The following is a 57017-nucleotide window of genomic DNA, read 5'->3' as shown; positions in this document are numbered from 1 at the left end:
ATATGCTCTGTCATAACCCCCCCAGATAATGTGAAGATTATACTTTGTTACTTCATTGAAATCACCTTGATCGTTTTTCAGTAGTAAACTGTTAAGCTGAACCGTAGTATTTAAAATTCTAGGAGAAGTAAAACTTTTACTTATCTTTTCAATATAATGTTCAGGGATGCTCTCTATACTTTCAAACAAACCATTACTTAATAAATATCGCTCTATGAAATTAGTAGTTGCCAGTTTTAATGTCCATTTGTTCATAAATTGAGGAACATTTAGCGATTTAGCATTTTTTTTAACAACAGGTGGCTGAAGTAAAGTGATTGAATACTTCTTATCTATGTACTGTTGTACCAATGCTTCCAGAAGAATAAATGCACCGAATGAATGACCAATTAGATGTGCACCATTAGTAACTTTCTCCAATAACTTTTTCACTACATTCAAATAGATATCTAGAAGATTTTTATCTCGTTTAAAAGGAGAACGCCCCAAACCTGGAAGATCCAAGATCCATACAGGTTGACCAGTTTTTTCATGAAGCTCTTGTGCTAAAGGAAATAAATCCTCTCCATCACTCAATAAACCATGTAATAAAATAAACGGTTTCCCCTCTCCTTGTAATTGGTAAAGGGTAGTGTTATCGCATAATGTTCGTTTAAATAAATGATTATGCTGGCCATTTTGATATATCATTCGATAGTCCAGATCTGCTACTACAGCAGGGAGAAATTTCATTACACTCGTCTTCTTAAACCAATCCTCTCCCATAATTTTTTTCGCTGAAATATTTGAAAATGTTCGTTTTGTAATAAAATTCAGTCCATCAGAAGGAATTTTTGTTATTTTACTTACTCCACTATTCATAATTGTTTTCATAAGCGGCATTGGAACCGAGATTTTTGGTGCCCTCATATTCATACTTTCCGACATAATACTTAATAATTCAGCAATGTTCTGATCGTGCTGTTTGTCTTCAACAAGTGTATATGTTTGGATAGTCGGTTGCTCCAACCTGAAAACCTGCACAATAAACTTCGCAAACTCATCGTTTGAAATAAGTGGTAACCTATATCCCTTACCTCCAGGAATCACTGGCATGAGCCCTCTTCGCATACTCATCACAAGCAAACCTAATCCTGCTATCTGCTCTGTACTCCCTGTTTTGCTACTACCGACTACAGTTGGCGGATTAATTACAGAAAGTGGATAACCTATTGCTGATGCCTGGTGACGGATATAAAGATCTGCTAAAAATTTTGTTCTCTCATATGGATTTTTTATTTTCAAATAATTGTTTCCTTCTTTAAACACATCAATTGCAATGTTGCTATTTTTATCATCAAAGGGGCTCATATAACCTACAACATGAATAAATTGTTGCAAGCCCTTCAATTGATGAATACTTTTAGCTAATTCACTAATATGTTTCGCGCCATTTAAAAATACGGAAGCTGCCTCATTACTTGTCGCTTGAATATCCATGGGGCCTCCTGCGTGAATAATCACATCCGTTTTCAATACCCTCTCCTTATCTTCAGCACTTAGACCTAAATCTATTTTCGTTAAATCACCTTCAATAAAGTGCATAACTGCCTTTTTTAAGCTGCCTCTTTCTTGAAAAAGGCGTATTGCTTTACTTTTCGACCTCACTAAAAGAAGAATTTTAACATCCTCTTTGGCTAATTCTTTCACTAATTGCTTTCCAATAAAGCCTGTTCCACCAGTTAAAAATACTGTTCTCATATAAAATCCCCCTTTTAGTACTACTTAGTACTAATTTGATGTAAAAAAAATGCTTCTTTTATCGAAGCAATTTTAAAAAATGATCTGCTGTTTTCGTGATTACAGTTGCATCCTTCAATGTTTCTGAAATAAATAACGCTCCTTCAAGATTTGTAATAAAAAGTGATGCAACCTCATCAATATGAATCGTATTTCTGAATTCTCCATTCTCTACCCCTTGTTTAAGTAATAGAGAAACTTTCTCTTGTAATCCTGTAAAAAAAAGACCTATTTTTTCTTTTATTTGCGTGGCCTGTGTAGGACTTTGAATATAAAGAGTAATAAATGGACAGCTCCCTTTATACTCTCTCGACTGAACTCCTTGTGATAATTGCTTTAAAAACAGTTGAATACGATCTTCAACTAAAAATTGGTTCTGAGAAAGTACGTCATCAATTGCAGATTGATACATTTCAATCCAATAATCAACGACTCCTTCTAATAATTGTTCCTTATTAGAAAAGTGATAATACACATTCGACTTTGAAACTTTGCTTACACGTACTAATTCATCCATACTTGTATAAGCAAACCCTTTTTCTAAAAATAATGTTGCAGCTACTTCAATCACACGTTTTTGATTCATTAATTTTACCTTTGTCATAATTAGAACTATATAGTACTAATTTAAATATTGCAAGTATTTATGTTAATTTTAAAAAAAATTTGATTGAAAAATTTCCACCAACATTGATTTTACTGCAAAAAAATCTTATTTTGAATAAAGTTGAACTGAACCCCGAAATTGTTCATTTACTATCGTCTAATAGGGGTCACCATGCATGTCCATCAACTTAAGAAAATAATGCCCGGCTTCTCAGAATAACTATCTGTAGAGAAAGAAAGTTTTAATTTAGGGGGATATGAAAATATTAGCTTGATAGCAATGGGGTAGTACCAACGAGTCGCTTAGAATTGTAAATCTGTCTTTTCATAATCCTACTCCATAAAGAAAAGACACCCTAAAGTGCCTTTTATCAATTTGAATTATTTATTGTATATAATCAATATTCGTTAGCATAAAACTCTTTTATTAGCTTTATTTCGTTTGTATCCGGATCAAACTTAAATATTTTAATTTGATTAGATTCGTCTTTATAGGCAAATGTATGATCGCCAATTTGGGTCATATTACTAGTGTTTAACATAGGATCGCTACTATGGTCAGTGATTTCTACAGGTTTCTCACGATCCCAAAACGCGATGACGATAATTAAGATGATAAGGCATATACGTATGTTACGTAATTCTCTTGCAACAGGATGTTCCATTTGATAGTCTCCTTTATCATGTAATAGATTTTGTGTCTAAAAGAGATAAATCCTTAGAATATAAATAAAAAAGACACTGTAAAAAGTGTCTTTTTTATTTGAGTTATGCGCATTGCTTAATAAGACGCTAGTTCCTCAATCGGAATATGAGTAACTATGTAGGGTAATTTTATTATAACATTTTAACCAGTAATGGGTCTATATGGAATTTTTGTGATGATTATGTTTGTTTATTCAAAATAATAGATGTATCATGCCAGAGAGATCGGAATTTGATCAATGAAAAACAGTGGAAAAGGCAAATGGCATACTTTATTCCGTGTTATAGGAATGGATAGAGATTGATTTCCCTTTACACAAACATAACGGTATAATATAGTTAAGTTAAGTGAACTTAACTATTAAACGAAACAAAATAACAGCATGGAGGAAGAGTGCTATGACGAGAACATATAAAGAAATAATTAATGAAATGAACCGAGCCTATAATGAATTCTACATTTTACTATTTCAGGAGTTGAAAGATGAGTACGGTCTTACAGGACAGCAAGAGAGCATGCTATTTCATATTCATTTAAATGAAAACACGACAGCAAATCACATCGCGACTACTTTTAATATATCGAAAAGCGCTGTGAGTCAAGTTTTATCGAAATTGGAAAAGCAGAAGATGATTTCAAAACAAGTAAATCCTAATAATAAAAGGGAGTATTTCCTTACACTTGGTCCAAACGGTAGTAAGTATATGGAGCAGTTGTCTGAGTTAGATGATGTATTAATTGAGAAGTATTTTTCAAAAATCGATATCGGTGCTTTAGAACAAATGACGGATACGCTAAAGAACATAAATAAAGTGATATTGGAAGAAAAACAGAAGGATCTTGAGTCTAATGAGTGAGAATGAAGATGAAGCAATTAGTAGAAAGGAGGCGAAGCGTGTGATGAGTTACATACCAAATATGATGACGATAGCAAACTTTGTGTGTGGACTTTTGGCTATTCAAGCTGTTTTCGTTCACGATATGTATGGTGCAGTCATGTTCATTATTACAGGTATGGTATTTGATTGGTTTGATGGCATGGTTGCTCGGAAAATGGATGCTGTTTCGGAAATTGGCGGAGAGTTAGACTCATTTGCAGATTTAGTTACTTTTGGCGTAGCGCCATCTATTCTTGCCTATAGTGTCGCTTTAAAAGATTTGCAATCTATTGGGATGATATGTGCGCTCGCTTACAGTATTTGCGGAATGCTTCGACTTGCGAGATTTAACACGCAGCAAAGCAAACTCCCAACATTCATCGGAATGCCCATTCCATTTGCGGCAATGTGTCTCCTCATTTTATGCCTCTTAAATAACCCAGTTTCCGTGGCATTTGGCACATGCGTACTTGCTTATTTAATGGTGAGCAAAATCAAATTCCCCCATTTTAAAAAAGAGATATCGGAAAGCTTGAAGTCCGAAAGATGGGATTAATAGGAAAGATAAGGAGCATAACATGATTCGTATGGCATTAAGATCATTCAACATGCAAATATATTGTTTGCTAGGCGTGATGTTACTGGGATGGTTGATGACACCTTTTCGAGCCCAGTTTGTAGGGATAAGCATCGGCCTTTTAGTTAGTATGTACTGCGCCTGGATTTTAGGAAGACGTATCGAAAAGTTCGGAAATAGCATCGTAAAAAAAGAAAAAGCACCGATGCTTGGCATGATGAATCGGTTTGCAGCCGCAATACTCGGCGCGATTATTATGTATGAAATTGAACACCGTGAGTACATGTGGACATTTGCAGCTGGAATTATGGGTGGGTATTTCTTGGTTATTATTAATTTGGGGTATTATAGTATGAGGGATGAGAAGGAATAGATTAGTACACTTTAATTAGAAATTAATATCCGCCTCAAGCATGGAAAGATATATTTGAGGCGGATTATTAACACTTACAATAAAATCAATACAATTCCCCGAAAACAAAACAGTGAAAGCAAGTACTCCATTTTGAGTCTGCTCTATAAAACTAGCTCTTCTTATTTTTTATTTTTTTAAACATAAATTTGTAAATTAACCATGTAATAATTATTACCACAGGAGTAATTAAAGCACCGTTAAACATTTTTTTTGATATGTATAACATATTTAAAATTAATAAAGAAATTATTGTAATAATCATATTATATTTTGAAAAGATTTCTACAAATTTAGAATGTGCAAATAACTTTTTGTATATAAAGTAAAAGATTACAAAAAGGATTGTTGTTACTAAACTAAAAACACTAATTTGAAGATAAAATATGACTATTAAATTTGTTATTGCTATTATCATTAACCAAAAAATTATAAAAAAATTAGATAAAACTTCTACACTTACTAATAGAGCTCCTAGCGTTGCAATAAAAGCAGCAATTTTATTTGAGGAATCCCCTTTGTTATGAGAAGAATTTTTTCTATTCATGAATAAAAATCAGCTCCAATTTTCTTTATCCCCTTTAAAATAGATAATCATTTGTATATGAAAAAATCCATATATAAATGATTATCTATTTTATATTATCAGAATTTTATTTTGTGTGGAATTGTATTATGTGATTGCTAGGCTCTTTTACCTAGGTACAAGGTGAAAATTTAAGAAAAATTTTATATTTACCCCACTTTTTATTTTAAAAGTTTCTCCTATCCTATAAATAACAAAGTCATAGATGAAAATGTAAAGTTAGGGGATTCCACATGCATACAGGAGTTTTAATGAGTTATTTGTATACTTATTTTTTTACAATTATGTTTTGTATTGTATTTCAAATTGGATTTTATTTTAAAGCGAAAAACAATATATCTATTCGGCATTTTTTATGGGTATATGTTTTTCTATTCTACCTTTCGTTAGTGTATAAGGTGACGCAGATCGCGACTATATGGGATATAAGTAGATATGAAACGTGGATTCGTGTAAATCAAATCAATTTGACTCTATTTGATACGGCAGGTAGTACTACGTATCTTTTAAATATTGTACTGTTTATGCCATTCGGTTTTTTATTGCCGACTATTTGGCCGCAGTTTAGAAAAATGAAAAACACCGTATGTGCAGGATTCTTTTTTTCATTGGCAATTGAGTTAAATCAATTACTAAATAATAGAATTACAGATATTGATGATTTATTTACAAACACCCTCGGGGCGATTATTGGGTATTTATTATATAGAGCTTTTAAAATGATATGTAAAAGAGAGGGGGAAAAGCTTGATACCAGCTCTTCTCTAGTTATAAAATATGAAGCTGTTTTTTGTTTAGTTTGTTCATTTGTAGGTGCGATGTTAATTTATTATCCAATTTTATTTGGAAGACCTGTAATTCTCCAATGAGATGTGTGATCTCGTTTATAAAATGATTCTCGTTCTCCACACCCAAACACAGTAAAATGTGAATGATGCATTCTCTTTTTCTAACTTAATAGATATAGTTTATGTATTACATGATAGGTAGGTGTAAAGGTGTTACATGTTCAATTATCTCAATACTTACTAAAAGAATCAAAACCAGCTCTTCATACAGATGAAAAACGAGTGTATATGTTAAAAGATGAAGGGTTATCACCGTATCCTATTTATTTAAATCACCCTAGTATGATAGGAGTGGGGACGAATTGGAATCAGCATACAGGATTCGAAGAAATCGTTAAAGGATTTATGAGTACACATAACAAATTTCCTATGTATATGTTATTTGAAACTTATTTATGTAGAGACTTTATTGAAGGATTTTTAGAAGAGAATAAACTTCATTTTGAGCTAGTTTTTACTAATAAGAAAAAGGATACGAACTTTTTTTAAGTGTGCATTACCAATGGTGATGATATAACTACACTTATGAAGTATTTCTTCCAATCAGCACAAGATTCTCTCTATACGTTATTAAGCTATTCAGCAGACTGTAAGATTATCAGTAATCGTACTGGTGAGATTGAAATAAAGACTGACAGTTTCTATCCAAGCTTTTCATTTATGTATGATGCGCAAGAATTATTTATTATTGGTGGAGAAGAAAAATGGTCACATATCAATTATATAAAAAGATTTTTCTATCTTGAGCAGATTACAGATGAGCTAATTATTGATTTAAGAAAATGAGAGACGAGAGAGAATAAATGAAAACCCCCTCAAGTATAGAACGACATACTTGAGGGGGTTTATGTATGAAGAAGGGCCTTGTATCATATATTTTATTCGTCGCTGCATGTAAGTCATTCGGTTTATAAAAACAATGTGTTGAATAAATCAGTAAAGAAGGCTTTTCTATTTTTCCCTAGAATGAACAGTAATGTATAATCTAATTCCTTCATGTAATAAGGAGGCAGTAAAATTTGAACAGGAAAATTTGGTATGTATTTACTTGTTTTGCTCTTTTAGTATCTAGTTATATTGTTGTCCAATATTTTATTATGGATGGATTTCAAACAGGGCTTGTAAAAGTGAAGCTTATGTTTGGATCTAAATTAAGTGCGTTCTGGTATATGATGCTATTTATACATATTACAACTAGTATAGTAGCATTAGTAATTGGTCCGTTTACATTATCCACTAAATTTAGAGAAAGGAATATCAACCGTCATCGAATAGCTGGGAGAATCTATATGGTTGGTATATTATTAGGCGGCGTTTCTGGACTATATCTATCCTTTTATGCTACGGGAGGATTGGTAGCGAAGCTAGGTTTCGGTTTGTTATCCGTACTTTGGCTAACATCAGCATATGAAGCATTACATAGAGTTAAGAATAAAAAAATTAAAGAGCATCGGAATTGGATGATTAGAAATTATGCTTTAACCTTTGCGGCAGTTACATTAAGAATTTGGCTACCTTTGTTTATCGTTCTATTTGGGATAGAACATTTTGAACTTAGTTACGCTATTATTGCTTGGTTAGCATGGGTACCTAATTTAATTGTTGCAGAATTATTCATAAGAAAAAGGCTTAATAAAGGAAAATACGAAGGAAATGAGGATTTACATTTTTGATGTAAATTTGCTGTAATATTGAGTGCAGAATTCTTCAGTAATTGAATTTTTCTCATAGCTGAATTACGTACAAAAATAGGCTGGCCAATTGAAGCCATCCTATTTTTATCTATATTACCAACTAGCAGTTTCCGTATTTTCTTTCAACCACTTCACCCAGTTCAAGTCCTCTACCTTAAGTAAACTTAAAGAAACACCCTTCATATCTAAAGAAGTTAGTAGCGTACCAACTTTTACGAATGTAATCTGTAACCCTTCCAGTTCACATAAACGGCGAATGTCATTTGCGAAAATGTATTGCTCCATTAATGGCGTCGCTCCGAGTCCGTTAATGAGAATGGCGAAGTTGTCACCTTTTCTCCAGCGGTAAATGCTTTTTAATTTGTTCATTAGTTCGATTGCTAATATTTCAGAAGAGGATAGTGCTTCTTTACGGTAACCTTTTTCGCCGTGGATACCGACCCCATAAAATACTTCATCTTCGTTTAATGTGAATGAAGCTTTTCCTTTCACTGGATCATTCGCAGGTGAAAGGGCGACTCCTAATGTGTGTAAGTTTTCGGTGATAGAATGGCCGAGTGTTGTTAGTTCTTCTAAAGAATGACCTTCAAGAGCAGCCGCACCAAGTATTTTTTGAACGAAAACAGTACCAGCAACGCCGCGTCTTCTTTTATTAAACGAGGCATCATCTTCAATTGAAACGTCGTCATTTACGATGATGTGGTCAATTTCTCTTCCTTCTTCTTTGGCAATTTGCTTCGCCGCTAAAAAGTTCGCTACATCATCTTTAAAGTTTTTAATGATGAATAGAATACTTTTCTCCTTCGGTATGAGGCGAGTTGCCGCCACAATTTGTTCCACTGTAGGCGGAGTGAAAATACTGCCGTTTACTGCAGCCGTAAGCATTCCTTTTCCTACATAACCAATATCAGCAGGTTCATGTCCGCTACCACCACCGCTTATAATAGCGACGTCTTGCGTCATTTTTTCGATATCTTTTACATAAATGATGTTATTTGTTTCGTCGTAATTTACTTTGTCGTTATGTTCAAAATAAAAGCCGTGCATCATATCTTGAACGATATGTTGTACATCATTCATAATCTTTTTCATTGCTTTTGCCACCCTTTAATTACTTTGCTGATTGCTCCAGTAATAGTAGTAATTGATTGTTTATCATATTTTTCATAAGAGAAGACATAATTGACGGATCTACTTCACATTTGCTTTCAATCCAATCTTTTATCGTTCCAACGAAGCCGTGACTATAAAAGGAGGCAATCGTATTTTTTGTCTCATCAGAAAGGCTGAATCCACAGCTCACAGATAGTTCATCAATAATCTTCATATATAAGTTTTTTGTATGCTCAAATAAATAGTGATTAAACGAGTTTTGTTCAATGACTTTAAAAGCATTTCGGTAAAATTTTTGATTTTCATAAAAGTAATCAAATAATAAATCAAAAATGTTTTCCCATGTTTCATAGTCGAGAAAGTCGATAATGTTCTCTTTCGTTTCTTCTCTATAAATCCAGCTTAATAGTTCAAATTTATCTTTAAAATGGTAATAAAAAGTTTGCCTACGCATTTGACAGTGTAACATAATATCGCTTACTGATATTTTATGAAACGACTCTGTTTCCATTAAATACTTCAATGAGTTCGCGATTATCTTTTTAGAAATTATAGAAGAGGTCATCTCAATCATCCCTAGAATGTTAGTAATATGAAAATCCTACCCATAAATGAGAGCGGTGTCTTTAGACAGATTGTCCATTTTGTCCGTTTACTATAAAACGCTTTCATTTTAACATGGATAGTAAGAAGAAGATTTCAAATATATCACAATATATTAAAGGAATTGAGGGAGAATCACAATGAAAAAGATTATAAACAAACCAGAAACATTAGTAATGGAAATGTGCAACGGAATGGTTATGGCTCATCCAGAGCTTGAGCTTTTGAAAAAATATAAAGTCATTAAGAAGAAAGAAATGAACGAAAACAAAGTAACGTTAATTAGTGGCGGCGGTAGTGGTCACGAGCCAGCGCATGCAGGACTAGTCGGAAAAGGAATGTTAGATGCGGCAGTGTGCGGAGATGTGTTTGCTTCGCCTTCACAAATTCAGGTATATCAAGCGATTAAAGAGACAGCTAGTAAAAAAGGTACGCTATTAATTATTAAAAATTACAGCGGCGATATTATGAATTTCAAAAACGGTGCTCATTTAGCGACGGAAGATGGAATTGAAGTCGACTACGTAAAAGTGGACGATGATATTGCGGTAGAAGATAGCCTGTACACAGTAGGACGCCGCGGCGTTGCGGGTGTTATTCTCGTTCATAAAATTGCCGGCGCAGCAGCGGAAGCAGGTATGGATTTAGGAGCGGTGAAAGCTGTAGCGGAAAAAGCAGCTGCTAACGTGCGTACAATTGGTTTAGCGTTAACGTCTTGTACAGTTCCAGCGAGCGGATCACCTACTTTCACACTTGCGGAAGATGAAATGGAATACGGCGTAGGTATTCACGGCGAACCAGGAATTAAACGTGAAAAAATGCTGTCAGCAGATGAATTAGCGAACCGTATGACAAACGATTTAATGAAAGATTTAGGAGTAAAAGACGGAGAAGAAATTGCGCTTTTAGTTAACGGTTTTGGCGGAACACCACTGCAAGAACTTTACTTATTTAACAACGCAGTGACGCGAGAATTAGCTGCTAGAAATATTAAAATTAATAGAGTATTCGTCGGCAATTATATGACGAGTATCGATATGGCTGGTATGTCTTTAACAGTAATGAAATTAGATGATGAGCTAAAAACATTACTATCGAAAGAGTGTAACACACCAGCGTTTAAAGTAGATGGACCAGTTGAAAGTGTAGAGTATGTGAATGTACTTGAAGAAGCAGAAGAGAAAGAAGTTTCATTTGAACTAGAAACGGCAGAAGAGCACGCTGTTATTAAAAATAATGTCATCACATTAAACAACATGATTTATCTCGTTGATAAAATGAGCGATATTATTATTAAAAATGAAGTACCGTTCTGTGAGTTAGATACACATGCAGGTGACGGCGACTTTGGAATGAGTGTGGCAAAAGGATTTAAGCAATTAAAACGTGAATGGCATTCGATTGTAGAACAAGAAAACGTAACGATCGGATCATTCCTTGACGGTTGCTCCATGATTATTATGGAACATTGCGGCGGAGCATCTGGTCCAATTTGGGGCGGTGCATTCCGCGCAGCTAGTAAAGCAGCAGGCGAAAAACGTGAGCTAACAGTGAAAGAATTTGCTGAAATGTTGCAAGCAGCACTGCAAGGCATACAATCGATCGGTGAAAGATCATTCGGAAGAGGAGCAGTAGTTGGTGATAAAACACTTGTTGACGCACTTGCTCCATGTGTAGACTCTTGGTTAGCTAGCGCTTCAAATGAAGAAGATATGAAAACCGCCTTTGAAAAAGGAGCAGAAGCAGCGGTTAAAGGCGCAGAGTATACGAAAGAAATTGTAGCTCGCATGGGCCGCGCCGGTACAGTTGGCGAAAGAAGCTTAGGCTATCCAGATGCAGGTGCGCATGCACTTGGAGTTATCTTTACGGAGATTGCGGGTAGTTTGAAATAGGAATGAGAAAGTCCCTTTGCCTTAAGGTGAAGGGGCTTTTATATAGTTGGTAGAAGACTATTTTCGGGCTCTCTGTAAAATATGAGTTTGTTACTATTTTTGATAAAATTTTATTTCAAAAATACAACTAATATTTCTCAACATTAATATATTGAAAATAATTAGAATATTTAAGAAAATAGTTTGTGAAGAAAGAAATTATAAAAAAAGGGGGAATTTATTTTGTTACGTCGCTTATCTATTTGTACTTTATTAACAGCTTTTATGTTTACTTTATTTACATTTAACGGCTCTGCTTTTGCGGCTACGAATACTACTGAAAATGAAACAGTAGTAGCAGCTTGTGCCAAGGGAGGTACGGTAGGTACATATGGTGCAAAGATGCGCAGTGGTTACACTGTGGGATCACCTGTCTTACATACATTTACTAGTGGTCAGAAAATTACTGGCACATGGGTAACAGGTGAGTATGTTCAAGGGCATTATAGTAATTCTAAACAGTGGTTAAAAGTTACTTATAAAGGGATGACAGGTTATGTATCCCACACAACATTATATAACGTTTGCTCATAAAACTATGTAATATAATAGCTTTTGAGATATTGAACTAATCCCTTCTAGGGATTAGTTCTTTTTTATCTTCTTAAAAAATATCCATATTTAACTAAGTTAGTGTATAGATAACCATTTTTCTAAGGATTTATTGGATTAATAGTTTTAATATTAGTTGTTAATTAGTATGGAGAAATTTATCATGCAAGGAGAGTGAGAAAGCAAGAATTATAAAAAATTATAGTATCTTCGATATAAAACTTTCTTTGGATTTATAACTATAAGTAAAATGGCAACTATTAAATAAAAAATTGCAGTATACATAATTAATTCAATTAATGGTCCATTTATTATGCCAATAAATAAATTAAAGAAAAAGTGGATGATAATTGGAACAATTAAATTTTGATTTAAATTATAAAATGTTGCCATGATAATTGTAGTAGATATAATTGCAATCATAAAAAATAAAATATATTTGATTAAATTACTGCCTGTAAAACCTGTAGTAAACCATATAGGCAGATGCCACATTCCCCACCAAAAACCAATAATGATTGAAGATTTTAATGGCGAGTATTTTTTCTGGAGCTCCATTAATGCAAAACCCCTCCACCCTAATTCTTCTCCTAGTGGTCCAGATACAATAGTTTTAACAACATAATAAATTAACACGCCCCATGTAGTTCTATTAAAAATAGAGTCTGCTTCACTATTAGTCGAAATGAGAAACAACATCGTCAAAAATATAATTATTTGAATCATACTGATAGTAAGAACGATAGAGTAATTAAGTTTATTTTTAAATCTATCTTTTACGAATTGAATAAAACTTTGTCCAGGATAAATTCTTTTAAATAGAAACATAAAAGCAAAAGTGGAAGACCAAGCTGATATGCAGAGCATTACATCAAAAATCCAAGTTGGAAAATGTAATAACTTTGTAATTCCTACAAGCAGAAAAAGTGGCCAAAAAATAATGTTGGTTAGTAATATAAAACTTACCACCGGCTTTTTCAGTCTTTTATCTTCAGTCATATACAATTCCACCTTAAGTTAAATTTTTAACATGCAATAATGTACCTATTCAGCGCGTTGAGATGATGCACCGAGTATTCTTTCTATTATATCTATATGTTCTTTCAAAATATTACTTAGTTAATTAATAAAGGGAATTTTTAACTAATTGTTCACATAAAATTCATTCTTGGAAGTAAAGTTCTAAAAGTAATTTATCCATAGTGATATTAAAATTACTACTAATAGGGGGAGCACCACATCGCTATCATGCTAACAAAAATAAACTACACAAAATTAATTTTTTTGCTTCATATGTTAAAGAATATGGAGTAAAAACCAGAAAATGAAATGATTCATACAGAACTAGAGGTATATATAATTTTATACATTTACATAGTTTTTTAATTTTAAACAGTAAACTAATTCTGGATGGTGTCCTTCTTCAATCTCTCCTGTTGGCCTAAAACCCACTTTTTCATAAATCCGCTTTGCGCGTTCATTATCGTGAATAACCGATAAGAATATTTCTTCACATTTGTACGTCTGAACCATACTATCTATTACTGCTTTTAAAACAGGAATCCCATACCCTAACCCTTGATATTGATGGCCAAGCATCATACTAATTAACTCATATTGCTTCGTTTCATTTCTAAACCCATACGAAGCAAAACCTATTAAAACATCATTATCATATATAGCTTTCGGAGTAAACCCAAACGTTTGGCAAGCTGCAAGAAAGAAAGCATTTGAACCAACCCATCTTTCATATATTTGAATGTGTTTTTCTTGAAGTTTATCTGATTTTAAATTAATAATTTCAAAGAAATTTTCTTCTGTTACATCTATTAATTTTAGATTCATCTTTTCCCCTCTTTCCATTTTTTACATTATCTATTCTAATTCTTTATCGTATTTCTTATTCCTTTATCTTCTTAATCAATAACTCATTAGTATTCTACATACTAATTGCATGAATTAAGAGGTTTCGTGCACTACTTCTTGGAAGTTGATCATGTAGCGCTCTATTTCGTAATTCACTATGTTTTCCAAAGAAAATAATGAAAGGAAAGGCGATGAATACATTTGCAAAATGACAAAATTGTAAGAATACAAGAATGTTTGTAAGAAAGTTCGATGTTTTCCTTTTTCTTTTTTTATTATAGTGAAAAAGAAGAAAGAAATATTCTCTTATGTAGGAAAGGAAGATAATAATGATTGATTTATTAAATAAATGGATGTTAGAAAGTACAGGGAATTTCAATATTGTTGTAGGACTTACAGCACTTCTACTTTTGGGTTCAGTAATTGCACTTATTATTATTTACAAAAAAATTGGTAAACCAAATGAAGGAACAAATGCTATTTATTTAAAAATTACTTCTCGTATGTTTACTACTCAAATTCTAATGAATGCTATATTTATTTCTTTAGTTGGTAAAGATATCGAGAATTTCCGTCAAATCTTTATATTATTTGAAGCTTTTGTATTCTTTATTGGAGCTATTTATTCGTTTAAATTATATAGACAGGAATACAAATAGTTCACTTATAAGAAACAATAAAAAATGTAAACTTTTCATTTTTAGTTTACTGTATATTCTATACATATGAGGTTAATATAACGTCTCATTATCGATAGCAAGAAAAAGGCGAATTCCAAATTTCAAAAGGAATTCGCCTTTTTCTTTTTCTATAACCCTATCCATATCTTTATACATTCCTATCATGGCAGTACCCTATTTATAGGTTATGAGAAAGGGTATTTTTTGCACCATTATCTATTCTTGGATATTATTAATAATATGTATATGAACTTATTTTTTTATTAAAAAGGTTTAGCGGTGTGTAAAATGATGAAAGGGGTTAAAAATATCGAAACGAAAGAACCGATAAACATGTTTCTATTTATTCCCTGTAGTACTCTTTTGTTTGATAATATTTATCAACATTTTATTCTTAGAAAGGATTTTACACTAGAGAAGCTTTTATTTGAACTTGTATTTTTATTTATTTTCATTTCATTTTTTTTATGTAATAAGTGTTTACAAAAAATGAATAAACAAATGTTTACAAAATATATTTTTCTTGGTGTTAGTATTATTTATCTTTTAGCATATGATCTTATGTTTATACGTGATTCAGGTGCTTCCTTACATATTCCTTATTTAGAGTGCTTCTTAGTAATTTCTGCGCCTTTATTTTTAAGTATTCATTATCTTCTAACGGTATCTATTTGTATGGTATGTAGATTTTTAATTGCTATTTATTATTTTGAAATTAATTATCCAATATCATTAATATTATTGTTTCTAATCATTTTTGTTGCGTCATTTTTTGTATTTCTTTCATTAAAATTTTTAGTACAAAAAATTAAAGCATCCTATGAAAAACAAATGAAAGAAACAGCTTTATCGATAATGAGGATAATGGAACTAAAGGATCAATATACGAAAGGGCATAGTGAACGTGTAGCCAATTATGCTACGATTCTTGCTAAAGAAACAAATGAATATAAAGATGAATCTTTAAAACAATTTCATTTTATTTATTACATGATATAGGGAAAATAGGTATTCCTGATGAAGTTTTAAAGAAAGCATCTTCTCTTACAGAAGAAGAATATAATCTTATTAAGACACACCCACAATTAGGATTAGAAGTTTTTAAAAATATATCTTTAATAAAAGGTAATGAAGACATAATTCTTTCTCATCATGAAAGATGGGATGGAAAGGGCTATCCTCAAAAACTAAAAGGAAATCAAATACCATTGGTTCAACTAATAATCAGTGGAGGATAAAGAACCCCCCACTGATTAAAGTTTCACTTTATTATGTATTGTTACATACTTCTCTAAATTCCTTTATTTTTCATTTGATAAAATAAAATCCTAATATTACCAAAAGTTAAATAAATATTTCTATATATTCAATATATTTACATAAATTACAAAAGTGATACATTTAAGTTGTAAGTTATAAAAACTATTAAAGGGGGATTTATTATGTTCAAGAAATTAGTAGTAGGGCTATTAGCAACTGGTATTGCATTAACAGGAGGAATTGGAGCGGCTTCAGCTGATACGCAAAAAGCTGTGAGTTCTCCGAAGCAAGCAACATGCTCAATTCCTTATGAGTATTCTAACGGTAAATTCAAAAGAACTCTGTATTACTCAAATGGAGTATATGCTAATAGTTTTACTGAAAATGTTTGTGGCGGGACGATTACATGGTATTTAAAACATGTTCAAAATGGAGTTGCTTTTTACGAAGGTAATTTAAAATAGTAGATTCTTTGAACCTCATTTATTGAGGTTCTTTTAGTTCTTAAACTGATTCTTCACAAAAAAAGACACCTAAAGGTGCCTTCCTGCGACTTTTGTAAGTATCTTTTACGAAATTATGATTGTTTTTTATTTTGTATTTCAATCAGTTCATCTGGTAGCGTTTTTGTATAATATTCTTTTTCTGTTAGTTCAAATATAAATAATGCTTTTTTCCAGTTATAAACAACCTCTTCTACATTATGTTGTTTAATCTTTAATAAATATTGACCTTTTAAATAGAATAGTTCACCTAATAGGTATAAAGTATTTAAATTAATTGCTAATTTTATACCCTTATCAAGGTATTTTATTGCCTCTTCATGTTGATATATGGAGTCTAAACATTTTGCTAAATTTAACATGATTTTTAATTTAATTTCTTTATCTCTAGGAAAATCTAACTTATTAAAATTAGTTAAACATCTTTTTAATATATTAATACCTTTTTCATAATTTTTATTTTCTGCATAAAATATAGCCATTGTTTGCATAATATCTATTTCTCTTTCTGATAAAAAATCAGAATTAGTTAAAGTCAGTTTTAATGCATTATTTAAAAGATCTAAAGCAGTTTTTATTGATCTATCCACCATAAATATAGCAATTGCTTCGTGCCATATTAGAAACTGTTTCTCTTCTTTTGTTTGAAAATTATTTAAGTTTTTCTCTTTTTTTACTATTTCATAAAGTTCTTTATATTGTTTTTGCTTTAAGCAGTCTTTTATTACGTATTTTACGTTTTCTACATATTTTAATCTTTTGTTTTGAGTTAGTGCAAATATATTATTTGGATCAATACCAAGTCTTTCTGATAATTGATATAACAATATACTAGATGGATAAATCATACCTTTTTCAATCTTGCTAATTTGACTTTGTGAACATATTCCATGACATAATTCGGATTGTGATATATTTTTTTTCATTCTAAGTTCTTTAATGATAATACCCAAATCGTTAAATTCCATTTTTCCACCTACTATCTAGCACTTTATTTGTAAAAGGACATCCTTTTACCTTAATGTAATGTAAAAATAATATAGTTGCAATTATTGTTTGGTGTAAAGGGCTTACCGTTTTTATAAGGTGGTGAGGATTTTAGTATGTACAAAGAAGATACCCAAAGGTGCCTCCTGCAACTTGAACCATCTTAATTTTAATAATATGTATTGGAAGCTCATACGAATATTATTTTACCATGTTAAATACCTAAATTCATTGAGAGAAAGATATAACTCATTATTCATTCTGTCAAAAAGGATTTATCTAACGTAACGTATGAATGTTCCATAAAATGTATCAAAAAAAATGAATAAATCGTGATTGGCATGAAAAAAGGGTTTTTACTATTACGTAAGAACCCTTAAACAAAGAAAAAAGTCGTATGTGCCTCTATATTAGAATCGAAATAACATTTTTAATATTCAATTATATATAGTTTTCTATATAACTTAACGTGATGAAGTTAAATAAAAATGTTATTTTAATACAAAACGAAATTGAAAGTTAGCAAGCAATACTTAAATAAGTAAAAGCGGCAAATCCATAAACTAATAAGCTACTAGTAGCAAGGAATTTTATAATTTCATGTGTAGAAATAATAGTTAAACATATTGCTATAGATGCACCTATAAAGAATTGATACTTCGTATGTATATTTGTAAGATTAATTATTACAAGTACAGTTAAGAAAAGTGAAATGAAGTTCAAATATCTTTTCATTGTCATATTTCCTTTCAATATTTGATCTGTATTTATTATACCGGATGGTACCAGTAATAACATACTTTGTAATAGATCGTAATAGAAATCTCATTTTGCCATAAATAAAAAGGCGGTTGTTTCCGCAACCACTTTTCAGCAAAATAAAGCACTTTTTCAGAAATAAAATATGGATAATTCCTGAAAATGTTATAGGATATAATCCCATTTTTATAATTCAAGTGACGAGCTTAATTTATAAGAAAGGAATGACTACATTATATGAAAACTTGTCTAACAAGGTTACAAATAAAAGAGCAGCTAGCAAGTGCTAACTGCTCAATACAAGGAGATACAGAGAAAACTAAATGAGTTTTGGCATACAGCCTATCAACATTATGGACATAATATTGAGTTTTATTCGAAGGAATTCATATTTTATAAATTAGATTACGATAGTTGATATTCTCCATATTGACCAGAAAAGAACCAAGAATTCTATTGAAATTCCAAGTGTTCTTTTCCTAGTTTTTTGAAATTCTTTTATTAAATAGCCAATAGCACTAATTGCTATAAGAATGAAAAGAATAAGTTCTAGTGTAACTGGCATTTGATCCGCTCCTAATATGTTTATTTGTTATATTAAGATTATAGGATATTTTTGTGGTTAGTAGTGAAAAATTTAGTAAAACTATCTCTATATGAAAAAAGATTCTGCTGTCTCCAGCAGAACCTTTTCTAAAATGGCAAAGAGTAACTCTTACCTTACTCTTTGTTTATATACTACAGGAGTGTTAATGAAAATCCAAGGTTTCTTATATTGAGAAATAAAGAAGAATTATTTTAAATAATTTGATCATTGTTATAAATAAAGGAGCAGTTAGCAAAAACTAACTGCTCATCTCCAAGTGGAAACCAAGAACAAACAGCTATTATAGACGATTTAAAAAATCATACTATTGGTTTAGGATTAGTAAGGAAATACATTGCTCTACAGAAATTAGAAAAGGCTATAGCTTGTATAATGAAATAAGTGATGATATGGCACGGAAGCAAACGCGAGAGTCTCTTATTATCGTACTGGATAAAACGATAAATACGTTTATAAAAATAAGGAATATAAGAAAGGACCCGCTGGAGTTCGGGTCCTTTTAGAAGTGATGATGTTTTCTCGGCTTGGGAAACTGAGAAAATACAAAAATATAATACATTGAGATTTAGAGAATTTCAATACTAAATTAGAGATTACCATGAGGGAGTTATAACGAGTTACTACCTATAGATATTCATAAATAAAACAACATAATATTAATACGAAAAAATATAAAAATATGAGTTTTTGCATATTTCCAAAATTAGTGTACCCTTCAAAAAATTTTAATTGTATAATATGTTTTGTCATATTATTTTAGATTTTTCGACAAAAAATAACATACATAGAAACGATATTGGGAGAAGGAATTATGTACACAAAACTACTAAAATCAATTACATCATTATCACTTATAGGTGGTGCTTTACTGTATACAAATGGCAGTGATGTGAGAGCAGCTGAGGTGGGTATTTTTTCTGATGTGCCTACGTCGCATTGGTCGTATCCGGCGATTAAAGATTTATCGAGTAAAAATATTATTTCCGGTTATGGAAATGGAAAGTTTGGTTTCGGTGATGTTGCGACGAGAGAGCAAGTTGCTGCTTTAATTTATCGTGCGCTGTTACCGAATAAGCAAGGTGGTACGTTCAGTAATGACGGTGCTCGTTATGTATTAAAAGATGGATCTACTTTAAACAATCCGTATCGAGATATTCGCTCAGGATCCACATTGTTTCCAGAAGAGGTTTTAACGTTAACGAAATTAGGGATTTTTAACGGGGATGGAAACGGAGGTTTTAGACCGAAAGATTCTGTTAGCCGTGCAGAAATGGCGCAAATTATTAAAAACGCTTTTCAAGTTTCAGCTAAGCAAAAGCATACATTTAATGATGTTCCGAATGGTTTTTGGGCAGAAGGTGCGATTAGTGCGGTGCAGTCAAACGGGATTGCATCTGGTACAGGCCACGGGAAATTTGAACCTGCTAAAACGGTAACGCGTGAACAGTATGCACAGTTTTTATATAATGCTTTGCAATATAAAAAGCCTGCGGTTGCGGTGCAAGATACAGGAGATGCGGCATTATTAGCAGCATTTAAAGAGGAAGTACAGAAGCGTATTAATGCGTATGAAACGAATATTACACTGCCGTATAAAACGACAAATAGTAATACAAAAGAAGTGATGAATACACTTTTTAACGCCTATAAAGAAGTGGCAAGTAAAAATGAGTATACGAATTATAATAGATCGAATGTTTCATATGGTCTTAATGGGTCACCTGGAAATTATACGTTTACACTGAAAATTACATATCGCGAAACGAAAGAACAAACAGAATATGTAATGAAGCAAGCGAAGGCAATTGTTTCTTCTATTACACAAGTTGGGATGGATGATCACGAAAAAGTGAAAGCGATTCATGATTATGTCGTAAAACATGTTTCTTATGATACGTCTTATAAAGCTTACACAGCATATGAAGCACTCGTAAATCGTTCTGCTGTTTGCCAAGGTTACGCACTATTAACTTATCAATTATTAAAAGAAGCGGGAATTGAGAATCATTTTGTAGTAGGAACTGGAGACGGTCAGCCTCATGCTTGGAACTTAGTGAAAATCGAAAACAAATGGTATCATCTTGATACAACATTTGATGATCCGGTTCCAGATGAACAAGGCCGCGTAACATATTCCTATTTCAACTTATCAGATGAGCAAATCGCAAGAAATCATGAGTGGAACCGAGGGGAATATCCGCAAGCTACAACAAATTATTATAGTACATTAACAAATAAAATTGCTGCAGGTGGTACGAAAACTCCTGCCTATCAGCAAATATTAAAAGATACAAAGTTAAACTATTTAGGAAATGAATACATCGCAAATAACTATAATGAATTCAAAAATAAAATGCAGCAGCGTTATAACGAAAAGTTACCAAAGATTGAAATTCTTTATAAACAATCAATGGATGATGCATTGCAAGATGTGAAAAAAGTAATTGGAGAAATTGGTTATCCGCAAGGGGCAAACCGTGTTTCTTATAAAGCGGAGCCGTACAATGCGAAAGAAGGATATTCTTTAGTAACGATTACATAAATGGAATTTAATACATACACAGTAATGCTTATGTTCTTAGCCATTGTCTCAAGCAAGGACTTTTAGGTGTTATTACTACTATTGTTCTTTTGTTAATCGCTGCATGGACTACAAAAAGATTTCATACAGACAACCAACACAAGTAAATTATTGTATTTCTCAATAAACAAAAATAACTTAACATGGTAAAATAATAGTTGGATGGGAGTCCAATACATATTATTAGAATTAAGATGGTTCAAGTCGGAGGAAGGCACCTTATGGTGTCTTTTCTTTATTTTGCTAATGAATAGATTGTCCTCTTCTATATAACTCTTTAAAATATAAAATGTGCCATCTTTGCCCTTCCCTTAAGAAGGGAGGGACAGGAATGAAAAAACGTAAAAAAAAGGCGACCAAAAAGGCAAAATCCCAGTCTTTTGTAAGTAATCTAGCATCGTGGACGACAGTACTGAGAAATATTCATTACTTCTTCACGCAAAGCCAGTTTGTAAAACATATAATTCAATTCATCAAAGAACAAATTGGAATGTAAAAAAGTGCTGCTATGATTAGCAACACTCAACTCAAAACTAAAGTAGATGGAACACTGAGCTGAAAGTACTGACCATACTTTCTTCGCACAAGACCAAAGTGATTTAGAAGCGGCAAAGGTGTCAGTGTTCTATCTTCTACTAAGATTATATTTTATTTTGTCCATAATAGACCTATATATACGTTAATAAAAAAGAAATACCCCAGCGACCAACCGGGGTATTTCATGACCGATAGGAATGAAAAAACTTGGCGACCAAACCTAGCTTTTGTGTTATTCCCATAAAATTTAAAAACTAAGCAACATCTTGTTGCACTTTTATTGTATCATTATCTTTCTCTTATTGTAATACATTAGATTATTTTTTAGATAAGAGTCCAATACATATTATTAAAATTAAGATGGTTCAAGTCGGAGGAAGGCACTTTAGGGTGTCTTTTCTTTTTTCTAAAAGAGAGTTTTGCTTTCAAGAAGATACATTTTCAATGGATTACTACCATGAGTATATAGATAAAGTCCATCAAAACATGTATGTTCATGAATATGTAAAATTACATAAAATTTCCGAGAAAAAGAGAGTATACTTTCTTATTGTGTAATAAAGATAAAGCTCGCCTACGGAAATAGGCGAGCTTTTTTAACATATAAAGAAAAGACAACTTTTCAAGTACCTTTCTTTGAGTTGAAACATTTTACTAGGTTAAGTTTTGTGATGATTATTTCTGTTCATTTAAATGAACTAGAGTAGTACATCACTTTATTTTTAAGCATCCTTCTCAACAAATATGAATATTTTCATTATCCTTTTCACTACAAAGGGTAGTAATTTAGAAGCTAAAAATGCAAGCACGAAAGCAATTGCCCATGTTTTTATCCATGATTTGAGAAATAAAGCTGTATACCCAACATTCATTGAAACCATGACGAAAGAGATAATACTAGATATACCTAAAATCATAAAGAGATTAAAAATTATCGGTTCAAATTTTTTATTGATTTTCAAAATTAACACCTATTTTCTATATATGCTTTGCTGTCCGATTTCACCAACATCTAATCTTACAGTTTGAAATCTATGTTGTCCAGCTTGTTGTACTTTTCTGCAATAGCAATTATTGAGATGTTAACTAGTTTGTCTGGGATGGGAACTCATGATATTGCTATCAAGCTAAGGTTGTATAAATGAACACTTTATCTTTTTTATAGCATCGAAGTTCATTTTGGGGGCGAATGTAATATTACATCATTAAAGTATTAGTTACACTTGAATCGCTGCATATCGCATGTCTTTTCCAATAGTTTTTTAGCAGAAGCAAGCAGCTCCAACGATGATTAATAAAATAAACAATACAACTAATAAAGCAAATCCTCCCGCGAAGCCATAACTATCACCAAAGCCGAGAACAATTCCTCCTTTAAATAGGAGGGGGAAAACAAAGGATCAATTATGTGTTTTAACGGATTCCATTTACTTTATGTATTTATGAATGGAGCAGGTTCTTTTCAAAATAGATTTATTCTTTGAAGGAGTTCAAGGGCAAAATAGGAGAATCTATATTGTTCTTTAAGAAGGAATAAATAAAAAACAAAATATCCAAAAATAAAGATAGAAATCCGCTTTTATACCTTTCATTAAAATAATACTAGCATTATATATTGTAAGGAATACTTATCCTTAATTGTAAATGAAAGGGGGGATTGGTATGAGTTATGGCTATGATCATCCTCCTGAAAAACATCATAAACACCACAATGAAACTTTGTCAACGGGTGTATTACGTAGACATTCCGCTACGTTGTTTCTTACTGTGGAAGCTATGAATGTTGATCCAGATGATACTCATACAGTAACTGTTGAAATGTTTGATTGGTCATCGGGTTCTCCGGTATTGTTACCATTAGTAGACCCTTCAACACAAACATTGGCACCTAATCGACGTGTTACTTTTCGTTCAGCAGCTCTTCCTTCAGGTGTTTTTGCTTATGAAGTAAGAATCATTCGTTCGAAAGATAGAGATGTTGTTACGAATGTTTTTGGTCTTAGTGCAATAGTATTTAACCCACAAGAAGGAAATAATGTTTTACAACATGATTTAGCAAAATTAGATCTTAAATAGCTTTTATAAAAGTTTATTTATTGGACAAGATTAAAAAAGAGTAGGATTTTACATCCTACTCTTTTTTAACATCAATTATATTAAAATTTTAAAAGAAATCCTTCATCATTTTCACATCTTTAATATTCACTGTTACACCTTCAACCTTATCCTTCTTCTCATCTTTAGCAATCGTAATTTTCTCATTATTATCAACCCAAACAAGAAATTCTTCTTTTGTGTCATCTTTATATGTAACGGTAATAGTAGAATGTGCCGATTCTCGCTTTTTTTGATCTAAAGTGATTGTTTTAGGCGTGCCTTTTTGAACTGCGGAAACGATAGATTGTATCATTTCTTCGTTGTCTGTTTGAGATTTTGAAACGTTGTTATTTATTGTGCTAAGTATTTCAATGTCTGTAATATTTGCGGATTTTAATTGAAAGGTAGTTTGTGTATGTTCTTGCTTAGCTTGTGAAGCTTTATCTGTAGATAAGGTGCTTGTACAGCCTATTAAAGTGAAAGATAGAGCGGTTAGAGCGCATATAGATATAATTTTTTTCATAGTATCCCTCCTCACGCTTAATTGTAACAATTTTCTGTTAATTTAGGTAGTTATTGTAAGGAGAAGATGTTTTTAAAATGGTAAATGATGTTGTTCATTCTCTATTAAAAGCAAAATTCACATAACTTTTTTCATATTTTATGTTTAACATTTCGAAAATAGGTGTACTACATATAATATAACAAATAATTCATTTTAAAGGAGGAAGTTAAAGATGGAAACGAAGTATAGTAAACCTTTTGTATATGAATTTATTACGGAGAAAGAGGTCATGAATGCGGCGAATGATCTAGTGAAGAAAGGAATAGACCAAAAAGATATTTACGTATTAACACATGAGAAAGAAAGGACAGACAGAATTGCAGACAATGCAGACGTGAATACAATTGGAATAAAAGAGGAGGGACTTGGGACAAGCATTATTAACGTCTTTCAAAAAACGGGAGATCAGTTAAGAAATAAGATGCAGGAGTTAGGGCTTAATGAAGAAGAAGCAAACTTCTACGAAGAAAAGCTAGATGAAGGGAAGATCTTGTTATTCGTTAAAGATTTAGAGAGAGTCGGTGAATGGTTACAAGAAAGAAGATGCATGTATTCTATTTAAATTTGTATCCTGTAAATCTATAAATCTATTACGAAAAGGAGATGGGAAATATGAGTGAGAGCGGACTAAAAGAACAAATTACTGGTAAAGTGGAAAAGACAAAGGGACAAGTAAAAGAAGGAATTGGTGAAGTTACAGAAGATAGAAAGTTGAAAAATGAAGGGAAGTGGGACAAGACGAAGGGAACGATAAAAGAAAAAGTCGGAAAAGTTAAACAAAAGATAAGTGATGGGTTGGATAATAAAGAATAATACATGTTTATCAAGCTTTGGTTACATACCAAAGCTTGATAAATCCAATATAAAACGAATATAGGAGGGTTAATTGTGGGACTTATTATTACGTGTATTGTAGGTGGACTTATTGGTGCGTTAGCTGGAATGATTACGGGAAAAGACTTTCCTTTAGGTATAGTTGGTAATGTGATTGCTGGTTTAATTGGATCTTGGGTTGGTAGTGCATTATTTGGTCATTGGGGTCCTGAATGGGGAGGCATCTTTATTCTTCCAGCGTTATTAGGTGCAATCGTCTTTATTTTAATCGTTACATTCTTCTCTAGAATGCTACGGAAAGCGTAAGTATGATAATGAATAGTAATTTTAAGTTTATTATATATAGTTATAAAGTAAATAGAATGATAAATATACATAAAAAAGCATCCAATTCAAATGATTTGGATGCTTTTTTATGTAATCTGCATAGGAATGAGCGGGGGATGAAGGCCCCCGCTCATTGAAATTACACTTTCTATTATGTATTAAACCATCGTTACTTTTTTACAATTATTTATTCTTACGACCTGCCTTGGTTCTATATGAGGTAAGTCCTCGCTATTACCTATATCCACTACAATCGTATTCGTTAGTATATTAATAATGGAACCAACTAATTTTGTAGCATGATCGTGTCGATAAGAAAATTGAACGAAATCTCCCTTTTTAAAGTTGTGCTCTTCCATAGATAGATCCCCCTAAAAATAATGTTTATACATTATACATACACAAATTTATAAGGTTTAAACATTTGGTATTATTTTTTACGTGTTAAGCCGAGAAAGGTGTGGAAAATTTATTTATAATAAAAATAAAAAAATATGTTTAAAACTAATTTTTATGGGTAATTAACATAGTAGTAGTTTGAGATAAGGGGGCGGAAATGATGAATTTGGGAATAAATATTTTGCAAAATGATGTAGGGTATACGGTACAACTTAATGGTGAAATTGATGCATATACGGCATCAGATTTAAAAAATAAGATCATGCCTATTGCAAGCGAAAAAGAGGTTCATATGGTAGTAGATTTTACTCAGGTAGAGTATATGGATAGTACAGGATTAGGCGTGTTTATAGCGCTATTAAAAGCAGTTAAGAAAAATGATGGAAAACTAGAGTTTATTGGTGTATCTAAAAGGTTAAAAAGATTATTTGATATTACAGGGTTAACAGAAATATTAAATTTGAATTCCGATTTTGAAAAAGTAGAAAGAAGGTGACTAGGGATGATGGAGAGATTTGAAAAGATAGAAATGAAAATTCCTGCAAAGGCAGAATATGTGGCTATTATTCGTTTAACGATGGCTGGTGTTGCGAATCGAATGGGCTTTGCTTATGACGATATAGAAGATATGAAAATTGCTATTAGTGAAGCATGTACAAATATTGTACAACATGCATACAAAGAAGACGTTGGAGAAATTGCAATTGTCTTTGGGCTATATGAAGATCGATTAGAAATTATGGTTGCGGATAATGGGGTTAGCTTTGATTTTAATAACTTAAAAAGGAAAGTTGGTCCGTATGATATTAGTAAACCAGTAGAACATTTGCCGGAAAATGGTTTAGGTTTATATTTAATCAATACGTTAATGGATGATATACAAATCATGCATGATGAGGGCATGACAGTTTTAATGACAAAATATATACAAAGAGAGCAGGTGGAGAATGATGGAAATCCAATCTCAACCTACGAATCTTACTAAAGAAGACGTTATGAAACTAATTGCAGAATTTCAACAAAACCAATGTGATGAAGCACAGGACAGGTTAGTTGATCATTATAAAAATCTTGTCTATTCTATTGCATATCGCTATTCAAAAGGCGGACCGATGCATGAAGATATTATACAAGTAGGCATGTTAGGGCTCTTAGGCGCAATAAGAAGGTATGATTATTCGATAGGGAATGCTTTTGAGCCTTTTGCAATACCTACGATAGTAGGGGAAATAAAGAAGTATTTACGCGATAAAACTTGGGGCATTCACGTTCCAAGGCGAATTAAAGATTTAGGCGGAAAAATTAAACTTGCGATAGAGGAGCTAACAGATCATTTGCAGCGTTCACCGAAAATTATAGAGATTGCGGATCATTTAGGACTATCCGAAGAGGAAGTACTAGAAATTATGGATGCGAAAAATAATTATCGAGTATCTTCCTTAGATGATGTAGTTGAAAATGCATCTGATGGAAGTTCGGTAGCGAGAATTGAATCTGTAGGTGAAGTAGAGCAAGGATATGAAGAGACAGAAAGGCGTCTCGTTTTAAAGGATATTTTTAACGTATTAAATGAAACGGAAAAGAGTGTTATTCATTATATATTTGAAGAGAATTTAAATCAAAAGGATACAGGGGAACGGTTAGGTATTTCACAAATGCACGTTTCTCGTATTAAAAGACAAGCAATAAGTAAATTGAAGCAAGCCGCATTTTTAGATACATAAAAAATTTAAAATAATGATGTTTAAAACATGAGAAAATGGGTACGTATTAAGTATAGGAGGAGATATAAAAATGTCACACGATGTGAAAGAACTAATCGAAGGATTGAATGAAGATTTAGCAGGAGAATACGCAGCAATTATTATGTATAACCATAATGCAGCAACAGTTTCTGGTATATATAGACAAGTGTTAAAACCTTTCTTTGAATCTGAAATTAGTGATGAACAAGGACATGCCCTATATTTAGCGGAGAAAATTAAGACGTTAGGTGGTACACCTACTACGATCCCTTTACGAGTGAAACAAGTAGAAGACGTTAGAGAAATGTTAGAAGAAGCTAGAAAGTCAGAATATGAAACAATTAAGCGTTATGAAAAGAGAAAAGAACAAGCAGCGAAATTAAATATGACAGAGTTAGTTGTAAAGTTAGAAGATATGATCGCAGATGAAACAAATCATATGGAAGAATTGGATCGTCTTTTAAGTGATAAAGCAATGGTGTTAAATTAAAAGTGGAAACTTATAGAGTGAAAGAACAAACTCTCATTTCTGGGGGTTTGTTCTTTTGCTATATAAAAAATGTGTTTGAGTAGGAAATTTTCATTTTATAACTGAGTATGTAATACTAGAAAAATAGAAAATAATAATCGATTTACATTTTATATAAGAAAAGGGGAAATCACTTGTGTCCATTTTAATTGTAGATGATAATCCGGTGAATATCTTTGTAATTAAGAAGATTTTAAAACAAGCCGGATATCAGGATCTTGTATCACTTAATTCTGCACAAGAGCTTTTCGAATACATCCATTTTGGAAAAGATTCTTCCAGGCATAATGAAATAGATTTAATACTATTAGATATTATGATGCCTGAAATTGATGGACTTGAAGTTTGTAGGCGATTACAAAAAGAGGAGAAGTTTAAAGATATTCCTATCATTTTTGTAACAGCTTTAGAAGATGCGAATAAATTAGCTGAAGCACTTGATATAGGTGCAATGGATTATATTACAAAACCAATAAATAAGGTTGAATTGTTAGCGCGTATGCGTGTAGCACTACGCTTGAAATCGGAATTAAATTGGCATAAAGAACAGGAAGAAAATCTTCGGAATGAACTAGATTTAGCTACGCAAGTACAAAGAAACTTATTAAGTAGCCCATTAAGAGAAGAGCATATAAAAATCGAAGCAAGTTATTTACCTTCATTTAAACTAGCTGGAGATATGTATTACTGGTATAAAATCGATGAAAACCGCTACGGTATTATATTATTAGATGTGATGGGACATGGTGTATCTGCTTCCTTAGTTTGCATGTTCATTTCGTCTGTATTACGTGAAACGATTAAATGTTTAATCGATCCAGAACTCGTCATGAAAGACTTAAATAAATATATGACTCTTTTACATAATGAGAATGACAATATTCCATATTATTTTACAGCGATATACTTAGTAGTTAATACAGAAGATAGAACGATTGAATATGTAAATGCAGGACATCCTTCTGGATATGTTTTAGTTGATGAAACAAATGTAGTGGAACTAAATCGCGGGAGTTGTGCGGTAGGATTTTTTGATGAGATAAAAGTTGAAAAGACAGTTATACCTTTTGAGAAAAATGCTCAAATCGTATTGTTTACAGATGGTGTACTTGAAGCAATAGCAAATGATGAATTTGTGGCTGAAGAGAAATTACGTACTTTTACAGAAAGAAAATGGGGAGAGTTAGAAGAAGAGATAGAAGGGTTTTACAAGGAAGAACAGAAGGAAGCACAATCAGATGATATGTGTCTTATTATGATACAAGCGAATGCGAAATAAAAAGCGTATGAAATCCAAATAGAGGATTTCATACGCTTTTATTGTATTTTTTGATAGATTTGTTCGTGTGGATTAAATTGCGTATAATGCGGCATGATATCCGAGAAACGAAGAGTTTCTTTATTTCCTAAACATAGGAATCCATTGTGACTTAAACTTTCATAAAATAGTTGCTGTACTTGGTTTTGAAGTTTACTTGTAAAGTAAATTAAAACGTTACGGCAAAGGATAATATGAAATTCGTTAAAAGATTGATCGGTTACTAAATTATGTTGTGCAAAAATAATGTTTTGTAACAGTGAAGGATTAAAATAAGCAAAACGACTATCCGTTGAATAATAGTTAGAAAATGCTTGTGTACCGCCAGCTTGTAAATAATTTTTCGTATAAGTTTGCATTTTATTTAATGGAAGAATACCTTGTTTTGCTTTTTCTAACACATTTGTATTCATATCTGTTGCGTAAATAACAGCTTTTTCACTTAATCCTTCTTCATGAAGTAAGATGGACATGGATAATACTTCTTCACCAGTGGCGCATCCAGCATGCCAAATTCTAATTTCAGGATGCTTTCTTAATTCAGGAATAACATGCTCTCTTAGCGCCTTAAAAAAGATAGGGTTACGGAACATCTCAGTTACATTGATCGAGAAATCATTTAATAACTGTTCTAAAACCCCTTCCTCATGAATTACTTTTTCAATTAACTTTGAAATGGTAGGGATATGAGAAATCTGCATTCGATTACAAATCCGCCTATAAATAGATGTGCGAGCGTATTGGCGAAAATCAAATCCTGATAGTTTAAATACCGCTTCTAATAGTAAGTCAATTTCTAAGTTCGTACGCTTATCCATATCTACTGATGGATCAAAATTATAATACTTATTTTCCACTGAAACGAAACCTCACTTATTTTATTAACCATACACTCATTACCGAATAGAGTTGATGTAAATTTAATGGTTTACTTATATAATCTGAAGCGCCAGCAGATAAACATTTTTCCTTATCATTTGGCATTGCTTTAGCAGTTAATGCGATAATAGGTATTTCATGTAACCCTAAGTTCATTCGGATATGTTCCATCGTTTCATAACCGTCCATATTTGGCATCATAATATCCATTAAAATAAGGTCGATATTTGTATTGTTTTTTAGTATTTCTAAACACTCTAGGCCGTTTTGTGCAGTAATGATATTGGCATGTTGTTTTTTTAATGCATTTTGTAATGCAAATATATTTCGATGATCATCATCGACAATTAAAATAGTTTTCTCTTGGAAGACGTTATTTGTTTCTGGAATCACGATAGTTTCCTCGACAACTTCAGCAGGAATAACTTCATCTACCGTTGCTGCGACTTCTAAATTGGACAACTGTACATCATGTAATCCATTTGGAAGGTTAGGAATATATACGGTGAAAGTACTGCCTTCTCCTACGTGACTCTGTAACGTAATCCAACCACCTAATAATCTAGCAAACTCTTTACAAATAGATAATCCTAATCCTGTACCACCATATTTCCGAATCGTTGCGCCATCAGCCTGTTGAAAGGCTTCGAAAATAAGTTGATGTTGTTCTTTAGCGATACCAATACCAGTATCTTTTACTGAAATTGTCATCCAGTCTTCACTTATAGACTGCATATCATCACTTAAATTGCTTGTTTCTATCGAATCGAAATGTAAAGAGACAGATCCTTTTTCCGTGAATTTAAATGCATTGGATAATAAGTTTTTAATAATTTGTTCAATCCGTTTTGCATCTGTATAAAACAGATCAGGAATCGTGTCACTGTCTTCAACAGTAAATTCAACATTTTTTTGTGCAGCGATATGTAAGAAGTTTTGCTGCATACTTGCAGCCATATCACTTATGTTCGTTGCTTCAAAAATGACATCTAGTTTTCCGGCTTCTACTTTCGATAAATCTAGTATGTCATTAATTAAAGTAAGTAAATCCTTCCCTGATGAATGAATGACGGTTGCCAATTCAATTTCATCATCGGATAAATGATTATCATGATTTTCTTTTAACATTTCAGATAATAGTAAAATACTATTTAACGGTGTGCGTAATTCATGTGACATATTTGCTAGAAATTCTGATTTATATTTTGAGCTACGTAACAACTCGCTTGCTTTTTCTTCTAATTCTAATTTAGTCACTTGTAAGTCAGCTGTCTTTTGCTCGGCCTCTTCCGTTCTAGACTCTAACTGTTCGTTCGTTGTTCTTAATTCCTCGGCTTGCATTTGTAGTTCTTCCGCTTGCGTTTGCAATTCTTCTGATTGAACTTGTAACTCTTCTGTCATTGCTTGTGATTCATGTAAAAGAGTTTGAATTCGCATACGTCCCATAATGCTGTGGATTGTTAAACCTAGATTATCAACAGTTTGGTGAATTAAATCTTGATGTAAATCTGAAATGTCAGTTACACTTACTAACTCCATTACTGCAATCACTTCATCCTCAAATAAGACAGGGATGACTAGTAAATTTTTAGGGCGTATTTCTAATAATCCAGTAGTAACGTAACGAAACTCTTCAGGTATGTCCCTAAGAATAAAACTTTTCTTTTCTAAAGCAGACTGTCCAATGAAACCTTCACCCATTTTAATGGATTGTTTTCCAATATCAATACCTTGATCGGCGAAAGAAGCTTTTTTCACAAAGTAGACAGTTTCTTCAACTTCTTCACGAACATAAAATGCACCGCAAGAAGTTTGCGTTTTTTGTATAATTCCACTCAAAATTTTGTTACCTAACATCTCAATTGAAGATACACCTTGATACATTAAAATTAATTCTGCAATCTCCGTTTGTAACCACTCTCTTTTAGATATTTCGTCTAGCAGATGGTTCGTTGTATGAGCAAGATCTTTTATTTCATCATGTGTATTTACATGAATTCTTTCCGTAATTTTTTCTTTAGAAGAAATGGATTTAATAGCTTGAATTACATTTTTAATCGTTTTTGTAATGGAATTCGAAATATAAAGTGAAACGATAATAGAAATACAAGATAGTAAGAACAATAAACTGTATAACCAAAGCTCTAATTTATTATTTTTAGTATCTAATTGTGCAGCTCTTTTTTTCGTTAATTGCTCCTCAGTGCTACGGAAGTCAGTTAGTTGTGATTGTAATGATTGGATTTCGGTAGTGTCGATTTCTTGTATTTTATTACTATTATGATTTGCAATTAACGGGTGAATCTCTTTATTCATCCAATTAGTAATGTTTCCGTTAATCTCTTTTAATTTTTCTTGCTGAGATGGATTATCTTCTAATAAAGAAAAAAGATTATGGTAATGTTTTTCGTAATCTCTTTCGGCAGAGTTAAGAGATTGCAAATAGTTCGCGTTATTAGAAGTGATAAAGCCTTTCGCCTTATTTTCTATTGTTAGCAAGTCTTTTTCCACTTGGTTCGTTAAATTGAGAACTTTAAAATCGTGATCAATAATAAAATTACGAGATTTTTGTAAATTGGAAATCTGATTGTTTAACATAATAAAAGAAATAAGTAAAAACAAAATGATAACTAAATAACCAGCCATAATTTTGTAGCGAATACTAAATTTTGCTTCCGATTTCATTAAAAATTCCTACCTTCAAGGTTATTAAAAGTTTTCTATTTTAAAGAATGAAAAACGTAATATATATTATATCAGTTTTCATAAGGCCAAACTAGAAATCCCCCTATTGTATTAGGGGGTTCGTTTTGAATAGAGGAAATTATTTTGAAGTATAAAACTATATATGAAAAGTAACAATCGAGGGAATAGGGAGATAATAAAACCTTTAAGAAGGAAAGAGTGTTCTTAAAGCTCTTTTTGCATCTACTCCTTCAAATATAAATAATACAAGCTCCCTCTTTTTTACAGTAAGGAAAAATGATACTAATGTGCTTAAGTTTTTAATAGAAGTAAGTGTTCCTTGTTTACTTATAAATACATTTGTTTGAAATGTTGTCATTAAAGCATAAAAATGATGAATCTGCGTTATTGTAGGTGTTTCATTATAAGAAATAGTAGTAGAGTGAATGGCGTTCATCGTAATTTTCCTTTCCATATAATAAGCATAACAATATAAACATACCCGTTTTAAAAAATGTTAAACATATAAAATTAAAAAAATATAATTATAGTTTTTTACGTTTAAAAAGGGATGGTAAGGGTATACATATACCATAAAGAGATTGACCGAAGATGAATTGTAAAGTTCTAGTCTATAAAAATATACTTTTACTTTAAATAAAAAGGAGACTGTTACATATGGATAAAATGATAACGGATATTACATTTGATTTCATTTACTTGTTAAGTAGTTCTCTTGTAGTCCTTTTATTGTTAGCGTTTTTCGTAAATGGGTATGTGAATAAAAAAATTAGTGTATATAAAAACGAAGAGTAATAAAGATACGTTATATAAAATTTTAGGAGGTTAATAGTTATGAATGTAGATAGAAAAATAGTAGGTGTTTTTCAAACAATTGATGATGCAGCACTCGTTATTAATGAATTAAAGGAAAAAGGATATTCGGCGGATAACATTTCAGCTATTGCGAAAGATCAAAAGGAAATTGAACATCTGGAAGAAAAATCGGGTGAAAAAGTGAATCATGAAACTGCACATAAAGCGGATATCTTTTCAGCGACAGGGCTTGTAGCAGGAGGAGTAGCAGGCGGACTCGGTGGTTTATTAACAGGTCTTGGTGTACTTGCTGTATCTGGACTAGGCCCAATTGTAGCAGCAGGACCTATCGCAGCAGCTATTGGAGGAGCCGGTATTGGCGGAGGAGCTGGAAGTTTAATAGGAGCATTTATAGGGTTAGGAATCCCTGAAGAACATGCTAAAAAGTATGAAGAATATATTTACGATGGAAATATATTAATTTTAGTAGATGCAAAATTAGATGATAAGTTAGAAATCTATAAAATATTTGATAAGCATCATGCTTATAACTCGGATTTCTTTAAATAAAATGTAAACAAAGTAAATATCGTTTTTTGGTCTTACAACTTTGGCGCGACCGAGGAGTCGTATGACTATAAGAGAGGAAGGGCTTATGGTAAAAGATCAAGTTTAAGAGAGAAGGGGTGTCTTGTCGTGATTGTAAAAATATTAAAGGATAGTAGTAATAGCTTCCTTTGTACAGTGCAAAATAAAAACGGAGAGAAGTATGTGAAGAAATGGTTTCGTAAACATGAAAATAATGAAGAATTAGGGCGACCAACTTTTAAAGAAGTAGAACGCGACTGGAAAGAAAATAGAGAATCGTTTATGTATCCAAATGTTAAAGCGCTTTATTAAACATACTAGGCATTTTATTATTACAAAACTGTCACATTCCTGTAAGGTAATTCAATAGATTCGTTACTTGTTCCATGCCATAATAAAGACATAAGAAAGCTAATCAAAAAATATAAGTTATAGGAGAGTGTCAGTCATGATTGTAACAACAACGTCTGGAATTCAAGGTAAAGAAATTATTGAGTATATCGATATTGTAAATGGTGAAGCTATTATGGGTGCAAATATTGTCCGCGATTTATTCGCATCTGTTCGTGATGTTGTCGGTGGTCGTGCTGGTTCTTACGAAAGCAAGCTAAAAGAAGCTCGTGATATCGCAATGGATGAAATGAAAGAACTTGCAAAACAAAAAGGTGCGAACGCTATCGTTGGGGTTGACGTAGATTATGAAGTTGTTCGTGATGGAATGTTAATGGTTGCTGTAAGTGGTACAGCTGTACGTATATAAGTAAATGAAAAACAGGCTCCCCCTTGAAGTTTATGCTTTGAGGGGATTTTTTTGTTTTATGACTAACGTTAAAATGAAGAAGAGTTGATGGAGTTTTATAAATGAGTCAAACGTTATTGTAAAAATGCTAGGATGCTCCTAGCATTTCGTGAGGGGTATTGTATGGGAATTTAAAATAAGCTGACACACTTGCTTATCTCAAATGTAGTATATATTGTTTTCAAAGGGAAAGGTAAGAAATACAACAATCTTTATATATGTTTAACGAAGGTGTTAACTTTATGACAAATAATAAAATTGTTATTTGAGGTAAGAAGAAAAATAATGGTATGAATAGCTTTAGAGAGTGTATAGTTGATAGAAATAAACGATTGAGCATGTAAAGCGTTGTATTACATAAAATTTAGAATGAATGGAGGCGATTACATTATGTTTTGGTTAGGGTGTTTTTTAGGCTATATTGTAGGTTCAGTTATTACATGTGCGCTACTTTACTATGGTTATAGATCTAGAGAAAATAAAAAAACGGATATACGAGAGAGGGAGGAGAGGAAAATCAATAAAAAAGGTGTATAGGATGTGAAAGGTAAGGTGATAGTATCGATGCAAAAATAAAGGACAGTACATATTGTATATGACTACTATGTACTGTCCCGTTTATTCTTTTTGGATTAGGAAAAGTTGTTTCCTGTCTTACTATAAATTTCATAGGCGAAATAACCAAATAAATAGCCTATTCCAGAGCCTAAACTAATGGAAAGAAGTGAATAATCCGGGAAAAACATGCCGAAAACCAAACCGATTATACAGCCGACAAGCATTCCTATCGGTATGAAACTGTCTAATAAAATTTGAGCCTCATTTGATTTTTTATTACCCAATTTGCCGTGCTTATATTTATGTTCCAATCTTTTAATTACAAATACTACAATTCCACCGACTAGTATAACAGGCCAAATTGCTGAAATGAACCACATGTTAGAAGCTCCTTTCATCTTTTAAAATAATTATACCAAATACTTACAAATTTTCGTTCCTAAATGTATTATCTAGTCTATTTAAAAGGTCAATGCAAAAGACTTCTTCCTTTGCATTCAATAACTCGTCAAAAACACTTTCCCTTTCGTTTTCTCAGCAGACTGCACAACATCAACCGCCGTTTTCACATCGGCTAAGTCATACGTAGAATGTACTTTCATAAAACGTAATTGTTTATTCTCCACTAAGCGAATTAAGTGACGAAACGTTTCTTGCCATTTATATGGTGACACTTCTTTATTCCAATGTCGTAAATGAAATATGTTCGCGTGCACTTTTGCTTTCGTGACAATCTCTTCCCAGTTTACTTGTACACCTGATAGAAGACCGATCGTTAAAAAGTGGCCGTTTGGACGTAAGGAGAAAGCTAATGCATTTCCATCCGGTCCCCCGATAGAGTCAATCGCAGCATCTGCACCAATTCCGTGTGTTAATTCCATAACGGTTTCATAAAGCGGGGCAGTGGAAGTATCTATTACATGGTGGGCACCAAGCTCAAGTAATTCCTCTGTATGTTTACTATTTCTTGTCACGGCAATGAGTCGGAAATTTAAAATTCGTGATAACTGTGCAAAAAGATGCCCAATAGCGGATCCACAAGCATTTACTAATAAAACATCATGACTCTGTAAGTTTAGCGTTTCTGTACAAGTGACCCACGCCGTAAGAGGATTAATATACATTTGTGCCGCTGTGAAATCATCGATGGAATCGGGAATAGGAACTACAAAATCAGCTGATGTTTTCACATATTCTTGCCAAGTACCTTCGCCGCGTAACGGTAAAACACGTTTGCCGATAAGTTCTCTAGAAACAAAAGCCCCTACATCTTCTACAATGCCAACACCTTCATAACCAGGTATGTTAGGTAACGGAATTCTATGGGCATACGCTCCGGTTATTGGAATTAAGTCAGATGGATTAATCGGTCTAACTAGCATACGAACTAAAACTTCATTCTCTTTTAATGGTTCTATATTTTTATATTCAACTTGTAATACATCTTTTGGATTGCCGAACTTGTGAAATTGAATGTGTTTTCCGTGCAAAGTAATGTTCCCCCTTAGTTTGATTGGGTTTATTATAGCATTTTTGGTTTTGGGGGTTATTTTGTTAAATGTATAAAAGGAAACGCGTAGAAATAATTCAGTGAAAAATGGGAAAATTTAAAGTTGTAGAAAGGAAACGATAGTTTTTGGCCGTTAAAAGGTGCTTTTTCATCCGTATAAAAGTAAAAAACGAAATATCTCTTTAAAATTTCGTTTTTTTTATTTTTCTCGACAAAATACGACACAATATAGACAGGTCATCTGATATTATGTTTTTTGTAAATCTTACATATATCATTGGAGGAAATGTTTTATGGGTAAAATATTTAAGTTTGGGTGTTTAGGGTTTATCGGTTTAATCGTGCTAGGTATCATTGTAGCATCACTAGGTGGTGGAGATGATAAGAAAGAACAGTCTTCTACTGGAACAAAGCAAGAAACTACAGCTCCAGTGGCTAAAGAAGGTGAGTCTTCTAAGGTTAAAATCGCTGTAGGGTCTGTTGAATCTGTAGATTCTGTAGGTGGCGAATATTTAAAAGAAAAAGCACAAGGTGTGTTTAAAGTAGTTGAAGTTACAGTTACAAACAATCAAAAAGATGCTATTACTGTTGATGCTAACAGTTTCAAATTGGTTGACAATAAAGATCGTGAGTTTACTTACTCTACACAAGCTCAAACAGCTTTTGATGTAGGTAACGGCGGTCAGTCTGATTTCTTCTTAAAACAACTTAATCCTGGTTTATCTCAAACAGGAAAAATTATCTTCGATGTTCCTGCTGATGCACAAGGACTAGTTTTAAAAGCTCGTGGCGGTATGACAGGAAAAGAAATTAAATTAAAAGTTGAATAGTTAAATAGTCAAAGGCACTCAAATGAGTGCTTTTATTTTGCCTTCCCAAATACAATTTAACAATTACGCATAAATGGAGGAATCAGCATGAACAAAAAGGTAATCGGAGGGATTTTAGGTGTTATTGTAATCATCATAGCTCTTGTGAGTATGAACGTATTACAAAAAAACGCTAAAGAAGCCGAAGAAAAAAAGAAGCGTGAAGCTAGTTATGTTCAAGCAGCAGCGGAATTTTATGAAAATATCGGACTAATGGGATTTGTTGCTGATCTTGTTTTACCACAATATTCACAGGCCTGGTCTAAAGCTATTGATGATCGCCGAGATTTTAATATAGCTGTAAATGCTAAGAAAAAATCAAATGATACAATAATTTCCCAAGCATCTGTAATATATAATGATATGGAAGGGCAATTAAAAACTGTTTCTGAAGCTGCAAAAGAAAATCCAGATAAGTATAAAGAACTTTATGATGAATACAAAAAGATGTATGGAACCATTACATCTTTAAAGGAACAAACTGAATCACCTAGTGGGACCTTAATGACATTTAACCAAAATGCAAATATGTTATTTCAGGAATACAAGAAGTATAAAGGAAATATCGATGTGGTTGTATCTGAGGATATAAAAAGTGAAGTTGAAAAGTTAAAAGAAAAAAACAAGAAATAATTAAAATCGTAATTGAAGTTTTCAAAAGCAAGAAGCTACTTTTAAAGTAGCTTCTTCTATTTTTTATTAAGCCGAAGCCTTCTTCATTCTCTCAAGTAAACTAGATAACACATGCGTACGATACGATTCTAGTTTTTTACCTTCATAAGTACGGATACCTAATTTTTTAAGTTCTTTTACATACCAACCTTTGCTTCCGAAATACATGTGATCGCTCCCCTTCAACTTTGTTTTTACCCCGCATTAACGGGCAGTAAGACTCCCACCTTGAAATTGGGCTATGACGCAAAGCAGTTAGGTGGGAGATCAACTGCCCGTAAATGCCCGATTGGTTCAACTAATAATCATTTGGGATGAAAAGATTCCCCAATGATTAAAGTTTCACTTTATCTGTTCTGATTGCATATGGAGGTACAGGTAATATAATGAAGGAAATGAATTTCGCGCGAAAATGGTTAACTTTGTTGCAAAAGACATATATACTAAAGATAGTATACAACGAGGTGGACAAGACGTGATTATAGAGAAGCACGAAATTCAAATTGACCAAATTACGAGTGGTAAAGTGAATATCTTTACTTTCTATCGAAATAGAAAGCAAATTGATGATCAGTTTTTACGATTGCAAGAACCATCGCTTACAGCAAACTACTTCTTCCATTTTCATTTTGATGCAGAGAGCTTGCATCTACTGCAGGAAGAGTTTCCAGGCGTATATCCGTACGACGGTAGTGAAACGATTCACGACTGGACGGAAAAGATGAAAGCGGAATTGCAACATCAGATCCAAACAGGAAAATGGAATAAGCGCGTACGTATCGGTAATCGCATTCTAGATGTGGTGTTTACGTGGTGTGACGAAGATATAGTAGAGTGAAAAAGAAGCGGATGACGCTTCTTTTTTTAGCGCTGGAATAAAACGAGCTTACCTGCAGAAGATGTGCAGCGATGTGTTTTTTCATACAATCCTTTTTCTCTTAAAATAGATTCACCTTTTGCTTTCGCTTCTTTTTCAGTTGCCGCCTCGAATGATTCGTCTAATGCTTTAGAACCATCTTTTTCAAAGACTGTTAGAACGTATACTCCCATGAAAATTCCCTCCAATAATAGAAATCAGAATCTTATAACTATTTTGGCATAAATCACTAGAATATGCAAAGAAATATATGACATTGCGTGTTACAATAAGGTGAAACTTTTGAAACATAGAAAGGATCGTTATTTGTGAAACAAGTGAAGTTTATACATGCGGCTGATTTGCATTTGGATAGTCCGTTTAAAGGAATGGAGATGAATGTACCGCAGTCTGTTTGGGAGAGAATGAAGCAGAGTACGTTTGAATCGTTCGAACGTATTGTTGATAAAGCGATTCAAGAGCGCGTTGATTTCGTATTGCTAGCCGGGGATTTGTATGATGCGGAGACGAGAAGTTTGAGGGCGCAAGTGTTTGTGCGCGAGCAAATGAAGAGACTTTCGCAGTACGATATCCCTGTTTTTATTATTCACGGTAACCACGATCATTTAGGGGGAAGCTGGGCAGCAATTGAGTTTCCGGAAAATGTTCATGTGTTTACGGAGCCTTACGTAGAAGAGAAATCATTTTATAAAAATGGTGAGTTATTAGCTTCTATTTACGGATTTAGTTATTTGCAGCAAGCGGTAACGGATAATATGACAGCGCAATATACGAAAATGAGTGATGCGCCTTTTCATATTGGCATGCTTCACGGAAGTGTGGAAGGAGATGCAGAGCATAATCGCTATGCACCGTTTCAAATTCGTGAGCTGAAAGAAAAGCAGTTTGATTATTGGGCTCTTGGCCATATACATAAACGTGAAATTTTATCAGAGGAGCCGTATATGATTTATCCGGGGAATATACAAGGGCGTCATCGTAAGGAGACAGGGGAAAAGGGTGCGTACCTTATTGAACTTACAAAACAAGGAACGCATTGTTCATTTTTTCATACGGCAGATGTTGTGTGGGATGAGATAGAAGTGAATATTGATGGACTTGAAACTGTTGATGAACTTATGACGAGTGTGTCAACTGCGATGAATGAGTGCCGAAGAGAAGAGGAAGGTATGCTACTAACTGTCGTATTTACAGGACAAGGGCCACTTTCTCCTTATTTACGTGATGAAAAGCGCGTAGAAGAGATTTTTCATATTTTAGCATCTGGCGAAGAGCGAAAAGATTTCGTGTATGCGATGAAGTGGAAAAATGAGACGGTCTCTTTTGCGGAAATCGAACGTTTGAAAGAAGAAAATCATTTCGTCGGTAGTGTGCTAAAGGAGTTAGAAGCTTTCACAAATATGGACGGCGTATTGCGCAGTATTTGGACATCTCCTGTAGCGCGTAATAGTATTGAATCTTTTACAGAAGAAGAGAAGAAAGAGATTCAAAAGGAAGCAGAAAATATTATTTTAGAACAATTATTCCAGCAAGAGAGGGATAAGAAATGAGAATTGAAAAACTCCATATTTATGGGTACGGAAAATTAGAAAATGTGGAAATGGATCTTTCAATGCTGACGGTGTTATACGGTGAAAATGAAGCGGGAAAATCGACAATTCGCTCGTTTATGAAAAGTATTTTATTCGGTTTTCCGACGAGAGGACAGCGCCGTTATGAGCCGAAAGAAGGCGGCAAGTATGGCGGGGCGATCACTGTACAAACAGAGAAGTACGGCCGTTTGAAAATTGAACGATTGCCAAAGACGGCAGCGGGTGAAGTAACCGTTTATTTTGAAGACGGGAAAACGGGCGGTGAAGAAATTTTACACGATATATTAACCGGGATGAATGAGAGCTTATTTGAATCTGTCTTTTCATTTGATATGCACGGTCTTCAAAACATTCATCAGCTTGGTGAAGCGGACATCGGCAATTATTTATTTTCAGCAAGCGCAGTTGGAAGTGATGCGTTATTGCAGCTCGATAAAAAGCTAGAAAAAGAAATGGATCAGCGCTTTAAGCCGAGCGGGCGTAAACCGGAAATTAACGTGTCACTGCAAGAGATGAAGAAGCTGGAAGAGAAGATGAAAGAGTGGCAAGAGAAAATTGGCACGTATGAAAAACAAGTTGAGCAGCTAAAAGAAAGTGAAGAGAAACTAGCTTCTGTTCGCGTGGAAAAAGAGAGCGCAGAAAAACGAAAGCAAGATTATGAAATATTAGCAGCGCTAGAGCCTCTCGTTATTGAAAAGCGTGCGCATGAGAAAGTGTTAGAAAACGAGAACGGGCAATTCCCTGTAAACGGAATGGCGCGTTATGAAGCGATTAAGGCGAAGATGGAGCCGCTTCAATTACAAGTTGATTCGCTGCATAAAAAAATAGAGAATGTGCAGTCAGAAATAGAATCGATTCAAATAGATGAAGAGTTTTTACAAAAAGAAAGTTATGTAGAAGAACTTCGTATGCAGCATATGTCTTACGAAAATGCACACCAAGAAATGCGTGATTTGACAGGAACGATTACGAATATAAAAGAAGAACTGGCAGAACTAGAGCAACAAATTGGTGCTACTTTTGAAAAAGAAACAGTTCTGTCGTTTGATATGAGTTTGGCAACGAAAGAGTTAATTACGCAAACAGTGCAAAAGGCGCGTGAATTAGAAACGCAAAAAGCACAGCTTGATGATCGTTTTAAAGTAGCGCAGGAGCAGTTAGAAGAACAAGAAGAAAACATAAGGCAGATTAAGCAACAAATGTTAGCGGATGAAGAGCGAAATACGTTAGCTGAGAAAGAGAAGTCGTTCCAAGATGCAGCGTTTATCGGTATGGGCGCAGAGAGACTGAAGCGCAAGTACGAGGAAAAAGCAGGAGCGGCTATGCAAAAGAAAAAGCAGTGGCAAAGAGTTTGTCTTCTGTTACTTCTTATTAACACAGGCGTTCTATTCACAAGTTTATTTATAGACAATCGCCTACTCTTATTTATTAGTGTCATTATTTTTGTAGGGATTGTTCTTGCCCTCGTTTTATATAAAGATCCATCAAGCGGATTACAAGAAGAGCTTCTTACTCTTCAGCAAAGTGCCGGCGGAAGACAAAGTGAAGAAGCGATGTCTGTACGCTACGAGTTAGAAAAAGATGCAGAGATACGGAAGCTATTTGAGCGTGAGTCATATAAATTACAACAAATGGAGCGAGCGTATGATAAAGTTGTTTCATCGTATGAGGAATGGGAAAGAGAAACGTTCCGCACGAGCGAACAAGTAAATGTGTATAAAAAGCGCTATACGTTCCCTGAGTTTTATACGTATGCGCACATATTACCGGCGTTTGAGCGTATGGAAAAGATGCAGCAATTATATCGTGATTTAGAGAAGAAAAGTGAGCGCAAATCTTCATTATTTGAAATGATTTCGCAATTTGAACATAAACTAGAAAATGTTATTGGTAGTGCGGAGTATAGTAAGCTGCACGAGGCGCAAAGTCGTATGCAAAATGAGAAAGAAAAACGCCAAACTTGTAAGCAGTTAAAAGAGAAGCTAGCGGAATGGCAAGAAGAATATGCGCTTATGCAAGAGCAATTGAAACAACTGTTAGTAGAGCGAGATAGTTTATGGCATATCGCACATTCTACAGATGAAGAGATGTTTTTAGAAGCAGGTAAATTAGCGGAAAAACGTGAAGATGCTGAGAAGCAAGTAGGGCGTTTATTACCGCAAATTGATCTGTTAGAACAGCGTTTAACGAGTTTATCATTAGCTGAACATTATGAAGCTGACGGTTATGATGAAAAATTAAAGCAAGAAATGACAGTCATGCAAAAATGTCTTACAAAGGAAAAAGAACTGACAGAGCGTATTGCACAGCATCGTATGGAAATTGCGAATTTAGAAGAAGGAAGTACGTACGGTGATTTACTACACGAATGGGAAATGAAAAAAGCGCAAGTGCGTGAACAAGTGAAGAAGTGGGCTGCGTATGCGGCCGCCAAGACAGTGTTAACGAAAACGAAGCAATATTATCATGAAGTACATCTTCCTCGTATTTTACAAAAATCAGAAGAGTATTTCGTCTATTTAACGGGCGGACGATATAGTAAAATCTTTTCACCGTCAGAGGCGGAGCCATTTATTGTGGAGCGTAATGACGGTATTCGTTTTTACAGTCACGAACTAAGCCAAGCGACAGCGGAGCAGTTATATTTATCGCTGAGATTTGCATTAGCGAAAACATTTGAGCATGATTATCCATTTATTATTGATGATAGCTTCGTGCACTTTGACGCGGTAAGGACGAATCGCACAATTGAACTCATAAAGGAAATCGCAAAAGATAGACAAGTCATCTTCTTTACATGCCATGCGCATTTATTAACGTATTTTACAGAAAAACAGATTATAAAATTAACGCATAAGCGTAAAGAAAATGAGTTGTAGTGTGCTATACTAAAAGTAACTGATTTGGTGGAGGAATTCGAATGAAAAAGAAAATTGCAGAGTATGAAGTTGGTGAACAAGTCGATATTTTCTTGTTAATTAAAACAGCGACAAAAGGTATCGCGAGCAATGGAAAGCCATTTTTAACAGTAATCTTACAAGATCCAAGTGGAGATATTGAAGCGAAATTGTGGGACGTATCACCAGAAGTTGAGAAACAATATGTAGCGGAAACAATCGTGAAAGTGGCTGGAGATATTTTAAACTACAAAGGCCGTATTCAATTACGTGTGAAACAAATTCGTGTTGCAAATGAAAATGAAGTAACAGATATCTCAGACTTCGTAGAAAAAGCACCAGTGAAAAAAGAAGATATGGTTGAGAAAATTACGCAATACATATTTGAAATGAGAAACCCTAACATTCAACGTCTAACGAGACATTTATTGAATAAGCATCAAAATGAATTTTTAGACTATCCGGCAGCGACAAAGAATCATCACGAATTCGTATCTGGATTAGCGTATCACGTCGTATCGATGCTTGATTTAGCGAAAGCTATCTCAAATCTATACCCATCATTAGATAAAGACTTACTTTATGCAGGCGTTATTTTACACGACCTTGGTAAAGTAATCGAATTATCTGGCCCAATTTCTACAACATACACGTTAGAAGGAAATTTACTAGGCCACATTTCTATTATGGTGAACGAGATTGGTAAAGCAGCAGATGAGCTGAACATCGATGCAGAAGAAGTATTAATTCTTCAACACATCGTCCTTTCTCACCACGGAAAAGCAGAATGGGGTAGTCCAAAACCACCATTAGTGAAAGAAGCAGAAATTCTGCACTACATCGATAACTTAGATGCAAAAATGAACATGATGGACCGTGCATTAGGACGCACAAAACCAGGCGAATACACTGAGCGTGTCTTTGCTCTTGATAATCGTTCGTTCTATAAACCGACGTTCCATAATTAATAGTGTGAATTGAATGGCCTCATTAAGTGTTAAAAGCTTAGTGGGGCTGTTTTCTTTATTAAAAATGAAATAGTTAAAAAGAATCTTTGAAGGTATTTTTAAAGTTGGATATGCGACAGCTCATGCTAAAACGGTCCCTTGGAAAGCTCCTGATTCAGAGCCTTTCAACCCACTGGACGAACACTTTAAAATCCCTTTAGATAAAGTATTTGATTAATTAAGGAGTGAATTGAAATGGGAAGATACCCAACGATTACAATAATAAAAGAATTAGATAATAGCGAATATACGATTTATAGTTTTGGTCCTACTATTGAGATTTGCGAGCAATACCCAGAAATGTATGAAAGATGGCGTTTTAAAATTTTGAAAGATAAAATAAGCTTTGAAGAAGGCTATGTTTTACTTGATGATTTGCCTAAGGAAGATTTTCAATTATTTTACAAGTGCGCCTTTAAGATATATAAGCAAATTGATGAACATGGTGGAATGGAGAATATTAAAAATATTGATTTACCAAATCAAATTTCATTTATTATTTAAAAGATATAATGGGGTAACCTAACCATGAAATAAAAGGGGTGTTCTATCTGAAGACGCTCTTTTATTTTACTAGCAACCATTTTGCATATACTATTAATACATTTAGAGGACTTCCATATTGAATTTTTAAAAGAAGACTATGCATTCCTAATAATTTTAAAATAGAAATTAGGGGATCATTTTTCTCGAATAAATCCAAACATAAAATTCAGCATAAATAAGGAGGTCTTTACATATGGCAATATGTTTATTAATGACTAAAGAATTTGAGAATGAAGAGATAGTTGTTTATCAATACTATCCTTCTGAATCACCCGCTAAAATAGGTAAGATGCACTATAATAAAAAGGAACGAATGTTTTATGACATAGAGCAAGCTCCAGTGGATTCCTTAAATATGAGAGAACATTATTTTAATTGTGCGTGTACTAGGATTGTGCGATGTCTTAGAAAGAACGAAGAATTTCCAGATAGCATGGCATATGAAGCATAATGAAACGAACATAAAAAAAGCCACCCAGCAGGAAGGATCTTATCTTACTTAACCTCATACCACCAACATCTACGATCAAGGTATCTTTTCATTCCATTAAGTTGCCCATCAGGTGTTTCATAGGGTGAGAAAGCTCCTGATTTGATGATGTTTTGTTTTGCTGATGGCGTTGCAACTTTAATCTAGATTGACGGTTCTTTTCTCCACGAATGTTTTTTATATTTACTAAACCATTCTCCAGTCCAAAATGTTATTCATTAAAAAAATATCTCGAATTTGAGATTTTTCTCTTGCTTTTTAATCACTTGAGTTGTAAAGTGATAGTAACGAAAGCGATTGAGTCATATGAAAAACATACACTCAGTTGCTTTCGACTTACAAAACAAAGTAACTTATGCAGTAAAAACTAAGATGAATTTACAAAAATATAATTAAGAATAAATTGAAACATTAAAAACCATATTAGTTGTGGAAAATGTCATTTTTTTAGTTATCACTTGACTAGTAAAACGAAACGGAGGAATAAACAATGTATGAAATTAAAGGGCATCATCACATTTCGATGGTTACGAAAAATGCAAATGAAAATAATCACTTTTATAAAAATGTACTTGGTTTACGTCGCGTGAAAATGACAGTAAACCAAGATGATCCATCAATGTATCACTTATTTTATGGAGATAAAACAGGAAGTCCAGGTACAGAATTATCATTTTTTGAAATTCCTTTAGTAGGAAAAACGTACCGCGGTACGAATGCCATTACTCGAATTGGATTACTCGTTCCTTCAGAGGATAGCTTGCATTACTGGAAAGAAAGATTTGAGACATTTGATGTGAAACATAGTGAAATAACAACATATGCAAATCGTCCTGCTTTACAATTTGAGGATGCTGAAGGTCTTCGCTTAGTATTACTCGTTTCAAACGGAGAAAAAGTAGAGCACTGGGAAACTTGGGAGAAATCAGAAGTTCCTGCAGAGCATCAAATTCAAGGAATGGGTTCTGTGGAAATGACAGTTCGTAGACTTGATAAAATGGCGAGCACACTTACAGAGATGTTTGGTTATACAGAGGTTAGCCGCAGCGAAGAGGAAGCAATTTTCCAGTCCATTAAAGGAGAGGCTTTTGGAGAAATCGTTGTGAAATATTTAGATGGTCCTACTGAAAAGCCAGGACGCGGTAGCATCCACCATTTAGCAATTCGTGTGAAAAACGATACAGAGCTTGCTTATTGGGAAGAACAGGTGATACAAAGAGGCTTCCAGTCTTCAGGAATCATCGACCGTTTCTATTTTAAAAGCTTATATTTCCGCGAATCAAACGGAATCCTATTTGAAATTGCGACAGATGGACCAGGATTTACAGTTGATGGAGATGTGGAACATTTAGGAGAAAAACTTGATTTACCACCGTTCTTAGAAGATCAGCGAGCAGAAATTGAAGCAAAATTAGCACCTATTGAAGAGAAGTAATAGAAGAGAAAATATAACTTTAAAAACCATTGGAGGAATATAAAATGAATCAATTAAAAGGAATTCACCACGTTACAGCCATTACAAGTAGTGCAGAAAAGAACTATGAGTTTTTCACTCACGTTTTAGGAATGCGTTTAGTTAAAAAAACAGTAAACCAAGATGATATTCAAACGTACCATTTATTCTTCGCAGATGATAAAGGTAGTGCAGGAACAGATATGACATTCTTTGACTTCCCAGGTATTCCAAAAGGAGTACACGGTACAAATGAAATTTCAAAAACTTCATTCCGAGTGCCGACTGATGCGGCGTTAGAGTATTGGGTGAAACGTTTTGAGCGTCTTGCAGTAGAACATACAGGCATTAAAGAGCAATTCGGTAAGAAAACTCTTTCTTTCGTTGACTTTGACGATCAACACTATCAATTAATCTCAGATGAATTAGATAATGGAATAGAATCAGGTACACCGTGGCAAAACGGTCCAGTTCCATTAGAATACGCAATTACTGGCTTAGGACCTGTATTTATCCGTATTGCAAACTTTAGTTTCTTTAAAGAAGTGTTAGAAAAAGTTCTATTATTTAAAGAGGTTGCGCAAGAAGGAGAATTCTATTTATTTGAAGTAAACGAAGGCGGAAACGGTGCCTCTGTTATTGTGGAACATAATACGGTCCTTCCAGAAGCAAGACAAGGTTTTGGTACAGTGCACCATGCTGCATTCCGCGTAGAAGATCGCGCTGTATTAGAAGAGTGGATTGAGAGAATCGGTAGCGTTGGACTTCCTTCATCTGGCTATGTAGATCGTCACTTCTTCGAGTCATTATACGCAAGAGTTGCGCCACAAATCTTATTTGAATTTGCAACAGACGGCCCAGGGTTTATGGGAGATGAGCCATACGAAACACTTGGCGAAAAATTATCTTTACCTCCATTCCTAGAGCCAAAACGTGAAGAAATCGAAAAATTAGTTCGTCCAATTGATACAGTGAGAAGTACGAAGGAATTTATTAAAGAGTAACAATAGAGAGAATAAGTAGGAGAGCAAGTAGTTTTAGCGGAACGCTGAAATTGCTTGCTTTTTTATTTGCCATATAAAATTTTCTGAAAAATGTTTCTCAAGTTTTTGAAATAGAAATATTTGGTATAATTCATTTGAATTATAAATTTTCTGACAATTATTTTTCAATACATAGAAAAGAGGTGATAATATACAATTTTGATAATTGTATAAATATCCTAATTTTGTAAGTTTGGAGAAAAGGAGATGCGGGTGTATGGGAGCAGATGTAGTAACAAAGGAGCAAATGAAACATTCTTTAGATGATTGGTATCGTGTAATGTTGCAGCAAGATTTTCTGCAATCAAAATCTTTGAAAGAAGAGATTGAATCGAAAATTAATGATTTCAAAGAGGAAAAGAATATATCCTTGTTCTATTCTTTATTAGAATTTCGTTATCAAGTATTAGTAGATAGTCTAAGTGTTACAAATAGTAGCTTTGATAGAATTGATTCTTTATATATTGTTGATGATAATGTTTTAACATATTATTATCATTTCTTTAAAGCGATTAAAGAAACATTAGTGACGAATTATAAAGCTGCAAGTGAGGAATTTGAGAAAGCAGAATTAATGCTAGGGAATATTACAAATCCAGTAGAGCATGCGGAGTTTTATTATCGACTTGGCTATTATTACTATCAATCATATCAACCAATTTTAGGAATTGATAATGTGAATAAGGCAAGAGAAGAGTTTGAGAGGCATAGTGGGTATGAACTAAGTGTAGCACTTTGTAAAAATATATACGGGCTATGTAGTGTAGACTTAAAGCAATTTTCGCTAGCAGAAGAAAGTTTCGATTCTGCATTAAATATTTTCCAACATCAACAAGTAGAACGATACATTTTAATGGTGAAAAGTAATTTAGGATGGTTATATGGAAGTCAAAATCTTTCAGAATTATCAATTCGTCATATTTCTGAAGTTGTTGAAAAATCACCTAAGCATTATAAAGGAGTATTTACTTTAGCTGAAGAGAATTACAAACTAAACAGAGTAGAATTAGCGAATGAGTTTATCGAATTAGGATTAAAAGTTTGTAATGAATTGAAAAATCAAGAGTTTCAATATCGCTTTATGATTTTAAAAGAATTGAATAAAAAATCCAATACAGCAGAATTAGAAAGAGTGGTCTTAGAAGGAATTTCATATTTTGAAAAGGAATCATTATGGGACTGTGTAGAAGAATATACTGAAAAGTTAGCAATACGATTTTATGAGGAATCAAATGATTCTAAAGCTAGTGAATATTTTTATATGAGTAATAAAGCGAGTAAAAAATACTTAGAAAAAGGAGCTTTGAAATAATGAAAAAATTAGGTGTGATAGTAACAGGATTAATAACAACGACTGTTTTAGCATTTGGTTTAAGTAGTTTAGGTGATCAGAGCCAGGCTTTAAATCGTGGTGACGGAGGAGCACCAGCAAGACCAGACTACGTTAACATTGGTGAAACAGGCGGAGCACCAGCAGATAATAGAGGCGATGGTGGCGGTATTAGTAAACAAGACTCACATGCTGACCATTTTTAGATTAAATAATAAAGTGAAGGGACCTCACAACGAGGTCCCTTTTCTTTTTACGACCAAAAAGAATTGACTTACTTTAAATATGTAACTATAATAGTTACAAAATAACCATCACTAATAACAGTGAGTAATATTTTTTTAATATAATTGTAACTGTTATAGTTACAATTAAAAATAATTATAAAACAACCAAATAATGTAAAAACTTTAAATAGCAACAAGAGAAAGGAGACGGGAATGTTGAAACGGTTTAAGTTTTATTTCATTAGCGGTATTGCGCTTGTTTTACTTATCGTATGTAACTTCGTTGATAAGCCGATTGCGAAGGTTGGAGAAGTGAAAGATACTGTTATGATGAAGCTGCATACGAAAGAGAGTATGGCGCAAATTGACGGGCAGACGATTTATTTTAAGAAAATTGGTGAGGGGAAACCTCCTTTACTTATGCTACACGGGTTTGGTGGTTCATCTGATGGATTTAGTGATATTTATCCGGAACTTGTAAAGGACCACACGATTATTGCAGTGGATATTTTAGGGTTTGGACGTTCTTCTAAGCCAATTGATTTTGAGTATTCGTTTCCTGCGCAAGTGAATTTATATTATAAGTTAATGAAGAAGCTTGGATACGATCAGTTTGCGGTGCTCGGTCATTCAATGGGCGGAGAGATGTCACTGAATTTAGCGTATTTATATCCGGACGCAGTGACGCATCTCGTTTTAGCAGATTCTACAGGAATTGAGTCTTTCCAGCAAAAAGAAAGTTATGAAGTGCCGCCATTATCAACGGACTTACAAACTGTAACAGAGATTACGGATTATAATAAAAGTGAAGTGAAAAATAGTCGCGATGATAAAGAGCATTATGATCAGCTGACGAAAATGAGAGAGCGCCGCATTGCGATGGAAGCCGATAAAATTAAGGTGCCGACTTTAATTATATGGGGACGACACGATAAGAGCGTTTCTTGGAAAAATGGTGAACTGTATCATGGGCTATTTGCGAATAGCACGTTTCATATTATTGAAAAAGGATACCACGCACCGTTTCGTCAGGAACCAATCGAGTTTATGGAATATGTACAAGCGTTCTTCGCGAAGAATCCACAATGATAAAATTTTAAGCATAAATGTACTTCTTTCCTCATACAGTGAAACTAATAAGGCTTGTCTAAGGAAAGGAATGAAGTAGAGTGGAAACTTTACCATGGTGGGTGTATCTTGTAATCGTTGGAATCGTATTAAGTGGCTACATGGTTTTATATACTTCAAAAAAAGAGCAAGAGATGGATAATGAGTTTATTGAAAAAGAAGGCGAAGTGTATATGAAGCGCTTAGCAGAGGAACGAGAGAAACGTAATCAGGATAGTGATAAAGATTCTGTATTGCTTTAATAGAAATGTTGAAAGGCTACCATCTAGTAGGTAGCCTTTTTCTTTTTTGGGAGCATGTATACGAGATTCATCATGAACTTTTATTGATGGCATTTATATATATGTTTCCTCATAAGAATGGAACTAGCGGGGTATTTTACTGGGGGGGATTAACAATGCATAGAGATGAAACATCATTACATCCTGATACAGGTGTTACATCTGTAATGTTTGTTGAGCGTTCATTAAATGAAATTCGTTTTTGGTCTAGAATCATGAAGGAACATTCTCTTTTTCTTCGCTTAGGGTTTAGATGCGAGGATACGCAATTAATCGAAGAGGCGAATCAATTTTATCGATTGTTTGAACATATTGAACAAATAGCGCATTCCTACACAAATGAAACAGATCCTGAGCAAATCAAAAGATTTAACGCAGAAGTACAACAAGCCGCAACTAATATTTGGGGGTTTAAACGAAAAATTTTAGGGTTGATTCTCACATGTAAATTGCCGGGACAAAATAACTTTCCACTGTTAGTTGACCATACGAGTAGGGAAGCTGATTATTTTAGAAAACGTTTAATGGAATTAAATGAAGGGAAATTAGATGCTCTTCCTGATGCTATTATTAAAGAAAATGTTTTCTTTTTACGGATTATGGCAGACCATGCTAAATTTATTGGCCATCTTCTTGATCCATCGGAAAGAAAGCTTGTAGATACAGCACGGAATTTTAGCAATGATTTTGATGCATTAATGTATCAAGCAATTGACTTAGAATCTATGAAACCACAATCCCAAACAGTCCCTCTTTTAGATCAATTTTTAGATCAAAATCGTGTGTCGGTTGCATCGCTTCGGGATTTTAAGAAAACAGCACGTGATTTAATTGAGCAATGTAAAATAAAAAGTATCATCCATCCATTATTAGCAGACCATGTTTTCCGTGAAGCTGATAGATTTCTTGAAATCATTGATATGTATGATGTTCATCTTACAAATATTCAATCACAACCTAGATATTAGAAGATAAGGAAAGATACTATTTTGCTTTCAGTTGAGAAGTTAACAATTTATTGTTAGCTTCTTTTTTTGAAGAAAAGGTTTGAAAATGAAACTTTACGTTATTCTTTTTGGAGACTGATAAGAAAGGATAGCGTATTTTTTATGCTCCCATTTAGTCTTTATTCGTATTAATTCTTTGTATTATTGTTCGGGAAATTATTATAGAAGAAAAATATATGAAACCTACATCGCATAGCATATGAAATAGCACCATTACAACCTGTAACGCACAAGTTGCACAAGCTACGCGACGACAACTCGCTTTACTCTTCATTATGTATTTGTCCATACTAGACGTAGAGAGGTGATAGACACAGTATGATTTTTAGTGAACGCTTAAAAGAAGAACGAGAAAAACGAAATTGGTCGCAAAGTGATTTGGCTGAAAAAATTCATGTCAGTAGGCAGTCTGTTTCGAAATGGGAGACGGGAAAGAACTATCCGAGCATTGAAATTATTATTCATTTAAGCGATTTGTTCGGTATTACGATTGATGAACTGCTAAGGAGTGATGAAGAGTTGACGCAAAAAGTAATCGAAGATAGTAAGCAATTAGCATATCCAAAATGGAAGGTGTTTTTCGATAGTCTCTTTATGATCGGGGTATTTTTGTTTCTTACAAAAATCGTTGTATGGACATTAAATAAGTTTGCAGGAGCGAGCATTACAATTTTAGCGGACGCACCATATGTAATGAGTTTTTTACCTTTCATATTAATGGTTATAGGTGGCACTGCTTCTGATAAGTTGAAGAATATGTATAGGTAAAAAAGATTTGAAAGAAATCCCCTACACTAGCTGTTCTTTTCACTCAAATTGTGTACTATAAAGGATAGGATGACATAAAGAAGGGGAAATTTAGAATGGAATTTCATGAACAAAAGATTTTGCCGGCAGTGAGGCAAATTAAAGATTTGGAAAAGCTATTACATAGTTCGTATGAGTATATCGTTATTTTAGATATTCATGTCGGTCAATTGAAGAGTGTTATATCGCTTGCGAAGCAATATTGTAAAAAGGTGTTTTTACATGTGGATTTAATTCATGGCTTGCAGAGTGATGGGCATGCGACGGAGTATTTATGTCAGGAGTTTAGACCGTACGGGTTACTTTCAACGAAGGCAAGCGTGATTATGAAGGCGAAGCAAAAAGGTGTTGTGGCAATTCAGCGTATCTTTTTAATCGATTCGAGTGCAATGGAGAAGAGTTGCAATCTTTTAGAAAAGACGAAGCCGGATTATATAGAGGTGCTCCCAGGAGCGTTAACGGACGTGATCGCTGAAGTGAAAGAGCGTACTGGTGTACCGATTTTAGCGGGTGGTTTCATTCGTACTGTTGATGATGTAGAGAGAGCTTTAAATGCTGGTGCGACAGCAATTACGACATCAAAACGCGAACTATGGAAACATTACCAAAAAAAGTGACGAAAATGTGAAATAATTCTGTTGACACCGCTTTCATTAACAGTTAACATTATAGACAAGTTAATAAACGTGACGGAGAAAAGTAGAGATCCACATTTCATTGTTTCTATATAAATTTATATAGAAGCGTGCAAAGCTGTGGGTCTTTTTCTTTTGACAAAAACGAATGGCCATTCATTTTACCTCTATCACATTTGGAAGCGTTTAAATTGATTGTGGAGGGATACTATGTCAGCATTTTTAGGAGAGTTAATAGGGACTGCGTTGTTAATCGTACTTGGTGGCGGCGTTTGTGCTGGTGTAAGTTTAAAGAAGTCGTTTGCGAAAGATTCTGGTTGGATTGTTATTACAATGGGCTGGGGCTTAGCAGTAGCGGTTGCAGCGTATGCGGTTGGATCAATTAGTGGGGCACATTTGAATCCAGCTTTGACGATAGGATTAGCATTTAAGGGAGCGTTCCCATGGAGTGACGTACCTGGTTATATCGCAGCACAAATGATTGGAGCAATTATCGGGGCAGTTATCGTATATTTACATTACTTACCACACTGGAAAGAAACAGAAGATCCAGGAACAAAGTTAGGCGTATTTGCAACAGGTCCAGCAATTCCGAACACATTTGCAAACCTATTAAGTGAAATGATTGGGACATTCGTTTTAGTATTTGGTATATTAGCAATTGGTGCAAATAAATTTGCAGATGGATTAAATCCATTTATCGTAGGTTTCTTAATTGTAAGTATTGGTTTATCATTAGGTGGAACGACAGGATACGCAATCAACCCAGCACGTGATTTAGGTCCGCGTATCGCGCACTTCTTCCTTCCGATTGCAGGAAAAGGCGGTTCAAATTGGAAGTATGCATGGATTCCAGTAGTAGGTCCGATTTTAGGTGGATCACTTGCAGGATTATTCCATCAAGTTGTATTTGAAGGAAAACAAAATGCAGCACTTATTTATGTAATTATTGCAACAGTGATTATACTAGCAATCTCTTATATGACAAGCAAAAAAAGTGGAAGCAATACAAATAGTAGAAAAGTAGCATAAGGGGGAAACCGATATGAAAAAATATATTCTTTCATTAGACCAAGGAACAACTAGCTCACGTGCAATTCTGTTCAATAAAAAAGGTGAAATTGTTCATTCAGCTCAAAAAGAATTTACACAACATTTTCCAAAACCAGGTTGGGTAGAGCATAACGCGCAAGAAATTTGGGGATCTATTTTAGCAGTTATCGCAACTTGCTTAAGCGAAGCAGATGTAAAACCAGAACAAATCGCTGGTATCGGTATTACGAACCAACGTGAAACAGCGGTTGTATGGGATAAAACGACTGGTAAACCAATTTATAATGCTATCGTATGGCAATCTCGCCAAACAGCTGAAATTTGTGATGAGTTAAAAGAAAAAGGTTATGGCGAAATGGTTCGCGAAAAAACAGGTCTTTTAATTGACGCATACTTCTCTGGTACGAAAGTAAAATGGATTTTAGATAACGTTGAAGGTGCAAGAGAGAAAGCAGAAAACGGCGATTTATTATTCGGAACAATTGATACGTGGCTTGTATGGAAACTATCTGGTGGTAAAGCGCACGTAACGGATTACTCAAATGCATCACGTACGTTAATGTTTAACATTCACGACTTACAATGGGATGATGAACTTCTAGACATGTTAACAGTACCAAAGAGCATGCTTCCAGAAGTACGTCCATCATCTGAAGTGTATGGAGAAACAATTGACTATCACTTCTTCGGTCAAAATGTACCGATTGCAGGTGTAGCTGGTGACCAACAAGCGGCATTATTTGGACAAGCTTGTTTCGGTGAAGGTATGGCGAAAAATACTTACGGAACTGGTTGCTTCATGTTAATGAACACTGGTGAAAAAGCAGTAGCTTCTGAGCATGGCCTATTAACAACAATTGCATGGGGAATAGATGGTAAAGTAAACTACGCATTAGAAGGAAGTATTTTCGTAGCAGGTTCTGCAATTCAATGGTTACGTGACGGAATGCGCATGTTTAAAGATGCAAGTGAGAGTGAAGTGTACGCTTCTCGCGTTGAATCAACTGACGGTGTATACGTTGTACCAGCATTCGTAGGTTTAGGTACACCTTACTGGGATAGTGAAGTACGCGGCGCTATGTTTGGTGTAACGCGCGGTACGACGAAAGAGCACTTCATTCGTGCAACACTAGAATCTTTAGCTTACCAAACAAAAGACGTATTATGCGCAATGGAAGCAGATTCAGGTATTGAACTAAAAACATTACGCGTTGATGGCGGAGCAGTTAAAAATAACTTCTTAATGAAGTTCCAAAGTGATATTTTAGACGTTCCTGTAGAGCGTCCGGTAATCAATGAAACAACAGCTTTAGGTGCAGCGTACTTAGCTGGTCTTGCGGTTGGATATTGGAAAAACCAAGATGAAATTAAAGAACAGTGGCATATGGA

At 33.7% G+C, this 57017-nt stretch carries 64 protein-coding genes and 3 pseudogenes (2 of these 67 cut by a window edge); 45 read left to right on the top strand and 22 right to left on the bottom strand.

The window, feature by feature from the left end; genetic code table 11:
* From FH036_RS10175 to FH036_RS10165, 3 genes are all read right to left on the bottom strand, one after another.
* Window positions 1-1740 carry the 5' portion of an alpha/beta fold hydrolase gene (locus FH036_RS10175; protein ID WP_139895671.1) on the bottom strand. The gene continues 117 nt to the left of window position 1, outside the view, so only the first 1740 of its 1857 coding nucleotides appear in the window; the start codon lies at window positions 1738-1740; its stop codon lies off the left edge, out of view.
* A gap of 58 nt (window positions 1741-1798) precedes the next feature.
* A complete protein-coding gene (locus FH036_RS10170; RefSeq protein WP_001072300.1) occupies window positions 1799-2365 on the bottom strand; it encodes a TetR/AcrR family transcriptional regulator in 567 nt (188 codons plus the stop codon).
* A gap of 418 nt (window positions 2366-2783) precedes the next feature.
* Window positions 2784-3050, bottom strand: coding sequence for a YmzC family protein (locus FH036_RS10165; RefSeq protein WP_138322390.1), 267 nt, complete (start codon window positions 3048-3050; stop codon window positions 2784-2786).
* A gap of 439 nt (window positions 3051-3489) precedes the next feature.
* On the opposite strand from FH036_RS10165, the gene FH036_RS10160 reads away from it, so the two are divergent.
* The 3 genes from FH036_RS10160 to FH036_RS10150 are packed head-to-tail and all read left to right on the top strand — an operon-like array spanning window position 3490 to window position 4919.
* Window positions 3490-3948: a MarR family winged helix-turn-helix transcriptional regulator gene (locus FH036_RS10160; RefSeq protein WP_139895670.1), complete on the top strand. Its 459-nt coding sequence runs from the start codon at window positions 3490-3492 to the stop codon at window positions 3946-3948.
* A complete protein-coding gene (pssA, locus tag FH036_RS10155; protein ID WP_139895669.1) occupies window positions 3941-4525 on the top strand; it encodes a CDP-diacylglycerol--serine O-phosphatidyltransferase in 585 nt (194 codons plus the stop codon). The genes FH036_RS10160 and pssA overlap by 8 nt, the downstream gene beginning before the upstream one ends.
* A 22-nt stretch (window positions 4526-4547) precedes the next feature.
* Window positions 4548-4919: an ATP synthase subunit I gene (locus FH036_RS10150; protein WP_139895668.1), complete on the top strand. Its 372-nt coding sequence runs from the start codon at window positions 4548-4550 to the stop codon at window positions 4917-4919.
* A 151-nt stretch (window positions 4920-5070) separates the two neighbouring features.
* Here FH036_RS10150 and FH036_RS10145 read toward each other — a convergent pair whose 3' ends face one another.
* On the bottom strand, window positions 5071-5505 hold the full coding sequence (locus tag FH036_RS10145) for a hypothetical protein (RefSeq protein ID WP_001080454.1): 435 nt from the start codon (window positions 5503-5505) through the stop codon (window positions 5071-5073).
* A gap of 272 nt (window positions 5506-5777) precedes the next feature.
* Between FH036_RS10145 and FH036_RS10140 the strand changes: the two genes are divergently transcribed.
* From FH036_RS10140 to FH036_RS10130, 3 genes and pseudogenes are all read left to right on the top strand, one after another.
* Window positions 5778-6413 (top strand): VanZ family protein, encoded by a 636-nt coding sequence (locus tag FH036_RS10140; protein ID WP_139895667.1) that lies wholly within the window; start codon window positions 5778-5780, stop codon window positions 6411-6413.
* A 129-nt stretch (window positions 6414-6542) separates the two neighbouring features.
* Window positions 6543-7178 (top strand): annotated as a pseudogene (locus tag FH036_RS10135) (hypothetical protein).
* A 233-nt stretch (window positions 7179-7411) separates the two neighbouring features.
* Window positions 7412-8065, top strand: coding sequence for a DUF2306 domain-containing protein (locus FH036_RS10130; RefSeq protein WP_139895666.1), 654 nt, complete (start codon window positions 7412-7414; stop codon window positions 8063-8065).
* A gap of 114 nt (window positions 8066-8179) precedes the next feature.
* Here FH036_RS10130 and dhaQ read toward each other — a convergent pair whose 3' ends face one another.
* Window positions 8180-9178, bottom strand: a complete 999-nt coding sequence (gene dhaQ, locus FH036_RS10125) for a DhaKLM operon coactivator DhaQ (RefSeq protein ID WP_139895665.1) — start codon at window positions 9176-9178, stop codon at window positions 8180-8182.
* Window positions 9179-9197: 19 nt separating this feature from the next.
* Entirely contained in the window at window positions 9198-9764 is a 567-nt protein-coding gene (gene dhaS, locus FH036_RS10120) for a dihydroxyacetone kinase transcriptional activator DhaS (protein ID WP_000204220.1), read from the bottom strand.
* A 178-nt stretch (window positions 9765-9942) separates the two neighbouring features.
* On the opposite strand from dhaS, the gene dhaK reads away from it, so the two are divergent.
* Both dhaK and FH036_RS10105 read left to right on the top strand, forming a co-directional pair.
* A complete protein-coding gene (gene dhaK / locus FH036_RS10110) occupies window positions 9943-11694 on the top strand; it encodes a dihydroxyacetone kinase subunit DhaK (protein WP_139895664.1) in 1752 nt (583 codons plus the stop codon).
* Between the two features lie 222 nt (window positions 11695-11916).
* A complete protein-coding gene (locus tag FH036_RS10105; protein WP_000946187.1) occupies window positions 11917-12267 on the top strand; it encodes an SH3 domain-containing protein in 351 nt (116 codons plus the stop codon).
* A 207-nt stretch (window positions 12268-12474) separates the two neighbouring features.
* Here the strand turns inward: FH036_RS10105 and FH036_RS10100 are convergent, their stop codons facing one another.
* Together FH036_RS10100 and FH036_RS10095 are read right to left on the bottom strand one after the other, a co-directional pair.
* Window positions 12475-13284, bottom strand: coding sequence for a CPBP family intramembrane glutamic endopeptidase (locus tag FH036_RS10100; RefSeq protein WP_139895663.1), 810 nt, complete (start codon window positions 13282-13284; stop codon window positions 12475-12477).
* Between the two features lie 363 nt (window positions 13285-13647).
* A complete protein-coding gene (locus tag FH036_RS10095; protein WP_001049724.1) occupies window positions 13648-14130 on the bottom strand; it encodes a GNAT family N-acetyltransferase in 483 nt (160 codons plus the stop codon).
* A gap of 350 nt (window positions 14131-14480) precedes the next feature.
* On the opposite strand from FH036_RS10095, the gene FH036_RS10085 reads away from it, so the two are divergent.
* The 3 genes and pseudogenes from FH036_RS10085 to FH036_RS10075 all read left to right on the top strand — a co-directional run bounded on the left by FH036_RS10085 (window position 14481) and on the right by FH036_RS10075 (window position 16555).
* Window positions 14481-14810, top strand: a complete 330-nt coding sequence (locus FH036_RS10085; RefSeq protein WP_070805390.1) for a 6-aminohexanoate hydrolase — start codon at window positions 14481-14483, stop codon at window positions 14808-14810.
* 309 nt (window positions 14811-15119) lie between these two features.
* Window positions 15120-16060, top strand: a pseudogene (locus FH036_RS10080) (HD-GYP domain-containing protein); the annotation flags it as partial.
* 213 nt (window positions 16061-16273) lie between these two features.
* A complete protein-coding gene (locus tag FH036_RS10075; RefSeq protein WP_088121474.1) occupies window positions 16274-16555 on the top strand; it encodes an LCI fold-containing protein in 282 nt (93 codons plus the stop codon).
* A 113-nt stretch (window positions 16556-16668) separates the two neighbouring features.
* Here the strand turns inward: FH036_RS10075 and FH036_RS10070 are convergent, their stop codons facing one another.
* Both FH036_RS10070 and FH036_RS27555 read right to left on the bottom strand, forming a co-directional pair.
* On the bottom strand, window positions 16669-17562 hold the full coding sequence (locus FH036_RS10070) for a helix-turn-helix domain-containing protein (protein ID WP_070805392.1): 894 nt from the start codon (window positions 17560-17562) through the stop codon (window positions 16669-16671).
* 538 nt (window positions 17563-18100) lie between these two features.
* Window positions 18101-18316, bottom strand: a complete 216-nt coding sequence (locus FH036_RS27555; protein WP_041184078.1) for a hypothetical protein — start codon at window positions 18314-18316, stop codon at window positions 18101-18103.
* 1442 nt (window positions 18317-19758) lie between these two features.
* On the opposite strand from FH036_RS27555, the gene FH036_RS10055 reads away from it, so the two are divergent.
* Together FH036_RS10055 and FH036_RS27080 are read left to right on the top strand one after the other, a co-directional pair.
* Window positions 19759-21489 (top strand): S-layer homology domain-containing protein, encoded by a 1731-nt coding sequence (locus tag FH036_RS10055; RefSeq protein ID WP_139895662.1) that lies wholly within the window; start codon window positions 19759-19761, stop codon window positions 21487-21489.
* Window positions 21490-21859: 370 nt separating this feature from the next.
* Window positions 21860-22024: a hypothetical protein gene (locus tag FH036_RS27080; RefSeq protein WP_000746318.1), complete on the top strand. Its 165-nt coding sequence runs from the start codon at window positions 21860-21862 to the stop codon at window positions 22022-22024.
* Window positions 22025-22787: 763 nt separating this feature from the next.
* Here FH036_RS27080 and FH036_RS10050 read toward each other — a convergent pair.
* Together FH036_RS10050 and FH036_RS10045 are read right to left on the bottom strand one after the other, a co-directional pair.
* Window positions 22788-23027 (bottom strand): DUF2798 domain-containing protein, encoded by a 240-nt coding sequence (locus FH036_RS10050; protein ID WP_000700215.1) that lies wholly within the window; start codon window positions 23025-23027, stop codon window positions 22788-22790.
* Between the two features lie 300 nt (window positions 23028-23327).
* Window positions 23328-23432: a YjcZ family sporulation protein gene (locus FH036_RS10045; protein ID WP_080776522.1), complete on the bottom strand. Its 105-nt coding sequence runs from the start codon at window positions 23430-23432 to the stop codon at window positions 23328-23330.
* Between the two features lie 295 nt (window positions 23433-23727).
* Between FH036_RS10045 and FH036_RS10040 the strand changes: the two genes are divergently transcribed.
* On the top strand, window positions 23728-24141 hold the full coding sequence (locus FH036_RS10040) for a hypothetical protein (RefSeq protein WP_000120198.1): 414 nt from the start codon (window positions 23728-23730) through the stop codon (window positions 24139-24141).
* Between the two features lie 88 nt (window positions 24142-24229).
* Here the strand turns inward: FH036_RS10040 and FH036_RS10035 are convergent, their stop codons facing one another.
* Window positions 24230-24685, bottom strand: a complete 456-nt coding sequence (locus FH036_RS10035; protein WP_139895661.1) for a hypothetical protein — start codon at window positions 24683-24685, stop codon at window positions 24230-24232.
* A 214-nt stretch (window positions 24686-24899) separates the two neighbouring features.
* Here FH036_RS10035 and FH036_RS10030 point away from each other — a divergent pair, with 214 nt between their 5' ends.
* From FH036_RS10030 to FH036_RS10020, 3 genes are all read left to right on the top strand, one after another.
* On the top strand, window positions 24900-25289 hold the full coding sequence (locus FH036_RS10030) for a YflT domain-containing protein (RefSeq protein WP_000448808.1): 390 nt from the start codon (window positions 24900-24902) through the stop codon (window positions 25287-25289).
* Window positions 25290-25339: 50 nt separating this feature from the next.
* Window positions 25340-25540: a CsbD family protein gene (locus FH036_RS10025; protein WP_000004269.1), complete on the top strand. Its 201-nt coding sequence runs from the start codon at window positions 25340-25342 to the stop codon at window positions 25538-25540.
* Window positions 25541-25615: 75 nt separating this feature from the next.
* Window positions 25616-25867: a GlsB/YeaQ/YmgE family stress response membrane protein gene (locus FH036_RS10020; protein ID WP_000522902.1), complete on the top strand. Its 252-nt coding sequence runs from the start codon at window positions 25616-25618 to the stop codon at window positions 25865-25867.
* Between the two features lie 179 nt (window positions 25868-26046).
* Here the strand turns inward: FH036_RS10020 and FH036_RS10015 are convergent, their stop codons facing one another.
* Complete coding sequence (locus tag FH036_RS10015) at window positions 26047-26247, bottom strand: hypothetical protein (protein ID WP_000391006.1); 201 nt, start codon at window positions 26245-26247, stop codon at window positions 26047-26049.
* Window positions 26248-26444: 197 nt separating this feature from the next.
* Here FH036_RS10015 and rsbV point away from each other — a divergent pair, with 197 nt between their 5' ends.
* The 5 genes from rsbV (at window position 26445) to FH036_RS09990 (ending at window position 29840) form a co-directional block, all read left to right on the top strand.
* Entirely contained in the window at window positions 26445-26783 is a 339-nt protein-coding gene (rsbV, locus tag FH036_RS10010; protein WP_139895660.1) for an anti sigma b factor antagonist RsbV, read from the top strand.
* Window positions 26784-26789: 6 nt separating this feature from the next.
* Window positions 26790-27272: an anti-sigma B factor RsbW gene (gene rsbW, locus FH036_RS10005; RefSeq protein ID WP_000970573.1), complete on the top strand. Its 483-nt coding sequence runs from the start codon at window positions 26790-26792 to the stop codon at window positions 27270-27272.
* Window positions 27235-28011: an RNA polymerase sigma factor SigB gene (gene sigB / locus FH036_RS10000; RefSeq protein ID WP_139895659.1), complete on the top strand. Its 777-nt coding sequence runs from the start codon at window positions 27235-27237 to the stop codon at window positions 28009-28011. Before rsbW ends, sigB begins: the two co-directional genes overlap by 38 nt.
* A gap of 70 nt (window positions 28012-28081) precedes the next feature.
* On the top strand, window positions 28082-28522 hold the full coding sequence (locus FH036_RS09995) for a ferritin-like domain-containing protein (protein WP_139895658.1): 441 nt from the start codon (window positions 28082-28084) through the stop codon (window positions 28520-28522).
* A 175-nt stretch (window positions 28523-28697) separates the two neighbouring features.
* Window positions 28698-29840: a fused response regulator/phosphatase gene (locus FH036_RS09990; protein ID WP_000025553.1), complete on the top strand. Its 1143-nt coding sequence runs from the start codon at window positions 28698-28700 to the stop codon at window positions 29838-29840.
* 38 nt (window positions 29841-29878) lie between these two features.
* Here FH036_RS09990 and FH036_RS09985 read toward each other — a convergent pair whose 3' ends face one another.
* From FH036_RS09985 to FH036_RS09975, 3 genes are all read right to left on the bottom strand, one after another.
* Window positions 29879-30736, bottom strand: a complete 858-nt coding sequence (locus FH036_RS09985) for a CheR family methyltransferase (RefSeq protein WP_139895657.1) — start codon at window positions 30734-30736, stop codon at window positions 29879-29881.
* Between the two features lie 16 nt (window positions 30737-30752).
* Entirely contained in the window at window positions 30753-33443 is a 2691-nt protein-coding gene (locus FH036_RS09980) for a response regulator (protein ID WP_139895656.1), read from the bottom strand.
* A gap of 205 nt (window positions 33444-33648) precedes the next feature.
* On the bottom strand, window positions 33649-33900 hold the full coding sequence (locus FH036_RS09975; protein WP_138322379.1) for a hypothetical protein: 252 nt from the start codon (window positions 33898-33900) through the stop codon (window positions 33649-33651).
* Window positions 33901-34121: 221 nt separating this feature from the next.
* Between FH036_RS09975 and FH036_RS27075 the strand changes: the two genes are divergently transcribed.
* The 4 genes from FH036_RS27075 (at window position 34122) to FH036_RS09960 (ending at window position 35607) form a co-directional block, all read left to right on the top strand.
* Window positions 34122-34259: a hypothetical protein gene (locus FH036_RS27075; protein ID WP_000359816.1), complete on the top strand. Its 138-nt coding sequence runs from the start codon at window positions 34122-34124 to the stop codon at window positions 34257-34259.
* A gap of 39 nt (window positions 34260-34298) precedes the next feature.
* The gene (locus FH036_RS09970) at window positions 34299-34829 is read left to right on the top strand and encodes a general stress protein (RefSeq protein ID WP_139895655.1); all 531 of its coding nucleotides are present in this window, start codon (window positions 34299-34301) and stop codon (window positions 34827-34829) included.
* Window positions 34830-34955: 126 nt separating this feature from the next.
* Window positions 34956-35159 carry a DUF4028 family protein gene (locus FH036_RS09965; protein WP_000635855.1) on the top strand — a complete coding sequence of 68 codons (204 nt, stop codon included), beginning with the start codon at window positions 34956-34958 and terminating at the stop codon, window positions 35157-35159.
* A gap of 136 nt (window positions 35160-35295) precedes the next feature.
* On the top strand, window positions 35296-35607 hold the full coding sequence (locus FH036_RS09960; protein ID WP_000637511.1) for a YbjQ family protein: 312 nt from the start codon (window positions 35296-35298) through the stop codon (window positions 35605-35607).
* A gap of 671 nt (window positions 35608-36278) precedes the next feature.
* Here FH036_RS09960 and FH036_RS09955 read toward each other — a convergent pair.
* On the bottom strand, window positions 36279-36584 hold the full coding sequence (locus FH036_RS09955; RefSeq protein ID WP_139895654.1) for a hypothetical protein: 306 nt from the start codon (window positions 36582-36584) through the stop codon (window positions 36279-36281).
* 117 nt (window positions 36585-36701) lie between these two features.
* Window positions 36702-37694, bottom strand: a complete 993-nt coding sequence (locus FH036_RS09950; protein ID WP_139895653.1) for a zinc-dependent alcohol dehydrogenase family protein — start codon at window positions 37692-37694, stop codon at window positions 36702-36704.
* Between the two features lie 313 nt (window positions 37695-38007).
* Between FH036_RS09950 and FH036_RS09945 the strand changes: the two genes are divergently transcribed.
* Together FH036_RS09945 and FH036_RS09940 are read left to right on the top strand one after the other, a co-directional pair.
* Entirely contained in the window at window positions 38008-38544 is a 537-nt protein-coding gene (locus tag FH036_RS09945; RefSeq protein WP_044792635.1) for a DUF4352 domain-containing protein, read from the top strand.
* Window positions 38545-38631: 87 nt separating this feature from the next.
* Window positions 38632-39216 carry a hypothetical protein gene (locus FH036_RS09940; RefSeq protein ID WP_001036902.1) on the top strand — a complete coding sequence of 195 codons (585 nt, stop codon included), beginning with the start codon at window positions 38632-38634 and terminating at the stop codon, window positions 39214-39216.
* Between the two features lie 66 nt (window positions 39217-39282).
* Here FH036_RS09940 and FH036_RS09935 read toward each other — a convergent pair whose 3' ends face one another.
* On the bottom strand, window positions 39283-39423 hold the full coding sequence (locus FH036_RS09935) for a YflJ family protein (protein WP_000273536.1): 141 nt from the start codon (window positions 39421-39423) through the stop codon (window positions 39283-39285).
* Window positions 39424-39730: 307 nt separating this feature from the next.
* On the opposite strand from FH036_RS09935, the gene FH036_RS09930 reads away from it, so the two are divergent.
* Entirely contained in the window at window positions 39731-40093 is a 363-nt protein-coding gene (locus FH036_RS09930) for a hypothetical protein (RefSeq protein ID WP_000582788.1), read from the top strand.
* 26 nt (window positions 40094-40119) lie between these two features.
* Here the strand turns inward: FH036_RS09930 and FH036_RS09925 are convergent, their stop codons facing one another.
* Window positions 40120-40305, bottom strand: a complete 186-nt coding sequence (locus tag FH036_RS09925; RefSeq protein WP_000539553.1) for a YhzD family protein — start codon at window positions 40303-40305, stop codon at window positions 40120-40122.
* A gap of 135 nt (window positions 40306-40440) precedes the next feature.
* On the opposite strand from FH036_RS09925, the gene FH036_RS09920 reads away from it, so the two are divergent.
* From FH036_RS09920 to FH036_RS09895, 5 genes are all read left to right on the top strand, one after another.
* The gene (locus FH036_RS09920) at window positions 40441-41682 is read left to right on the top strand and encodes a metallophosphoesterase family protein (RefSeq protein ID WP_139895652.1); all 1242 of its coding nucleotides are present in this window, start codon (window positions 40441-40443) and stop codon (window positions 41680-41682) included.
* Window positions 41679-44603, top strand: coding sequence for an ATP-binding protein (locus FH036_RS09915; RefSeq protein WP_139895651.1), 2925 nt, complete (start codon window positions 41679-41681; stop codon window positions 44601-44603). Before FH036_RS09920 ends, FH036_RS09915 begins: the two co-directional genes overlap by 4 nt.
* Window positions 44604-44644: 41 nt before the next feature.
* Window positions 44645-45589 carry a 3'-5' exoribonuclease YhaM gene (yhaM, locus tag FH036_RS09910; protein ID WP_139895650.1) on the top strand — a complete coding sequence of 315 codons (945 nt, stop codon included), beginning with the start codon at window positions 44645-44647 and terminating at the stop codon, window positions 45587-45589.
* A gap of 234 nt (window positions 45590-45823) precedes the next feature.
* Window positions 45824-46132, top strand: a complete 309-nt coding sequence (locus FH036_RS09900) for a hypothetical protein (protein ID WP_000534161.1) — start codon at window positions 45824-45826, stop codon at window positions 46130-46132.
* A 235-nt stretch (window positions 46133-46367) separates the two neighbouring features.
* Window positions 46368-46625 (top strand): hypothetical protein, encoded by a 258-nt coding sequence (locus FH036_RS09895; protein WP_087985658.1) that lies wholly within the window; start codon window positions 46368-46370, stop codon window positions 46623-46625.
* 44 nt (window positions 46626-46669) lie between these two features.
* On the opposite strand, the pseudogene FH036_RS09890 reads toward FH036_RS09895, so the two are convergent.
* Window positions 46670-46786 (bottom strand): annotated as a pseudogene (locus FH036_RS09890) (N-acetylmuramoyl-L-alanine amidase C-terminal domain-containing protein); the annotation flags it as partial.
* 368 nt (window positions 46787-47154) lie between these two features.
* Here FH036_RS09890 and FH036_RS09885 point away from each other — a divergent pair.
* The 11 genes from FH036_RS09885 to glpK all read left to right on the top strand — a co-directional run.
* On the top strand, window positions 47155-48099 hold the full coding sequence (locus FH036_RS09885; RefSeq protein ID WP_139895649.1) for a ring-cleaving dioxygenase: 945 nt from the start codon (window positions 47155-47157) through the stop codon (window positions 48097-48099).
* A gap of 44 nt (window positions 48100-48143) precedes the next feature.
* Window positions 48144-49121, top strand: a complete 978-nt coding sequence (locus FH036_RS09880; protein ID WP_139895648.1) for a ring-cleaving dioxygenase — start codon at window positions 48144-48146, stop codon at window positions 49119-49121.
* A 256-nt stretch (window positions 49122-49377) separates the two neighbouring features.
* Window positions 49378-50472: a response regulator aspartate phosphatase gene (locus tag FH036_RS09875; protein WP_139895647.1), complete on the top strand. Its 1095-nt coding sequence runs from the start codon at window positions 49378-49380 to the stop codon at window positions 50470-50472.
* Window positions 50472-50696 carry a Phr family secreted Rap phosphatase inhibitor gene (locus FH036_RS09870; protein ID WP_044792643.1) on the top strand — a complete coding sequence of 75 codons (225 nt, stop codon included), beginning with the start codon at window positions 50472-50474 and terminating at the stop codon, window positions 50694-50696. The genes FH036_RS09875 and FH036_RS09870 overlap by 1 nt, the downstream gene beginning before the upstream one ends.
* Before the next feature lie 234 nt (window positions 50697-50930).
* Window positions 50931-51806, top strand: coding sequence for an alpha/beta fold hydrolase (locus FH036_RS09865; RefSeq protein WP_180358378.1), 876 nt, complete (start codon window positions 50931-50933; stop codon window positions 51804-51806).
* An 80-nt stretch (window positions 51807-51886) separates the two neighbouring features.
* Complete coding sequence (locus tag FH036_RS09860; RefSeq protein ID WP_000449227.1) at window positions 51887-52087, top strand: sporulation YhaL family protein; 201 nt, start codon at window positions 51887-51889, stop codon at window positions 52085-52087.
* A gap of 155 nt (window positions 52088-52242) precedes the next feature.
* A complete protein-coding gene (locus FH036_RS09855; RefSeq protein WP_000554487.1) occupies window positions 52243-53094 on the top strand; it encodes a DUF2935 domain-containing protein in 852 nt (283 codons plus the stop codon).
* A gap of 357 nt (window positions 53095-53451) precedes the next feature.
* The gene (locus FH036_RS09850; RefSeq protein WP_139895646.1) at window positions 53452-53901 is read left to right on the top strand and encodes a helix-turn-helix domain-containing protein; all 450 of its coding nucleotides are present in this window, start codon (window positions 53452-53454) and stop codon (window positions 53899-53901) included.
* A 95-nt stretch (window positions 53902-53996) separates the two neighbouring features.
* Window positions 53997-54557, top strand: coding sequence for a glycerol uptake operon antiterminator GlpP (glpP, locus tag FH036_RS09845; protein ID WP_000394287.1), 561 nt, complete (start codon window positions 53997-53999; stop codon window positions 54555-54557).
* A 228-nt stretch (window positions 54558-54785) separates the two neighbouring features.
* Window positions 54786-55607, top strand: coding sequence for a glycerol uptake facilitator protein GlpF (gene glpF / locus FH036_RS09840; protein ID WP_044792645.1), 822 nt, complete (start codon window positions 54786-54788; stop codon window positions 55605-55607).
* 13 nt (window positions 55608-55620) lie between these two features.
* On the top strand, window positions 55621-57017 hold the 5' portion of the coding sequence (gene glpK, locus FH036_RS09835; RefSeq protein WP_000759987.1) for a glycerol kinase GlpK. Its footprint extends 94 nt past the window's final position; the window shows 1397 of its 1491 coding nt (coding positions 1-1397); the start codon lies at window positions 55621-55623; the stop codon falls past the right edge of the window.

The organism is Bacillus sp. CD3-5, assembly GCF_006349665.1.
In the GTDB taxonomy this organism is placed as follows: domain Bacteria; phylum Bacillota; class Bacilli; order Bacillales; family Bacillaceae_G; genus Bacillus_A; species Bacillus_A paranthracis.
Note: the sequence above shows the minus strand (reverse complement) of the source record. Positions and strands in the feature narration are given on the sequence as shown.

What these genes read in the sequence shown, in the direction of transcription:
- FH036_RS10170 (WP_001072300.1), bottom strand. Translation starts at nt 2,365, where the DNA reads ATGAATCAAAAACGTGTGATTGAAGTAGCTGCAACATTATTTTTAGAA.
- FH036_RS10165 (WP_138322390.1), bottom strand. Translation starts at nt 3,050, where the DNA reads ATGGAACATCCTGTTGCAAGAGAATTACGTAACATACGTATATGCCTT.
- FH036_RS10160 (WP_139895670.1), top strand. Translation starts at nt 3,490, where the DNA reads ATGACGAGAACATATAAAGAAATAATTAATGAAATGAACCGAGCCTAT.
- pssA (WP_139895669.1), top strand. Translation starts at nt 3,941, where the DNA reads ATGAGTGAGAATGAAGATGAAGCAATTAGTAGAAAGGAGGCGAAGCGT.
- FH036_RS10150 (WP_139895668.1), top strand. Translation starts at nt 4,548, where the DNA reads ATGATTCGTATGGCATTAAGATCATTCAACATGCAAATATATTGTTTG.
- FH036_RS10145 (WP_001080454.1), bottom strand. Translation starts at nt 5,505, where the DNA reads ATGAATAGAAAAAATTCTTCTCATAACAAAGGGGATTCCTCAAATAAA.
- FH036_RS10140 (WP_139895667.1), top strand. Translation starts at nt 5,778, where the DNA reads ATGCATACAGGAGTTTTAATGAGTTATTTGTATACTTATTTTTTTACA.
- dhaQ (WP_139895665.1), bottom strand. Translation starts at nt 9,178, where the DNA reads ATGAAAAAGATTATGAATGATGTACAACATATCGTTCAAGATATGATG.
- dhaS (WP_000204220.1), bottom strand. Translation starts at nt 9,764, where the DNA reads ATGACCTCTTCTATAATTTCTAAAAAGATAATCGCGAACTCATTGAAG.
- dhaK (WP_139895664.1), top strand. Translation starts at nt 9,943, where the DNA reads ATGAAAAAGATTATAAACAAACCAGAAACATTAGTAATGGAAATGTGC.
- FH036_RS10100 (WP_139895663.1), bottom strand. Translation starts at nt 13,284, where the DNA reads ATGACTGAAGATAAAAGACTGAAAAAGCCGGTGGTAAGTTTTATATTA.
- FH036_RS10095 (WP_001049724.1), bottom strand. Translation starts at nt 14,130, where the DNA reads ATGAATCTAAAATTAATAGATGTAACAGAAGAAAATTTCTTTGAAATT.
- FH036_RS10085 (WP_070805390.1), top strand. Translation starts at nt 14,481, where the DNA reads ATGATTGATTTATTAAATAAATGGATGTTAGAAAGTACAGGGAATTTC.
- FH036_RS10075 (WP_088121474.1), top strand. Translation starts at nt 16,274, where the DNA reads ATGTTCAAGAAATTAGTAGTAGGGCTATTAGCAACTGGTATTGCATTA.
- FH036_RS10070 (WP_070805392.1), bottom strand. Translation starts at nt 17,562, where the DNA reads ATGGAATTTAACGATTTGGGTATTATCATTAAAGAACTTAGAATGAAA.
- FH036_RS27555 (WP_041184078.1), bottom strand. Translation starts at nt 18,316, where the DNA reads ATGAAAAGATATTTGAACTTCATTTCACTTTTCTTAACTGTACTTGTA.
- FH036_RS10055 (WP_139895662.1), top strand. Translation starts at nt 19,759, where the DNA reads ATGTACACAAAACTACTAAAATCAATTACATCATTATCACTTATAGGT.
- FH036_RS27080 (WP_000746318.1), top strand. Translation starts at nt 21,860, where the DNA reads ATGAAAAAACGTAAAAAAAAGGCGACCAAAAAGGCAAAATCCCAGTCT.
- FH036_RS10040 (WP_000120198.1), top strand. Translation starts at nt 23,728, where the DNA reads ATGAGTTATGGCTATGATCATCCTCCTGAAAAACATCATAAACACCAC.
- FH036_RS10035 (WP_139895661.1), bottom strand. Translation starts at nt 24,685, where the DNA reads ATGAAAAAAATTATATCTATATGCGCTCTAACCGCTCTATCTTTCACT.
- FH036_RS10030 (WP_000448808.1), top strand. Translation starts at nt 24,900, where the DNA reads ATGGAAACGAAGTATAGTAAACCTTTTGTATATGAATTTATTACGGAG.
- FH036_RS10025 (WP_000004269.1), top strand. Translation starts at nt 25,340, where the DNA reads ATGAGTGAGAGCGGACTAAAAGAACAAATTACTGGTAAAGTGGAAAAG.
- FH036_RS10015 (WP_000391006.1), bottom strand. Translation starts at nt 26,247, where the DNA reads ATGGAAGAGCACAACTTTAAAAAGGGAGATTTCGTTCAATTTTCTTAT.
- rsbV (WP_139895660.1), top strand. Translation starts at nt 26,445, where the DNA reads ATGATGAATTTGGGAATAAATATTTTGCAAAATGATGTAGGGTATACG.
- rsbW (WP_000970573.1), top strand. Translation starts at nt 26,790, where the DNA reads ATGATGGAGAGATTTGAAAAGATAGAAATGAAAATTCCTGCAAAGGCA.
- sigB (WP_139895659.1), top strand. Translation starts at nt 27,235, where the DNA reads ATGATGGAAATCCAATCTCAACCTACGAATCTTACTAAAGAAGACGTT.
- FH036_RS09995 (WP_139895658.1), top strand. Translation starts at nt 28,082, where the DNA reads ATGTCACACGATGTGAAAGAACTAATCGAAGGATTGAATGAAGATTTA.
- FH036_RS09980 (WP_139895656.1), bottom strand. Translation starts at nt 33,443, where the DNA reads ATGAAATCGGAAGCAAAATTTAGTATTCGCTACAAAATTATGGCTGGT.
- FH036_RS09975 (WP_138322379.1), bottom strand. Translation starts at nt 33,900, where the DNA reads ATGAACGCCATTCACTCTACTACTATTTCTTATAATGAAACACCTACA.
- FH036_RS27075 (WP_000359816.1), top strand. Translation starts at nt 34,122, where the DNA reads ATGGATAAAATGATAACGGATATTACATTTGATTTCATTTACTTGTTA.
- FH036_RS09970 (WP_139895655.1), top strand. Translation starts at nt 34,299, where the DNA reads ATGAATGTAGATAGAAAAATAGTAGGTGTTTTTCAAACAATTGATGAT.
- FH036_RS09960 (WP_000637511.1), top strand. Translation starts at nt 35,296, where the DNA reads ATGATTGTAACAACAACGTCTGGAATTCAAGGTAAAGAAATTATTGAG.
- FH036_RS09955 (WP_139895654.1), bottom strand. Translation starts at nt 36,584, where the DNA reads ATGTGGTTCATTTCAGCAATTTGGCCTGTTATACTAGTCGGTGGAATT.
- FH036_RS09945 (WP_044792635.1), top strand. Translation starts at nt 38,008, where the DNA reads ATGGGTAAAATATTTAAGTTTGGGTGTTTAGGGTTTATCGGTTTAATC.
- FH036_RS09940 (WP_001036902.1), top strand. Translation starts at nt 38,632, where the DNA reads ATGAACAAAAAGGTAATCGGAGGGATTTTAGGTGTTATTGTAATCATC.
- FH036_RS09935 (WP_000273536.1), bottom strand. Translation starts at nt 39,423, where the DNA reads ATGTATTTCGGAAGCAAAGGTTGGTATGTAAAAGAACTTAAAAAATTA.
- FH036_RS09925 (WP_000539553.1), bottom strand. Translation starts at nt 40,305, where the DNA reads ATGGGAGTATACGTTCTAACAGTCTTTGAAAAAGATGGTTCTAAAGCA.
- FH036_RS09915 (WP_139895651.1), top strand. Translation starts at nt 41,679, where the DNA reads ATGAGAATTGAAAAACTCCATATTTATGGGTACGGAAAATTAGAAAAT.
- yhaM (WP_139895650.1), top strand. Translation starts at nt 44,645, where the DNA reads ATGAAAAAGAAAATTGCAGAGTATGAAGTTGGTGAACAAGTCGATATT.
- FH036_RS09900 (WP_000534161.1), top strand. Translation starts at nt 45,824, where the DNA reads ATGGGAAGATACCCAACGATTACAATAATAAAAGAATTAGATAATAGC.
- FH036_RS09895 (WP_087985658.1), top strand. Translation starts at nt 46,368, where the DNA reads ATGGCAATATGTTTATTAATGACTAAAGAATTTGAGAATGAAGAGATA.
- FH036_RS09885 (WP_139895649.1), top strand. Translation starts at nt 47,155, where the DNA reads ATGTATGAAATTAAAGGGCATCATCACATTTCGATGGTTACGAAAAAT.
- FH036_RS09880 (WP_139895648.1), top strand. Translation starts at nt 48,144, where the DNA reads ATGAATCAATTAAAAGGAATTCACCACGTTACAGCCATTACAAGTAGT.
- FH036_RS09875 (WP_139895647.1), top strand. Translation starts at nt 49,378, where the DNA reads ATGGGAGCAGATGTAGTAACAAAGGAGCAAATGAAACATTCTTTAGAT.
- FH036_RS09870 (WP_044792643.1), top strand. Translation starts at nt 50,472, where the DNA reads ATGAAAAAATTAGGTGTGATAGTAACAGGATTAATAACAACGACTGTT.
- FH036_RS09865 (WP_180358378.1), top strand. Translation starts at nt 50,931, where the DNA reads ATGTTGAAACGGTTTAAGTTTTATTTCATTAGCGGTATTGCGCTTGTT.
- FH036_RS09855 (WP_000554487.1), top strand. Translation starts at nt 52,243, where the DNA reads ATGCATAGAGATGAAACATCATTACATCCTGATACAGGTGTTACATCT.
- FH036_RS09850 (WP_139895646.1), top strand. Translation starts at nt 53,452, where the DNA reads ATGATTTTTAGTGAACGCTTAAAAGAAGAACGAGAAAAACGAAATTGG.
- glpP (WP_000394287.1), top strand. Translation starts at nt 53,997, where the DNA reads ATGGAATTTCATGAACAAAAGATTTTGCCGGCAGTGAGGCAAATTAAA.
- glpF (WP_044792645.1), top strand. Translation starts at nt 54,786, where the DNA reads ATGTCAGCATTTTTAGGAGAGTTAATAGGGACTGCGTTGTTAATCGTA.